Below are 57,671 nucleotides of genomic sequence, written 5' to 3'. Positions count from 1 at the left end.
GATATTTATCCACCAGCCTTAACTTGGCATTTTGCCCGTCAGGAAAAGTTTTGAAAAAGCCAAAGCATATTTTAAAGTATTTGTCGGCAGGCGGGTTTTTAAGCACGGTGGCAGTAACACCCTGCGCCTTGTAACGGCTGATAATTTTGGTAGCCGTTTCTACATTACTGCAGGCACCGCCTAGTAAAGCGTATTCAAAACCTTGTCCGTCAGCATCAACAATTGTTTTAGCAGCGGTTGCTTGGGCGGGCGTTGCAGGCGGTACAGTTTGTGCTTGTTGTTGTGCGGAGTCGATTGCGCTTGTTGTATCATTTGCCGCCGGCGTATCAGTAACTGCCGGCGTTTTGTTAATTACCACGGTATCAGCAGCCGTGGCTGAGATATTGGCTGCACTATCAACAGGTTGTTGGCTTGCCGTGTCGTTGCCTCTTTCCGCTGGCATATTACGGTAAATAGCAATGCCGCCTACCGCTAAAACCAGCAGAATTAAGGTAATAACTATCCCACGGCCTATGTTTAATAGTGGAGATTGAGCTTTTGGTTCTTCTGTACCTTCATTAACATAATGGGCTGCTTTAGCCACTGCCTGTTCGGGCCTTGCAGACTCTGGGCGGTGTTCTTTTTTGGCCGTGCTTGGCGCGGGTACCGGCGTTTTTACCGTTGGTTGCGGTTGGATAGGCGCAGGTGTACTTACATCTGGTTTTGAAGTAGGTACATCAGTAACCTTTGGTTCTGGCTGTATAGGTTTTGCCGGTGGTACAGGTGGAGCAGCTATGGGCACTTGTACCGGTGGCGTTGTTAATGGAGGTGTCGTTACTGGTGGCTCCGGCTTGGCTGCTGGCGGTTGCACAGGCTCAGGGCGTAGGTTAACAGCCGAAAAACCATAGGCCGCAGATGCCACTGCTGCATTGGTGCTGGGTTTAAACTTTATTTCGTTACCCTGCTTGTGCAATGAGCCCAGCTGATCAACCGAAACCTCCTGCGATTGCAGTTGCTGTTGTAAATCGGCTACGTATTTGTTTACAAAAAAGCGTGCCGAGGCAGGCGATATATTGTTTCTTTTGCTTAAGTACAGCGCCAGAGCCAAATCATCGCTTTGGGTGTTGGCTTCAAAACCGGCCTGGTAATGTGGCGGATAAAATTTGCCTTCGGGTTCATTATAATAGCCGGGCACACGCGCTTGTTTAAATGTACCCAAGCCGGGTAAAACAACAGCGCCTTGCTCTTTAAGTAGTTCACTAATGTAAACAGCTAAATCCATTGATAATAAAACCTTAAGCTTAAATTAATAGTAAGCCGCAAATATAATTAAAAAGTAAAGCCTACGCCGCCAAATATGTTAAAACCATAGTTGGGGTAATACAGCCAAGTTTGGTAATTGCTACTCAAAATATTGTTGGCTTGTACAAACACCGATATCTGCTTGGTGGCTTTGTATGCAACGCCTCCGTTTAAATCGGCAAATGATTTAAGGGTTACTATCCGGTAGGTTGGTGCACCTACAGTAAATTGTTCTGTCGGCATTCTGTCTTTAACCTCGCTACGCAAGAAAACCGAACCATTGATATCTACTTTGTTGCCAATATGGATGGCTGTACCGGCAGTCAGCTTGAATTTAGGCAAGTTCCACGGTTGCAGGTCGTTATTTAACTTATAGTCTCTGAATTCAACTTTGCCGAAGATAGCCAGGTCATCTGATGCTTTATAATCCAATTCGCCGTTAAAGCCACTAATTTTAGTATTGCCATCAGCATACAAGATACCGAAGCGATTGTAGTGAGTGGTTTGATCAAAGTTACTCACAAACAACGGCAGGTCTTTCACGCTGTTACGGAAAATGGCGGCTTTGAAACCTAAACCGGCAATGATACGGCCTTTTAAGCCTATGGTGATATCCAGTTTATCAACTGAATTTTTGATGGCAATATCCTGACCTATAAAAGGGTTAATTTCTGACCAGCTACGTAATGATGATCTGTTTACGTCACCTTTTGCCTCGGCAAACAAGCGAACGTATTTTGGTATTACCTGCAATTCTAACTTAGCAGCCGGGAACAGGAACACGCGTGATGAAAAACCAAACTCTTTCACAAAGTTTAATCCTGCATCAATCTTATAGTTTTCACCCTGAAATTTCAGATAAGGGTTTAAACGCAATAAGCTGTTGTTGATAGAGTAAGAAACATCTTTTTGCGTGCTTAAATCCAAAGAGCCACCTAAACCGGCATAAAACTGGTTGATGGTTTGATTTAAAAAGCCGGTTAATACCAAGTTATTTTCACGAGCCTGATAAGCATCGCTGAATAAATAGCCGTTGGCTTTTAAGGCATAAGTAAACACACGGTCGGTATCCTGGTAATTTTTAGCCAGTTCGCCTTCAGCACTCAGGGTATTAAAGTGCTGTTTGCTCGGATCAACGGTGCGGGCCACTCCCGGATTATAAAAGCCGTAAAAGTAATTGTTGCGGCGAGTATAATTGATGCGACCATTCAGTGTATTGTCGCCGGTGATAACCTTGCCAAATACACCAGCCTCGGCTTTTGATTGATTTTGTTTGTACTCATTACCTTGCTGGCCAAAGTATTTCAAATAGGCACCAGTTTGTAAAGCCGGATCATTGCCGTTGTTGATGAACGCTTCACCAAAAAGGGTTTTTAAACTACCGAAGCCAGCACGCGCAAAGTTATTAGCTGGGATAGAGTCGCGCTCTGCAGGCATTTTCATCGCCTCCAATTGGCGGATGTCGCTGTTGCGCTCCAGCCTTTTATCTAAAGTGGTATAGCTTAAAGGTGCTTTGTAAGGTTGGGTATCTTCCAAGTTCGGATTACGGCGTATTTTTACCGCATCGGCCAGTACCGGTTTGTATACGGTAGTTACCACAATTTCTTCAGACAAGCTGCTGTTGTTGTTGGGTTGGTTAGCTGCGTTTTGTCCGCCTTTTTTAGTAGTATCCTGTTTTACTTTGGCTGCTGCGTCGCCCAATTTTTTGGCGGCAGGTTTGGCAACCGGTTTGGTGGTAGTAGTTTTAGCAGGTGCTTTTTTAGCGGGTTGTTTTACCTGGGCCTGGGCCGAAGCTGCACCAAACGCTACAGTAGCACTAAGCAGTAAATATATGTATCGGGTTGTCATTATCGTTCGGTATGATTGCGTTGTCAATAATTACTGTTTGTTAGATGGAGTGCCGGTAGCATTAGGCGTAGCCCCACTTAGTTTTTGTAATTTTTCTTTAACTGCCGGCAAAATGTCATCATCGCCTTTATAGTTGTCAATTACACTCTGCAAGGTGGCTTTTGCCTGGAAGGTGTCCTTTAAGCCTACATAGTTATCGGCCAACAGCACAAAGGTTTTAGTTACCCAGTAATCATAGTTAGACAGTTTGTTGATGATGTCAAAGCAGGTTTTTTGAGATGCTTTGTATTGACCTTTTTGGTACTCAATAAGCGCAATATTATATTTAGCCTCGGCTGCTGATACCGTTTTGGTATTAGCTACCGTGTAATTAAACTCTTTGACGGCAGCGGTGGTATCGTTACGCATCAGCTGTGCGCGGCCAGCGTACAAACCGGTTTTAAATTTATCTTCTTCTGATGATTTTTCGTTTTCGCGAACCAGTTGTACATAGTGCAGCACATCATCAGCCATTTCCATCTCAGCGTAGCAGATAAGCAGGTTGTTGATAGCAAATGTATAATCGGCTTTGTATTCAGAGTTGGTTTCCAAACGTTTTAGGAACACCACAGCCTCGTTATAGCGTTTTTGTGCCATATACAATTTGGCCATGCTGATAAGCGATTTCTCGGTATAAGCACTGGTCCAGTCGTTCAAAATCACGTTATAGTCCTGTACAGCTTCTTCGGAACGGTTCAGGTTCACCAAACTTTGTGCACGGATAAAGCGCATTTGCTTGTCGTAGATAGGTTTGGTAGCTTTGTCGTAATAAGCGTTTACGGCAGCTACTGTTCCGGCCCAGTCGCCTTTCAGGTACAGGTTGTTGGCAGCGGTAGCCATAATGCTTTCCTGCTCGGCAGAACTGTAGTTACCAATAGGCGTAGTAGACGCGTAGTTAATAAAGGTTTGTGCATCACCTTTATCCGTGTAGATTTTTTCAATCTGTTTCAGCGCCTGTTTGGCTTCCTCTGTTTGCGGGTAGGTTTGTACTACTTTTTTGAACGATTCAACCGCCAAATCATCCTGGTTGTTGTTGTAATCAATCAAACCTATAGTCACCAGCGCACGTGGTATATAGCTGCTTTGCGGGTGTTGCTGAATCAGCGCTTGCAAACCAGCTTTGGCCTGGTCGCCATTGTTTTTCAAAAAGTAGGTGTAAGCAATCTCGAAAGATGCATCATCCACAAAGTCCGAATTAGGGAAACGACGCAATACATCATTCAACGTACTGATTTTAGCATCAGGTGAACCTTGCAAACCTTGAATCATACCGCGTTGAAACAATGCATAATCCTGACCTTGACTGCCACCGGCAATAATACGGTCATAGTATTGCATAGCACTGGCATAACTTTTCAATACAAAGTAGCTGTCGGCAATACGTGCAGTCGCATCATTTATAGTGTTGCGGTCTTTAGGCTCGCCAGCTAAAAAGCGTTCAAAGTAAGTAGCGGCTTTGCGATATTGCTCATCACCAAAAGCAGCATATCCCAAGCCGTAGTTGGCGTAGTTGAATACGCCTGATTGTTTTGCGGCAGGCATATCTAAAAACGCCTCAAACTGTTGAACAGATTCGCCATACTTACGTACCTCGTACATAGACTCGGCCAGCCAGTAGGTGGTTAATGCCGTAATCTTTTCATCGCGCTGATACTTAAGCGAGCGCAAAAATATACCGATGGCATTTTCAAATGCGCGCTCGTTATAGTATTCTAAACCGCGGTAATAAGTTACTTTTTGGTAGGCCTCGGCCGCATTGGGCGATGTTTTAACAATAGGTTCTAATATCTCAACTGCCTCACGGTAATTTTTAGAATTCAGTAAAGCCTCACCTAATAAAGTTTTTACCTCGTCGGTACGGCTTGAACGCGGATAATTTTTCAGGTATAGGCGTGTTGCTTCCAGTGCCTGCGTATTAAAATCCAGCTCGTATGATAGCTTGGCATATTCGTACAAAGCATCCTCTTGCAGTTGCGGGTCAAAGTTAAGCCTTGATGCAACTTGGAAAGCATTACGGGCGCCCTGCTTGTTATTGGTTTTTAAAAAGATGGTACCCAGCGTATAGTTACCATTTTGGCTGTATACGTCGCTTTTGTCTACCAGTTTTTCTAGTTCAGTAGCGGCTTTGGCGTTGTTGCCCACTTTATAGTAAGCATAACCAATTTGGTAGCTGTCTTGCGAGTTTTGTGTACGGCCTGCATCGCCTGCCTGAAAGCGGCTGTAATATTTAACCGCATTCGGGTAATCAGCTTTAGCAAAGTATGAGGCACCAACAATGCGCAGCATTTCGGTTTCGTGCTGTTGATGGGTGGAATTTAAAATTGGAATGGCATAGCTAATGACATCGTCATAACGCTTGTCCAGAAAATACACCGCCGTAATGTAGTACGGATAACTGGTTTCGTATTTTTTAGAGTTTTTTAGCTTTTCAAAATTAACCAGCGCAATATGGTAATCCTGGTTCAGGTAAGCGATGTAGGCATAGTAATAAGTTGCATCCTCAGTAAAGGGTGATTTTTTGTCTTTTACTTCGCTAAATAATACCTGAGCGTTTTTATAATCATTCAGCTCAAAGTAGGCATAGCCTTTGCGGAAGTTGTATTCAGTATACTCTTTACCGTTCAGCTCACCGGCCTCAATTTTATTAAACCAGCGCAGGGCATCTTCATATTTACCCTGTTTAGAGTATGATTTACCAATTTGAAAATAAGCCAGTTTAGTAAGCGGGTTTTCGGGGTGCTCTTTAATAAAGCGCAACAACATGCTTTCGGCATCATCGTTACCCAATTCTAACGCACACAAGGCCTCGTAATACTGCGAGTTTTCTTTCAGCAAAGTCATTTCCGACTCAAACTGCGACTGCGTAGTAGCCTTGATACGGTTTTGCTCAATTAATCTGAATTGTTCGGCTGCAGCTACGTACTGGCCATTATTTAACAGCGTAGTAGCTGTATGATAGGTACGATAAATATCAAATGACGGGTTTTGCTGGGCCTTAGCCGATATAGCGCCAAGCAACAAGGCACAAGTAGCAATGGGTTTGAGTTTAATCATAATAGCTGTTAACAAACTGCAAAAAAAGCAAATACAAAAATGCAATCCGCAGCAAAGAATCGCAAACTGCAAAGCATATTTTAAACGAAGGTAATTATTAGATGGTATACACGCTTAAAAAGTTTAATAATCATTTTAGTCAATGTCAACTTTATGTAAACCCTTTTTAGCTGCGTATCATATTTATAATCAGATACGTTAAGTGGTTAATTAATGATTAAAAATATTTTTAACGGATTCTCTTTTTTGGTGAGGTTTGTATCTGTTGCAGCTTTGCTGCTGTCCAGTTATGGTTTTGTATGGCCGGTTAAACCTGCTGCATTTATCACTTTGCAGGATGAACGCCTGGCTATATCACCCAAAGAATTTTATGTAGCAAGCGTAGTTGATAATCGTTCCAATACGCATGCGGTGGCTTGGCTGTTGGCAGATGCCACAGTTTCTAAACCACAACCGATTGATTTGGATGGCGGTGCAGCACAGGCATTAAAAAAATATATCAGCAACAATATACCGGTTAATACCACATTGCGGCCGGTGATAGTGCATATAGACGAATTGAAAGTAATAGAAACGGCCTTACCCGGTGGCCGGATAGAGGGTAAAATAACGATAAACCTATCTTTTGACCGTAAATATCCTGATGATAATGTTTACCTGCTCAGTTACAAAAGCTCGGCTAGGTACATCAGGCCGCAAAATCAATTAGATGTGGTAGAGCCTACTTTGCGGCGTACGTTAGGGAGCGCTTTGATTTATCTGAATACCTGGATGAACAAGGAAGCTGATCATAATCCTAAACTGGCTAAGAAGGTAAAGCTGAGTTTCACTGATTATACTGATAATTCCGATCCTGATACTATCTATTATACTACCAAGCGCCCGCTCATTTGGAATGATTTTAAGGCTAAGCCCATTAACGGTACCAAATACGCCGCCGAGGTTTTTCCGAGCCTGGCGTTTGATGAAGAGGTAGAAGTGGTAAATAGTACAATTCAAGTTAGAATTAAAATGAAAGTTTACTTACCCAAAAGTGCCAGTTGGGTAAAGCCGGGTTATCAGGACGATTATACCCTTAATCACGAACAGCGACATTTTGATATTGCTAAAATTGCAAGTGAGCATTATAAGCGGGGCCTACTAACCGAGCAGCAGCCGGTAACTAACTATGATGGTGCCATACATGCCGATTACCTGGAAGCTTTCCGGGACATGAATCGGATGCAAAAGCAGTATGATGATGAAACACGCCACGGCTTAGATCAATATGCACAATCGCAGTGGAACGAGCGTATTGATAAAGAGCTGAAAATTTTGGACGTAAAGTAGTTAAGGCAAAATATAAAAGGCCGCTCTGTTACGGGCGGCCAAAAGTTATAGATAGGTAGATGGACGTTACTTTTATTTTAGGCGGCTAACTGCCTTTTTATTTTGTTAAGCAAGTTGTTAATGTCAAACGGCTTCGCAATAAAATCATCAGGTGCGCACTCTTGTTTCAATACGTCTGATACGTTATGGCTTGCTGATATCATGATAACCGGAATGCTGTGGGTTTCATTTTGCAATTTTACGTTTTTGCATAAATCCCTGCCATCCATGTTACCTAGCATAATATCTAGTAATATCAAATCGGGTAGCCGTTGTTTAATCTGGTCAAAAAGCTGATTACCGTCTGATAGCGTATCAACTTCATAGCCTGAATCTTCTAATATAAATTGAAGTACCTCTAAAATGTCATGGTCGTCATCAACTGCTAATATCCTGCTCATGCTGTGTTGTCTAATTAAGTAAATTAACTCTTTTGTTGCTGTTAATTGCGACAGTAAATCAGTTAATATTTGTTAGGTGTGTTTGCAATTTATAAGCCAATACCATCAGCGGTTATTAAAAATGTGTTAGAATGGATTTTCAGGGTTAATAAATTTTTAATGGAAGAGGTGAAAGGGTATTTAAATGCTAATTATAGAAGCAGGAAGAATGTGATTGTTAGCAAAAACAATACTTATAAACACTTGTATGCAAGTTATTAACAAATTTAACCATTTTTTTATTTCTCATAGGTTAAATAAATATCGGCCAAAATATTTTACACTACCGAACAGAATATTAGACACTAGCAGCATCAAGTGTACTGTTTGCTAGTATGGTAAATTAAACAATTGGCGTAATTTAAAGTTGTTGAACTATAAATTCGCCACTACATGCTCAAAAAAGCTTCTTCACTTGCTTTCATCACGTTCTTAATTATTATTTGTAATTGTTTCAGCGCCTTGTCTCAGGGCCTTAGTTATAAAGATTGGTCGGCCAAAACACAAGCCTCCTTACCCGATAAAGCTATAACAGGTGCTATTACGGTAGAAGCGTTTGGTGCAGTAGGCGATGAAAAGGCCGACGACACCCGGGCGTTTCAAGCCGCCTTTACGTATGCCCGCGATCATGGCCTGTCGTGTATTGAATTAACCAGCGGTAAAAAATATAGAATTACCAATAGTATAAATATCGACTATCGGGGCCAAGGTCAGTTAGAGCGGCGCGGTATTCAACTCAATGGTAACGGTGCATCTATATTTCTATCAGTTATAGGCGGCGACCGGGGGTACTATGCATTCAATATACTTACTGATGCTAAACCTCAGCAAAACACCAAATTTAACATCAACAACATTTGGTTTTTTACTGATAATAGGAACCGGCCTAATGGCATATACAACAGCTTCGCCTGTTTTACTACTATTAATAATTGTGTGTTTTACCAGTTGGCCACAGCTATTAATTTCGAGAATGCAGGTATGTGCCGGTTTGATAACTGTTATTTTTGGGGATGTGTGGATGGCATCAGAACTTACCGATGCAAGGATAGTTATATTGATGGTTGCCATGCTTTCGCGTGCGATAAGGCATTTACTTTAGAAGGCATAAACAATGCAGGCTCAGATGGTAACGTTTGTATTGTAAACAGTGTAGCCAACAGCAGTACACAACATAACTTGAAAATGAAAGGCCTGTATACGCCTATGATTGCTAATTGTGTTTTTGAGCAATCGCCTATGAACTTATCTATACAATCTAGCCAGTTTGGTAAATTAAGTAATGTATTTTGTGGGCCGGGCAATATGGAATTTATTTCGGCCGGAGGGCTAACTAACGATTACTGGAATATAGCCAACTTAGATGCACAAGGTAAAGTAGAGTTGAGCGGATTAAAATTCAGTAACGTAACCGGCTTTAAGGTGCATGGTGTAAGTTCAAACAATAATCCGGCTAATGCGGCAGTGCAACTGAACAATTGTTATGAGGTGAACTTTACGGCCATTACTCTGCGCGACAGCCGCGACCGCTTGGCTTGGGGCATGTCTATATCGCCCGACTGTTCTTCGATTACTTTATCCAACGTAATAGCTGATAGAAGTATTTACCTGCGTGGAAATGTGAAACAGCGTCCGGGACGTTTTATCATGTCAAACGCAATTATTAATGGCGGAGTAGTGACGGAAGATAAGCAATACAAACCAACTGAGGTGTTTGAGTACATTGATGCTGGGAGCAATACTTATAAAAGCAATAAGCCTGGCAGTAAATAAAAAGGGTTAGCCATATAGCCAACCCTTTTTGTAGTAGTGTGTGATATAATGTTTAGATATTAGTAATCTGAATTCGATTCTTTATTACGGTTATATCTACCGTTGTATGAATTGCGGTCGCGGTTATAGCTATTGCCACCGCTACGGTTGTTGTCATAACCACCGCTAGTACCTGCACCCCCACCTCCGTTACTACGTTGTGCATTACGGCTAAAGCCATTGCCAGAACTGTAGTTGTTGGTTTTAGCTCGTTCTTGTGCCGGGCTCACAACAATTTGTTTTCTGTTGATCTCTGTTTGATCCAGTCTGCTGATAGCATTGCTGGCCTCGCCCTCGTTTGGCATCTCCACAAAAGCGTAGCATTTACTCCGGCCGGTTTCACGGTCCATCACTAAATTTACGGTAGCAACCTCGCCATAAGGTGCAAAAAGGGCGGCTATATCAGTTTCCTGATATTCATAGGGCAGCCTGGCAACAAAAATTTTCATGGTGAATAGGTTTGATACTCACAAGTTTACAGAATACAAATGGTTAAAAAAAATATTTTTAACCATTTGTAAATATTTTTAATACCTGATAGTTAAAAAGTATACTTATAAAAAAAGCAGCCATGCCATTGCACAACTGCTTTTCACTCTGCACTTAATTCAAACCCACATTACTGATGATATTAGTACAAATTGTATGCCTGTTATTTAATTAAATAGAAAATAATTATTTTTTTATTTTAAAAACAATATCACTTTGTTGGTACTGAGTATAATTGATTAAATAACAATTTAAATGTACCGTGAGATTGGGCCCTAAAGGTAATTTCGGGACCGAAAACATACAGCTTACCAGCACCAACAGGCGCTACAAATGCAGCTACATCATTTTTTAAATACTTTTGGCCCCACGCCCAACCACTTCGCAACGGTTTATCGGTGGTGTAAGTTGCTAAGGGTTTAATGCCCTGCGCTGTGGCATCAGTGCCCAGTTTAAAGGCCGGACTGCTGTCAAACATTACATCACCCACAGCCGGCATTCCCCAAGTGGCTGGTTGTGTGGTATCATACGTTACCTGTAGTACGCTTCCCGGAATATAAAATTTGTCGCCAGGTAAAGGGCGTTCCGCGCCGTTTGCGGTCTCAACCAGCGCATTGCTTACCGGTAGCTTTAATTGATAAGCCAGGTTGGCACTACTGCCAATGGTAACAATGCTGCCACCTGCTTCTAAAAAGGCTTTTAGTTGGGGAATGGATTTTTCAGGCGTAATACGGCCTGTCCAGCTGCGGTACTGCTCGGGCAAATCCTGCGGCGATGGCATACGGCCGCCAAATTCGCCGCCACCAAAACCACCTTCACGACGGACGGCTGGAATGGCACCGCCCACAAAAACAATTACATCATAGTTGTTTTTCAGACTGCCACCATCAATCTCTTGCGGATATACTACTGTAAATGGAAAATGATATTGTTCCATCATCCAGCGTACCCAGCCCGAAGGGATGGAACCGCCGTAAGTATCCCACAAAGCAATACGTAGAGGCGCTATTTTAACGGCACCTTTTGGCGCTTTACCAGTCTCGGTTACTTTAATACCTAAGCTGGCATCCATTGCTAAGGTGCTTTTTGCCGTGGCCGAATAAGGTACGTAGAATGCACCGACATCTTTACCTTGCTTAGTTAAACGGTATACCTGTGCGCCGGCTTTTAGTAAATCATTTACAGCAATAAAATTATTATTTACGCCAGGATTTAATACGTAGCCGCCTTTGCTGATAACCGGTAACAATACTTTTGGCGGACTTTGCAACTGGCCATAGGGTAAACGGGTAAAGGGGCCGGTAAATCCGTCTAAAATAGGGTCAAACTGGATGCCCATTTGGAAAGCCAAAGTCCATCCGGCATTATCATACGGGCGGATAGGAGGACCACCTGGATATTGAAAATCGTTCGGGTGATCTTGCGGTTCAAACATATCCAACACATGCGGGCGGAAAGCCTGATCGGTTTTCACAATGAATGATCCGGCGGGATACTTTTTGCCATTCACCGTAAAATCGGCATTGGCTTTATGGATAACAACACCTGCCCTAACCAGCGTATTAATGAATTTAACCGCGGTTGGAAAGTCAGTCTGATCGGCTGGGATAATATAGCCTCGTGGGTCGCGCAGGGTAGGGTCTTTTAATACCTTGTCAAAATATTTTACGGGTACAGTGCCACGACCACCAAAGCTGCCGGGGGCAGGCGCGGCCACAGTAGTTTGTTCGGCTTTGTAAGCGGTATTAATAGAATCTACGCGTTTAGGTGATAACGTCCAGTTGTCACGGCTGCCGCGGTCAATCGAATTTTTGCCCATCTGGTACATATTGTACAGTAAAATATCACGCTGGCGGGCGGCATAATCCAGTACGGCATAGTTTAAGGATACCGAGTAATCGATAGACTGCTTAAAGTGCCAGGGCTGTGGTGTTACCGGATAAGGCGTATTGCTGTTTGGTATCAAGCGCTCGGGTACCAATGGTATTTCGGATGGGGTAGGGTTGCCAATAATTTCGGTAAGCAAACCCACCATATTATGAAAGTAGGTGGTGGTACGCAAACCGCCATTCCACCAGGTAGAAAAAGTGGTGCCGTTGCGTTCGGTATAACCCGGTTTGTTCTCAGCATTCAAACGGCTGCTCATGGCCGAGCCTAATGCATCTATACTGGTTACCAGTAACGGGTCGTACACATAATTATATGGGTCGCGGTACGGTGGTCCGGCTACTACAGAGCCGGCAGGGCCGGTTTGGTGATGGTTGTAAACAATCTGTGGCAGCCATTCCAGGTATTGCTGGTTGGTAATGTTCTGCGTTTCTTTCATGTTCATCATGTAAAAATCGCGGTTGTTATCATGGCCAATGTATTTTTCGTACAAGCGTGGAATGTTCATGTTTCGCTTTTTAGGATCGGTTTGGCCCATGTACCAGTTCGATATAATTTCCTGCCCATCGGGGTTGGCATGCACCATCAAAATTATGGCGTTATCCAGAATGCGCATGGTTTCGGCATCCGTGCGGGTTACCAGTTCGTAAGCAGTTTCAATTAGTTGGTGGGCGCCAACCGTTTCATTGGCGTGTAAGCCGCCGTCAATCCACACAATGGCTTTACCTTGTGCGGCCAAGCTGCGGGCCTGCTCATCCGTTAGGTTTTCGGCACGTGCCAGTCGGCGCGATATATCTTTGTACTTGTCTAAATTCTTAATGTTTTCGGGCGATGATACAATCAGCATAAACTGGTGTCTGCCTTCTTCAGTTAAACCGATGTCTACATATTTAGTACGGTTAGAGGTAGCCAGCTTTTTAAAAAATGCTTCGGTTTGGGTGTAATTGGCCAAACTATAATCATCCCCAATATCAAAGCCAAAATGTTGCTTGGGCGAGGGGAGGGTTTGAGCCTTGGCACCGGCCGTAAGTAATAGCGCCATTAAGGCTAAAGAACCCAAATGTTTACGTTTCATTAAAAAATTGTAAAGAAGTGATTGAATAGCCTAATGTATTGAATTCCTGATATATTATCGTGTAACTTTTTTGCGAGATATTTCCGCGCATTGAAGGGCATTTTAACTGTGTGGCAACTATTTAGACTGCCCATTGTTACTTTTAAAATTTAAGTATGATGAAAGCAGCAGTTATTGAAGAATACGGATCGGCAGATAGGTTTGTGATAAAAGATGTAGAGCAACCTGGCCTGGAAGACGGACAGATTTTAGTAAGCAACAGGGCATCGTCGGTTAACCCGGTAGATACTTTGGTACGCCAGGGTAAAACAAAGCTGATTACTGGTTTATTTGGCGAACATATAATTGGTAGTGATTTCAGTGGCGTAGTAGTTGAAACGAAAAGCAAAAAGTTTAAAGTGGGCGACGAAGTATTTGGTTTCAAAAATGCGCTGAAAGGACATGCTTACGCCCAACTGGTAGCAGTTGATGAAGATAACGCCGCCCTAAAGCCCGAAGGTTTAAGCTTTACCGAAGCTGCCGCCTTACCACTGGCCGCCAGCACAGCCTGGCAGGGCATGACAGATGATGGAAAATTGCAGCCAAACAGTAATGTGCTCATCAACGGCTGCACGGGTGGGGTAGGCACCGCTGCGGTACAAATAGCTAAGCATTACGGGTGTACGGTAACCGGTGTATGCAGTACCGCCAATGTTGAATTTGCCAAAACCCTGGGCTGTGATAAGGTAATTGATTATAAAACTGAAAAGGTACCCGAAAACGAGCAGTTCGATTTATACTTTGATGCCACCGGCAACTACACTATTTCGGATGTAAAAAACAATATTGCCCCTGATGGTATGTTTGTATCTACCCGCGGTGGTATGCAAGATGTGAAAAGCACGTTACAAGGTGCGGCCGACCTGCTGTTGCAAAGCAAAATGAAAATAGTACATGTTAAACCTCAAACAGCCGATCTGCAAAAACTGCAACTTTTGGTAGATCAAGGCAAACTGAAACCGTACATAGCCGCAACATTTGGTTTAGAAGATTTGCAGCAGGCACATGAAATGCAGGAGAAAGGCGGCTTTACAGGTAAGATAGCGATAGCGATTGAAGAATAAATAAATCCAAAATCCAAATTCGAAAATCCAATTGCAAAAAATATCTTTGCAGGGTTATGAGTAAAAATACCGACGAACTGTTTAAGAATGTGATTGCCCATGCCAAAGAGTATGGTTTTGTGTTCCAATCAAGCGAGATATATGATGGTTTAAGCGCTGTGTACGACTATGGTCAGAATGGTGCCGAATTAAAAAATAACATCAAAACCTATTGGTGGAAAAGCATGGTGCAGTTAAACGAGAACATCGTGGGTATCGATTCTGCCATTTTTATGCATCCTAAAATTTGGGAAGCCAGCGGTCACGTAGCCGGTTTTAGCGACCCGATGATCGATAATAAAGATTCAAAGAAACGTTACCGTGCAGATCAGTTGCTGGAAGATCGTATTGCCCGCTATGAAGAAGAAGGTAAAACCGATCAGGCAGAAGCCCTTCAATTGGCAATGGACGCAGCTTTAAATGCAGAAGATTTGCCACGCTTACGCGAATTAATTATTGAGCAAAACATTGTTTGCCCGGTAAGCGGCACCGCTAACTGGACGGATGTACGTCAGTTTAACCTGATGTTCAGTACCCAAATGGGAGCTGTAGCCGATGATGCGGATGTGATTTACCTGCGCCCCGAAACTGCACAAGGTATTTTTGTAAACTACCTGAATGTTCAGAAGTCGGGCCGGATGAAGATTCCGTTTGGTATTGCACAAATTGGTAAAGCTTTCCGTAATGAGGTGATTGCCCGCCAGTTCATCATCCGTATGCGTGAGTTTGAGCAAATGGAGATGCAATTCTTTGTTCGCCCCGGCACACAGCGCGAGTGGTTTGATAAATGGAAAGAGGCCCGTTTAAAATGGCACCTGGCTTTGGGTACTGCCCCTGAAAAATACCGTTACCATGAGCATACCAAGCTGGCTCACTATGCCGATGCGGCTTATGATATTGAATATCAATTTCCATTTGGTTTTAAAGAGGTAGAAGGTATTCATAGCCGTACCAACTTTGACTTGAGCCAGCATCAAGAATTCTCAGGCAAAAAAATGCAGTACTTTGATCCGGAGATTGACCCGGATACCAACAAGCCTTACGGTAATTACATCCCTTACGTAATTGAAACCTCTATCGGTTTGGATCGTATGTTTTTGCTAACGATGATTAATGCTTACGAAGAAGAAGACCTAAGCACCGAGGATAAGCAAGACAGCCGTACTGTATTGCGCCTGCACCCATGCCTGGCACCGGTTAAAGCTGCTATCTTCCCGCTTACCAAAAAAGACGGTTTGCCCGAAAAGGCTCGCGAAATTATGGACAAGCTGAAGGTTGATTTTAACGTGCAATATGAAGAAAAGGATGCTATCGGTAAACGCTACCGCCGCCAGGATGCTATCGGTACCCCGTTCTGTATTACGGTAGATCACCAGACACTGGAAGATAATACCGTAACCATCCGTCACCGTGATACCATGGCCCAGGAACGTGTTCCGGCCGATCAGCTGGATAAAATCATTGGCGATTTGGTGAGCTGGAGAAATGTGTTGAAATAAGATAATTAACTTACGTTATTGCTTTGTTTTGGGCAATGACGAAATAGAAAAAGCTGCCTTTTTAGGCGGCTTTTTCTATTTAAAAACTTTAATTTAATTTATTGCTTATGTAGGTATCAATTACATCTATGCAAACCAAAAATTACCCATTTTATATACAAGCTACTGTTACCTTGTTCGGCCTTATCCTGTTTGTGTATGTGCTGGACAGTTTATCTGATATTTTAATTCCGCTGGCTTTTGCGGCTTTTATCGCTGTATTACTTAACCGATTAGTTAACAAGCTTCGAAAATGGGGTGTGCCGCAAGTGTTATCAATAGTGCTAGCGATGCTGCTGGCCGTAATTTTTGTAGCAGGGCTATTTTATTTCCTGTCGTCGCAAATTGCATCATTCAGCAGTACGTTACCTACCCTCAAAGCAAAGTTTGCCCATGTGGTTAATGACCTGAAAAATTATATATTTATGCATTTTGGCATAGATACACAACGGCAGGCTACTTTTATAAATGATGCCATGAACAACAGTAAAGGGCTGGTGGGTAAAACTATTAATACGGTATTGGGTACGTTAAGTGTTGTATTCCTGATACCGGTTTATGTATTTTTAATGCTGCTGTATAAAACACTCATCATCAACTTTCTGTTCGAGGTGTTTTCAGAAGAAAACTCAGTGCGTGTTGCCGAAATATTACAGGAAACTAAAGCTGCTATTCAAAGCTACATTATCGGGTTGCTTACCGAAACTTTAATTGTAGCCATCATGAATTCAATTGCATTACTTTTGCTTGATGTGAAGTATGCTATTTTGTTTGGCGTGATAGGTGCGTTATTAAATATGCTGCCCTACATTGGCGGACTAATTGCCATTGCCTTACCTGTGCTAATGGCCACTGTTACTAAAGACGGTTACTCTACTCAACTGGGTGTAATAGCAGCTTATATGTTTATCCAGTTTATTGATAATAATTTTCTGGTTCCTAAAATTGTATCCTCTAAGGTGCAAATCAACGCTTTAATATCTATCATAATTGTGCTGCTGGGCGGAGCGTTGTGGGGTATATCGGGTATGTTTTTGTCGATACCGTTTATTGCCGTACTCAAAATTGTGTTTGACCGGATTGAGGACCTGAAGCCTTGGGGCAAACTATTGGGTGATAACGTGCCTACACGCAATATTGGGCAGGTTTGGCTACGGCGCAGGCAGCGTGCACAAAATCCAAGCTAAGGTTACTTAAATTGCAGAATTACCGTTTTGCCGGATATGTTTTCCAGTAGTGGTTTAAAAATAATCTGCGCGTTTTGCCGCGCTTTGCCCAGCACATCCATTTCACGGGCATTGTCTAATAAGCGCTTTTCGGCCACTTTGTAAATGTCTTCAACCATGGCTTTGCTGGTACTGGGTAACATAATGCCGCTGATATCATAAACTTTGGAGCGTTGGTGATCTAGCTTTACATAGCATATTTCGGGCTTAGGCATGTTTACAATGATGGTATCATGCCCCTCGGTACGGGTAATATCCTGTTTACGTATTTTAGTTAAATCAATACAGGCGGTTACCTCGCCAACGGCTACAAACAATACGCGCTCATCGGGCAGTAGGGTATGCACCTGCTTTTTCTCAATCACGTCCTTCATCGAGTATTTGACCAGTTCCAACTTACCCATGCTGGTAATTTTTTCTACCATCACATCATCCGAAACCTCGGTGCGTACCGCAGTAAATTGATGCTTCATGTAAAAGAACAGGAAGATCAGGGAGCCAAAAATGGCGAGGAACAAAACGAAGGTTAATGATAATCGAGAACGCTGCATAACTATAATCGGCTTATAAACACAAAAGAACGGATAATATTACCCGTTCTTTTAAGGAATTTTAGTTTATACATCTTGTCATTTCGAGTGATAACGAGAAATCTTATAAAAGCAATAGGTTAACCTATTAGTTCTAAAAGATCTCTCACTATCGTTCGAGATGACATTATGATTAGCCCCTCATTATGGGAGAGGGTTTGGTAGGGGCTTACCCGCCGTAAGTAACATTTAAAGTAAATGGAACGCTCAATGCTTTAGAAATGATACAGTTCTTTTTAGCATCTTCGGCTACGGCTTTGAATTGATCTTCAGATACGCCTTCAATTTGGCTAGCTTTCAGTTCCAGATGAATGCCGGTAATGCTCAGGGCTGCCATGTCTAAATCAAGAACAGCATCGGTAGTCAGGTCGCCAGGGGTAAAACCTTGTTGGGTTAAAGCAGCACCTACCGCCATTGTAAAACAGCCGGCATGAGCTGCAGCAATTAATTCTTCGGGATTAGTACCTACACCTTCTTCAAAACGGGTTTTAAAAGAATATTGGGTTTTATTTAACGTGGTGCTTTGAGTAGTTAATTCCCCACGGCCATCTTTTAAAGTTCCGTTCCAGTGTGCGTTAGCTGTACGTTTCATAGTTTTTATGTTTTAATATATTATGTTTTTAAACTTACAATGCATAATTAATGCCATTTTGCACGCTCATATTGTTCCGGCCATTTAACTTCCTGACCCAGTTTGTGCGCTGCACGCAATGGGAAGTGCGGGTCGCGCAGAAATTCGCGAGCGATAAATACCATATCAGCCTTTCCGGTTTGTATGATATCATTGGCTTGTTTGGCGTTGGTAATCATACCCACGGCTCCGGTTAAAATGCCGGTTTCTTTTTTGATCTGCTCTGCAAATTGAACTTGGTAACCAGCGCCTACCGGAATTTTGGCAATCACGTTACCACCGGTTGAGCAGTCTATCAAATCTACACCTTTGTCTTTTAAAATAGCCGCTAGTCGCACCGATTCTTCGGGTGTCCAGCCGCCTTCAGTCCAGTCTATTGCCGATATGCGCACAAACAGCGGATAATCAGCCGGCCAAACTTCCTGAACAGTTTCAGTTACCTCTAATAACAAACGAATACGATTCTCAAATGAGCCGCCATATTCGTCAGTGCGCTGGTTGCTCAGCGGCGACAAGAATTGGTGAAACAAATAGCCATGAGCACCATGCAGCTCAGCTACTTTAAATCCGGCTTCAATAGCACGTTGGGCAGCGGCTTTAAAATCAGCTTTGATTTTAGCAATGCCGGCTTCATCCAGTTCCAGTGGTGCCTCTGTGCCTTCTTTAAAAGGAATAGAGCTAGGAGCTACCGTTTTCCACCCATTTTCCTGATCAGACGGAATTTGCTTACCACCTGCCCAAGGTTGTGTATGACTGGCTTTGCGGCCGGCGTGAGCTAGTTGTATACCTGCAACGCAGCCTTGCTGCTCTATAAAATCAACTATTTGTTTTAGCTTGGGCAGATGCTCGTCTTTCCAAATGCCTAAATCTGCAAAAGTAATTCGGCCCTCGGGCGATACGGCGGTGGCTTCGGTAATAATCAAACCTGCGCCACCGGTAGCCATAGCACCCAGGTGTACCAAGTGCCAGTCGTTGGCAAAACCGTCCGTACTAGAGTATTCGCACATGGGAGAAACCACAATGCGGTTTTTAAACTCAACGTTTTTTATTTTTAAAGGTGAAAATAGATGTGCCATAATGTATTCAAAGCTAATAAGCTAACTGTAACAAGGTTTGATGGTTTTGTCAAATTAGGAATAGTGGCTTTTAAATGATATATTAACCTGAACATTTAAATACTTTCGAGGTTTGAGCAGTATGAGCAACACTAACGAAAACTATGTTGATTTAAAATTAAGCGATGATACCACCATGTCTGCTTATGTGGCTTTACCGGTTAATAAGACCGACAAAACGCCCGCCATCCTGGTTTTGCAGGAGGCATTCGGCGTAAACAGTCACATCCGAAACATAGCCGATAGGTTTGCCGCCGAAGGGTATGTAGCTATTGCGCCCGAGCTTTTTCATCGTACAGCCCCAAAAGGTTTTGAGGGTAGTTATACCGACTTTCCAGCCGTGATGCCACATATGCAGGCGCTCAGCAACGAAGGCTTGGCAACCGATTTACAAGCTGCCTACGATTGGCTGCAACAGCAAGATATCGACAAATCATCTGTATTTAGTGTTGGGTATTGCCTGGGTGGCCGTGTATCCTTTTTAGCCAATGCGGTGCTGCCCTTAAAAGCTGCTGTTTCTTACTATGGCGGCCGCACAGACCAGTTAGCCGATATGGTACCCAAGTTACACGGGCCACATTTATTTTTTTGGGGTGGATTGGATAAGCATATTACCGACGAGAGCATTGATACAGTTATTCAGGCGGTTGAAGCTGCCGGTAAAGACTATGTGAATGTCAAGATATCTTATGCCGATCATGGCTTCAATTGTGATGAGCGGGCTAGCTTTCATCCCAAAGCATCAACACAGGCTTGGGCATTAACGCTGTCTTTTCTGGCCAGTCAGTAATTTGGTTGTTTGTAAAAACATGGTTAATCTATCTGCGTGAGTACCTATACTATTTTAATCGTCCTGAGCGGACTGATCATCTTCTCGTACCTGTTCGATTTGTTTGCAGGTAAAACGCGGATACCGTCTGTATTACTGCTGCTATTTTTAGGCGTCAGCGTAAAGCAGTTGGTTACTTATTTTGATATTAAAGTATTCAACCTTGGGGCTATTTTACCCACCCTTGGTACGCTGGGGTTAATACTGATTGTATTTGAAGGCGCGCTGGAACTGAAGTATTCGCCAGCCAAAAATGCAGTAATCAAAAAGTCGTTTTTCTCGGCACTAACTATTTTGCTATGTACTACTTTTTGTATCTCCTGGATATTATGGCAGTTGAGCGGCAGTGATTTTTACCGTTGTTTTATAAATGCCATTCCTTTTTGCGTAGTTAGTTCGGCCATTGCCATACCTTCTGCAGCGAGTATCAATAAACAAAAAAGAGAATTCATTATTTATGAATCTTCCTTTTCTGATATCCTTACGGTGATACTGTTCAACTTTATGCTCAGCAATAAGCATATTAATGTTGGCTCGTTTGCCAAACTGAGTATAGAACTAGCTACCATATTAGCTTTTGCGGTGGGAGCTTGCCTGTTTTTGCTGTACCTCATTGGGCGCATCACCCATCATGTAAAGTTCTTTTTAATAATTGCCATCTTAATTCTGGTATATGCCATCGGGCAGTCGTACCATTTGTCATCACTGATTATCGTGCTGTCGCTCGGGCTGTTTTTAAATAATGCCGACCAGATACGGCCTTTGTGGTTTCGTAAGCAATTTATTTACCCCGGTTTACAGGTAGATCTTAAACAACTACACCAGTTGTCTGCCGAAAGTGCCTTTTTGATGCGAACTTTCTTTTTTGCCATTTTTGGTTTTACCATGGATGTGGATCAGTTGCAAAAGTGGTCGGTGCTTACCATTGGTGGACTTATTTTGCTATCCATTTATGCAATCCGTTTTCTGTATATTAAGCTGGTTTCTAAAACAGATTTAATGCCCGAACTGGTTATTGTTCCCCGAGGCTTAATTAGCGTGTTGCTGTATTACAATTTACCACCCACGTTACGCGTACCCGGTATTGAAACAGGATTGTTATTTGTGGTGGTACTAGCCACCAGTATTATCATGAGTATTGGTTTATTCTTTTCAAACCGCAGAGTTAGCGGAAAAGAATTTGAAAATGTATAAACAAAGTGTTGATATGTGGTAATTGTAAGCTTGTTATGAGTAGTAATAGCTGGTTACACTACAGAGTTAAGTTATCGATGCGCCATTAAGCCCTAGCGCTATGGCGGCTGTTCTAAGCCGGCCAATCAAATCAATATACTCATTATCCGTTAGGCCATGAAAGTTAACCAGCATGGCAATGGTGGCATAAGAGGTGTAGTTAAAATTGTTGTTTTCGTGATACTGGCCTATTGATGGGTTATAATTGATGCCCGTTCCGGGAGCCGTATAAGCCGTATTGGCGGTACCGGCTTTGGTTGTATCAATCCATACCTCGGATACCGAATAATCTAAAGACGGTTTTGCACCCATAAAGCCCAGTTTGTATTGATTAGATGGATCGGCAATGGCTGCGTTATTATTGGCGCCGCACCTGATGCGGCAATTCCCCTGTATTGAACGGGCAATGGATATAACATAGCCAGGATTTTGAAAACCGCCGTAAATTACGTGCGAACCTCCGTCTACCGTTTCGGCAGTGGAGTTATACATAACGGCTCCAAAGCCATTCACAATATTGCTGTCTGTCAGGATACCGTCGTGTAAGGCGTATCTGCCGCTGGCAAATTTCCACCCCTGGGGTGAATAGGCTGACGGGGAGTCTCCAAAAAATATCCATTTATATTGATTTGGGTTAAGGATATTATAACCAATGGCCGATGAATTGGTACCCAAAGGTAAATTGATGTTAATTATTTTACTTAGGTAGCCTGCTTGGTTGATGGCATTATAAAGATCCATCGCAATTTGTTTTTGGACAGGATTAGTAATATTGGCAGCACTGAAGTAGGAATCCAGCGGACCAATTCCGAAAGGAGTGCTGATGGAAACATTTGCAGAGGCCCTGGAAGCGGAAGTAACATTAGCAGGCGACGTTGCTTCCACGTAATAAGTAATTGCCGTGGTAAGTGCAGGCGTTGTAAAGTTGTCTCCCGTAAAAATGGGTGTGCCGCCTACCTGTTGCGTATACCATTTAAAAGTTGAGCCTACTATATCTGCCGATGCGTTAAATGTGGTGGTTTGCCCGCTGGCGATAGATGTACTTGGCGGATTTACGGACACAACAGGAGCTGGGTTGGGTGCCGGGTTAGTAACGGTAATAGCAACACTCGCCCTGTTTGTAGATGCCACGTTGTTGGGCGATACAGCCTCCACATAATAAGTGACACTAGTTGTAAGAGCCTGAGTAGTATAATTGGCACCTGTAGCAACGGGGGTGCCGCCGGTAGCAACGGTGTACCAGTAAAAAGTAGAACCTGTAATGTCGGCACTTGCTGCAAGTGCTACTGTTTGGCCGCTGCTAACAGTTGTGGTGGCAGGCGTAACGGTAACCACCGGTGGCGCCATATAGGTAAACAATAAGGGTTGGGAAGTTGCCACATTTAAGGCAGACAATGTTTTTACCCTCGCTACGCATGTTTCATTCGGACTTAAGTTAAGAATGTCGAAGCTGGTGGCTAATTTATTGACGGTTCCGGCCACCACCCATTGTGTGGCACTGATGTCATATAACTCTACTTGCTGGCTGGTAACTATTATGGTACTTTCTATATAAGGTTGCAGTTTGCTTTTAACGGTGTCAAACAAAATTTGGTGCCCTGCATCATTTAGGTGTATACCATCGCCGCTATCTAAATCAGATTTTATAAATCCGTTGGCATCGGCGGTTGGCGTATAAAAATCTAATAAATCATCCGCGTCTATCAGCGCGTTGGTGGCAACGGTTAATTGCTTTAGGGCATTACGGCCATTTAATGTCAAATTTCGCGGCTGTGTAGTGGATACGTATATTTTGATGCCTGCAATTTTTGCAAGATTGTAAATCGTTAATATATTACTTAAGTACTCTGTATTAGTGTAACCATTGTTCGTATCATTGGTTGGAATATTCATGATAATCACTTTAGGATTTAAAGCTAAAGCGGCGGTAATATTTCGGCTGGTGTTGGCCGCCGGCCTGCCCGACGGTGCAGTATAGCCGGTTGGCATCAAGTTATAAGTAGTACTACCCGCCAGCGCCAAATTAGTAAGTACTTGGTTTTTATAGGTTGCCTGCAGCCAGGTGGTAAGCCGCCCTACATAAGCGTTAGCATAAGTAGAGGCGCCGTTTCCGGCCGAGGTTGATGAACCAATTACTACAACTGTATCGTTATTACCCAAGCTTAGGTTATTATCTATCCAGCTTAGGGATAAACCACCCGGTATGTTAGCAACGGCCAGCCCGGTTTGCGGCTTGGCTAAAAGCGTAACATTATCTGCTTTTGAATTTACGGCGTTAACAATGTTGTTAATTTCATTAGCTGTTAATGTTTCGCCCGGTGTTTTGGTTGGGACTGTGCTATTTGCCATAATCTGATAAATTAATACAGTGTGGTTGATACATCATTTCTTAATTAAAACACAGGCGTATATGCGATATGCACAGTTTGCTAACTAAGCATGTTTACAATAAATGAATGATAAGGAGTGATTTTTTTACGACGTGTAGTAAAAAAGAAAAGTAATAATTGTGAATTTAATTATTACTTAATATTAAAGTGTTGGTAAAGGTGGAAGGTGTTGAAAACGAGGGGTTTTGAGAATTTTTGTGTAGCGATATCTAAAGCTTAGTGGTTCTGTTTTGAGTTTATGCCGTTAGTTTAACTCGTTTAGGTGCTATTCAACTTACTTCGTCCGCTCATTGCCGCAGAGGCTGTTTCTTTTGTTATAGCCACAAAAGAAGTGCAAAGGCCTAGCTGTTGTGATCACCTTTATGCCCACTTACCTTATGCTGGCCCAATAGCAACAGCGGACTTTTGCAATTCTTTTTGGTTCTTTTTTCGTTTGCGGTAAAAGAAAAAGGAACATCCACACGCTGTAGTGTAAGACCATCCTTATCCTAACCAAGCACAAACATAAGCCGGAGCAGAAACAATACAAGCCTCCAAATCAAAAAATCCAAAACAAAAAGCCCTTTCCAACTATCATATTTCGAAACACATCTATAATTTAGCTGCCATGAGCATTCAGGTTGAAGGGTTAACCAAAATATACGGCGTACAAAAAGCAGTGGATAGCATCAGCTTTGGCGCAAAATCAGGGGTGCTGGGCTTTTTAGGGCCTAACGGCGCCGGCAAATCTACCACCATGAAAATGCTTACCGGTTTTGTGCCGCAAACATCGGGTACGGCCAGCGTATGCGGATTTGATATTGCCAGCCAGTCATTAGAGGTACGCCGGCATATTGGCTATTTGCCCGAAAGCAACCCGTTGTACCTGGATATGTATGTAAAAGAGTCGCTAAATTTTATTGCACGTGTACATGGCTTGCACAATCCCGCTGCACGTATTGCCGAAGTATTAGAGCAAACCGGTTTGGGACCCGAACAACATAAAAAAATTGGTCAGCTTTCTAAAGGTTATAAGCAACGGGTAGGCTTGGCGCAGGCTATATTGCACAACCCGGAAGTGCTCATTTTGGACGAACCTACCTCCGGCCTTGATCCCAATCAGCTGATTGGCATACGGCAATTGATTAAAGACTTGGGTACTACCAAAACCGTTGTGTTGTCAACCCACATTATGCAGGAAGTAGAGGCTGTATGTAATCGTGTAGTTATCATTAATAAAGGGAAAATTGTGGCTGATGACAGCTTGAACAGCCTTATTCAAAATTATCAGGAGAACAGTTTAGAAAAGGTATTTATTAAACTAACCAATTGAATAGAATATAACTATCTCACTTTTTTAAGGATTATTAAGGCCTTTAATTTCATAAACATGATAGGATGAGAAAAACGCCAGAATGCTATATTTGCGACTGGTAAAACTTAAACCTTATCAACATCATGAAAAAAATTCTCTTAGCTGCTATAGCCAGCTTTGCTATGTTCACTGGCGCTTTCGCGCAAGGTCCAGGTTCTAAACTAAGTGTTGGCCCCGAAGTTGGGTTGCCTTTAGGCGATGCTGGGGACGGGTATTCTGTAACTTTAGGTGGTACGCTAAAATTAGAAGTACCGGTAAGCAATTCTAACTTCAATGTTACATTTACTTCAGGATATATCAATTACTTTGGTAAAAATGTCCAATTGGATTATGCTACGTATAATGGGATTTATAGTGTACGCGGCAAGTTGGATAACCAAGGCTTTATTCCGGTAAAAATCGGTGGAAAGTATTACGCTAATAAGAACGTTTATTTTGAAGGCGAAGTTGGTATAGTAACCAATGTTAATTCATCATCTAGTAGTACTGCATTTGCTTATGCGCCAAGTATAGGTGTTTCTTTACCTGTAGCTGATACGAAAAATGCTTTCGATTTGGGCTTCCGTTACGAGGGTTGGACAAAAGATGGTAATGTGGTAAGTCAAATTGCATTGCGTTTGGCTTATAAATTCAAATTATAACATATACTTACCAAATAAAAAAGGTCGGGTAATAATTACTACCCGACCTTTTTTATTTGGTAAAAAAACACAATTTCGTGCATTCCTATATTAATGTATTTTATAATAGGATGTTGTAGCAGAAGCCTGCGTTTACCTTTATCATACTATGTTAAGTATTTTTCGAAAAGAAATAACCTCTTACCTCAGTTCTTTAGTAGCCTATGTAACTATCGGCGTGTTTTTGCTGGTGTTGGGTTTGTTTTTGTGGGTATTTCCAGAATCGAGTATATTAGAATACGGGTATGCCAGTTTGGAGAGCCTCTTTACTACAGCGCCCTATTTGTTTATGTTCCTTATTCCGGCCATTACCATGCGCTCATTGGCGGAAGAACGCCGTGAGGGCACCTTTGAGCTGCTGGTTACCCGTCCGCTTACCGATTGGCAAATTGTTTTGGGCAAATACCTGGCTTGTGTGGTTCTGGTGATATTTGCCTTGTTGCCTACATTAATTTATGTGTACTCAGTATCGGTGTTGGGCAACCCGCAAGGGAATTTGGATACCGGGGCGGTAATAGGTTCGTATATAGGTTTGTTTTTGTTAGGTGCTGCCTTTGTGGCCATAGGGTTGTTTGCCTCGTCGGTTAGCAAAAATCAGATTATTGCTTTTACCATAGCCGTATTTATCAGCTTCTTTTTTTACAGCGGTTTTGATTCTATCAGCCAGCTGCTATCACTACAAAACTATGATGTACGCAGCTTAGGCATATCCCGGCATTACGAATCCGTAAGCCGTGGGGTACTAGATACGCGCGACCTGGCCTACTTCCTGATTTTATCAGGCTTCTTTTTAGCTTTAACGTTACTGGTCATTACCCGGCAAAGGCAAAAAAGCATGCGTTATACCGCGCTGCCTGGTTTAGTAGGCGCACTAATTATTATCTGTATCCTTTCAGTCCTTGCTTTCACCCGGGTTGATTTTACCAGCGAAAAGCGTTTTACACTTTCCAACGTCAGCCGTGGCGTGATGGATAGTCTGCCGCAGCCCGTTAACGTAACTGTTTATTTGCAGGGTAGTGATTTGCCGGGCGGCATGAAACGCTTGCAACGTGCTACCGGCGATATGCTAAATGATCTGGAAGCCTATAGTCACCGCAAGCTGCACTTTAATTTTGTAAACCCGCTCGAAGGTAAACCGCAGCAAGAGCAAGACCAGGTAATGCAGGATATGCAAGCGCAGGGGTTGGAGCCAACCAACCTGAGTGTTAAAACAGATAACGGCATATCGCAAAAAATTATCTTCCCGGCGGCCATGATTAAGGCAGGCGACCGTGAGATAGGAGTAAAGTTACTGCAAACGCGTATTGGGTTATCGCCCGACGAAGTGTTAAATAACTCTATTCAAAACTTGGAATATGCCTTCACTTCAGCCATTAAAAAAGCAACCAGCGGCGGTAAACCCCGAGTTGGCTTCACTGAAGGACACAACGAGTTAAGTGACTTGCAATTATACGATGCTAGGAAAAGTCTAAGCGATGGTTTTCTAGTTGGACGCATAAATTTAAATACAATATCCTTTGATTCATTACGTAAGCTAAAGCTGCTAATAGTGCCTAAGCCCGACAAAGCATTTACAGAACTCGAAAAATTTAAAATAGACCAATACCTGATGCGTGGGGGGCGTATTATATGGGCCGTTGACCAAGTAAGTGCCGAATTAGACAGCCTGCGCGGTCATGGTGGCGAACAGTTAACTTTTCCGAAGCAATTGAACTTGGATGATCAACTGTTTCGATACGGTGTGCGACTGAATTATGATTTAATTGCCGACTTGAACTGTGGTCAGATTCCGGTGGCCACAGGCAACGTTGGCGGCCAGGCGCAAATACAAATGGTGCCTTGGTTGTTTTACCCAGTTTTTGTGCCCATCGCTAAACATCCGCTGGTTAAAAATCTGGAAGGTATCCGTAGCGAATTCGCCGGAACTATAGATACATTGGCCGTAAAAGGTACCAGCAAAACCATATTGTTAACCTCGTCGCCTTATAACAAAAGCCTCAAAACACCTTATACTCTATCCTTGCAGGCATTGGAGCAGGAGCCCGATCCAAAAGAATTTCGGAGTCCGATTAAAACAGTTGGCGTATTGCTGGAAGGGAAATTTATGTCCGATTTCCAAAACCGCCCTATGCCCGAAGGTTTGAACGAACAGGTAGAGGTGTTAAACAGCAGCCGCCTGGCCAAAATGATTGTATTGAGTGATGGCGACATATTGAAGAACCAGGTAGGTACCGATGGTTCACCATTTCCGCTGGGTTTTGACCGTTATACGCAGCAAACCTTTGGCAACAAAAACCTGCTGCTGAATATGGTAGATTATTTGGCCGATGACTCGGGACTGATTGCCTTGCGCAACAAAGAAGTGCAGCTGCGTTTATTAAACCGTGCGCGGGTAAAAAACGAAAAGATGTACTGGCAGGTGGTAAACACCGTAGTGCCGCTGGCAGTAGTGTTAATATTTGCTATTTTTCAACATTATTACCGCAGACGAAAGTATGCGCATTAATTTTTATACTTTTGGATTGATTAATTATAGTTTATGAGATTCATTGTTTCTACATTAACATTACTGAAGCAATTGCAGTCGGTAAGTGGTGCGTTGAGCAACAGTACCGTATTACCTATACTGGAAAACTTTTTGTTTGAGATTAAAGACGGTAACCTCACCATTTCGGCTACCGATTTGCAAACCAGCATGACCACCTCATTGGCGGTTGAAGCAAAAGAGAATGGCCGTATTGCCATCCCTTCACGCATTTTACTGGATACGCTGAAATCTCTTCCTGAACAACCTATTGCTTTTTCGGTTGATGACAGAACTTTTGCTATCGAAATTAGCGCGGGTGATGGTAAATACAAACTGAGCGGCGAAAACGGAGAGGATTTTCCAAAAATTCCGGTGGTTGAAAATGCTTCATCAGTAAATCTGCCTGCATCTGTACTGGGCGAGGCAATTAACAAAACCATATTTGCGGTGAGTAACGATGAGTTGCGCCCGGCCATGACTGGGGTTTATTGCCAGTTGTCGCCACAGTCGCTTACTTTCGTTTCTACCGATGCGCATAAACTGGTTCGTTACCGTCGTAAAGATGCCCAAGCGGCCAGCAATACATCATTCATCTTGCCTAAAAAGGCGCTTAACCTGTTAAAGTCGGCGTTACCAAACGAGGATGTAAATGTATCGGTTGAGTACAATAACACCAGCGCATTTTTCCGTTTCGGCAATATTAACCTGGTTTGTCGCTTAATTGACGAGCGTTACCCGGATTATGAAGCGGTTATTCCACAAAGTAATCCTAACCGCTTAACTATTGATCGTCAGGCGTTTTTAGGTTCATTGCAGCGTGTAGCTATTTATGCTAACAAAACTACCCACCAGGTACGCTTAAAAGTAAGCGGCAGTGAATTGAATATATCATCAGAAGATATTGACTTTGCTAATGAAGCGCATGAGCGTTTATCTTGCCAATATGAAGGTGATGATTTGGAAATTGGCTTCAATGCCCGTTTTTTAATCGAAATGCTGAAAAACCTGAACTGCGAGGAAGTATCCCTGCATATGTCAACTCCTAACCGTGCCGGCTTATTACTGCCACAAGGAGGCGATGAAAACGAGGATATCCTGATGCTGGTAATGCCCGTGATGCTAAACAGCTACGCTTAATTAAGAACCCAATTGTAAAACTAATAATACCAAGTCCGGCTGCAAAGCCGGACTTTTTAGTTCGGCGTCAGATAACAAATGCCAAAATTAGGAGTTATAAAACAAGCGATATGAACCGAAAACCATCTTATTATGTGCTTGCTACATTATTTATTATTGGGCTGGCCGTAGTTGTGTCTTGTAATAAAGGCGATGATACATTGCCAGTGGTATCTGCAAATGCCCGGGTAAATGTAATTAACACCACCGGGCAAACAATTAATTACTATGTAAGTGGTACTCGTCAAAATAATACTGGCGGTATTGTGCCGGGTGGAGCCACTGGCTATACCAATTTGCCAGAAGGCGACCAGCAGTTGTTGTTCAAATATGCGTTCAATAAAAACAATTTATCGAGCATTGATACTTTGTTTTCGCTACCCATTCGGTTAGATAATGCTGCTTATTCTGTTTTTGTTACCAGCACATCCCGTAACGGGGTAATTGCTACACGCGATACGGTTGCATCATCTGCTGATACTATACCTTCAGTTAGATTCATACACGCTTCATCCAATTTACCAGCTTTGCGAGTAGAATTGAACGATACCGTACGTTTTGCCAATGTTGCTTATAAATCGGTAAGCAGTTTCAAAAAGCTTACGCGCGGAATTAAAATTATCCGCATTTATACCGCAACCGGCACATCGCCTTTGTATAGTTTAACACAAACACTTAGCAGAGGCAAATATACGTTGTTTGTGCAGGGAGCGCTGAATGCTACCCGGACGGATGATGCTATAAAAGCTATTTTGTTATCAAATTAATTATTTAACTTCTATGTTAATTAACAAGTGTAATTTACGGCACTTATATTTAAGTAGCATTATTTTGTGTGCTATGATTGCCATGCTTGGGTGTGGTAAAGACAATAACTCTAATGTAAGCGCCCAAAACGTACAGTTGCTGATTGCCAATTTGAGCCCTGATCTATACCCTCTTGAATTTTACGTCAACAACGTTAGGCAAGGCAGTTCAACTACCTATAGTTTTAATAACACACCAGCATACTTTTCCTTAAGTACAACTAATCAGTCATTGGCAATACGTTCGTCGCGTGTTACAGGTAATTTGTTTCGTATTGATACCACTTTACGCTCAGACCGTAGGTATTCACTTTTTGTAGTAGGTATGTATGCGGATAGTACCTATAAACGTATTTTTTTACCAGATGATACCGCTGCAGTAGCACCAATTGGTAAAGGTGGGCGCCTTCGGTTTGTTAATGGCTCGCCAGGTACAACCAGTTTTGATGTATGGGCTAATGGAACCTTAGCTATCAAAAATATTAAGTTCTCAGCCGTTTCTCCTTACATTACGCTTCCGGCGGGTAGCTACACTTTTAGGGTTTTTGCAGCCGGCACCTCAAAAACAGAACTGGCCAGTACACCTTATATAACTATACAAGATGGCCGGTTATATACCCTCTATTCAAAAGGGATACCAAACAGGCCCGCAACAGATTCGGCACGTTTAAGTCTGGCTTATATCCTGAATAATTAACGCTGCATTTTAAAATGTATTTCTATTTTTGATGCAAATTTTAAAGAAGTGGAATACATACACAGCATCATTGATTTTATACTGCATATAGATAAGCACCTGTCCGAAATTATGAGCCAGTATCAGGATTGGACTTATCTAATTCTTTTTCTGATCATTTTTGCTGAAACCGGCTTTGTGGTTACACCATTCCTGCCCGGCGATTCGCTGCTGTTTGCAGCCGGTGCTTTAATTGCCGGTGGTAACACCGGGCTAAGTATTTATGTGCTGGCCTTGTTATTAATTATTGCTGCATTTGCTGGTAACACGGTTAATTATATGCTGGGTAATTACTTAGGCCCTAAAGTATTCAAACCACAGAATAAAATCTTAAAGCTGGATTATTACTTGCAAACGCAAGCCTTTTTTGATAAGCATGGCGGTAAGGCGGTTATTTTAAGTCGTTTTATGCCTATAATTCGTACCGTAGCACCGTTTGTAGCTGGTGTAGGCAAGATGCCTATGGCACGCTATAGCCTGTATAATATTATTGGCGGTTTGGCTTGGGTAATTACGTTTTTACTGCTAGGTTACCTGTTAGGTAACATTCCATTCTTTAAAAAGAATTTCTCGCTGATTGCGCTGGCTATTGTATTAGTGTCAATCATCCCACCAATTTATGCAGCTTTAAAAAGCCGGTTTAGCCGCCGCACGGCCTGATGTTGCTTCAGTAATAATTTTATTTGTTATCCCAAAGCTGGGCGGAAGCAATATTACATGCCCGCTTTTATACAGTAATTGCTCTTGCGCCAGTTTTTGCTTTTGTGTGATAGTAAGCGGCGTGTCAATCATTTTATTTAAATCGGGCTGGCCGGCATCAACCCAGGCTGAGTACCAATAGCTGCCAATATTAAGAACAGCCATACGCATACGGCGCTGTACCATGCCGTTTAAAGCTTTTTGATACGCCCGGCAATAAGCAGGGGAGTAGTCGGTAATTTTACGTTTGCCCCGCTGCACGGTTGTGTATTTTTGATCGGGCGGAAACGTTTTGTTCAATTGCCTTTCTATACGCAATACCGAATCCACACATTTAAATGAGCTGCGGCAAATAATAAATGCTTGCCAAAGCGGATTGTCCAGGTAGCGGGCTTTACCCACATAGTAATTGTATTGCTGGCCAAACTGTTCGGGCAGGCGGCTTTCCCACAAAGCATGAATACCTTCTTGCTGGGTTAGCTGTCCATCATGGTTTTGTGTAAGATGCAGCGGTACGCAAGCGTCAGCCACGTAATGGCCTAAAAAAGCAGAGGTACGCAAAACAGCACTGGTGTCATGGTTTTTAAAAGCGTTAACTAGTTTGTAATACGTGTATTGTATTGTCCATGGCAGGGTGCCATACTTGTTTAATGTATCGGCCGAATATCTTTTAACCGCATCATCCCATTTTTGCGGAACGGTATGAAAAGGATCTTTACCATAATGATCGGCGTTAAAGTAATGGTGTGGTATTTCGGTTGAGTCAATATAGCGCAGCTTGTCAGGTGTAACAGCGTGCCCGGTTAAATAATCTATATGATTTAAGTAAAATTCACTCATTCCTTTGGGTAGCGTAAACACAGCCAAACGGTTGAGCCGGTAGTGCGCATAAAAGCCCCATGAACAACAAAGGGCAATTAAAAACATGGCCAACGCAAATTTTATAGAATATTTAATCAAAGGTTAAATAGCTGAAAGTAAGGCAAATTTAAAATAACTGTCGCAGTTTGCTGGTATCTGCGGTGTAAAATTAACCGGGCTGGGCACTAAAATGACGGTTTTGGCGTATATATTTGTAACGGGCATTTGAAAAGCCTGCATTTTTTTACATCAACTCTATTCTATGAAAGTATCTACAATTACCTTTAAGCAGGTAGTACGCTACGCTGCACTTTGCGTTTTAAGTGTTGTTTTATTATCGTCATGCAAAAAAGATGATCCTTACAATTTTGAAGGAACGTTATATGCAAACGTCAACTTTATTAATACTAGTCCGGATGCTGGTACAGCTGGTTTTTATGTTGAAAATATTCTTCGCACGCCCAAGGTAGTGGCTTACGGTGATGCTTCTGGGTACAACAAAACATACGCTGGTGACCAAGACATTTCAGCCAAAAGTGCATCTGAAAATACATTGGTTTCTTCAACCGCACAGTTTGATGTAAAAACTAATTATACCGTTTTTTTGGTAGGACAAACCACTGCGTTGGGCTTGTTAAAAGTAACCGACGATCAAACCGCACCTTCTTCAAATAAAGCTAAAGTTCGCTTTGTGAATACATCGCCTAGTGCATCTTCGGCCAGTTTGTTAACCAGCGCTACCACCGGATTATTTTCTAACATTGCTTATCGGGCAGTTAGTGATTATGCAGAGGTTGATGCGGGTTCATATTCATTATCTGTACTAAGCGGAAACAACAGATCTGCAGCAACAGGCGTTACTTTTGCAAGCGGAAAAATATATACTGTTTACGCAAAAGGTGTTATCGGTAACGGCACTACACCGTTTAGCGTAGGTGTATTTTTAAATAACTAATTGATTTTAAGCTTGCTTAGATTTGGAGCAGCAAAATGGGCAGACTTTTAGATTGTGGAAAAATTTAAAATATATGCTTGCTAAATTTATTTTTAACCCATATATTTGCAGTCCGAAATTAAAAGAAAGAATAATTAGCTAAAATGGCAAATCATAAATCAGCAATAAAAAGAATCAGAGCCAACGCTGCGAAGCGTCTTCGTAACAGATATCAGGCTAAAACAACCAGAAACGCTATCAAAAAATTAAGAGGCACCACCAGCAAAGCTGAAGCGGCTCCTTTGTTAACTAAAGTGATTTCTATGCTGGATCGTTTAGCTAAGAAAAATGTTATTCATAAAAACAAAGCTTCTAACAATAAGTCAAAACTGACTAAATTTGTTAACGGCTTACAATAATCATATTTAGTGTCATTTTAAAAGGGCTGTACGCAAGTACGGCCCTTTTTTGTTTTATACATTTTTTTAAATAGTTTAACGCCGTGGAAGCGTACGAAACCAAAATCAGTATCAAGGCATGGGCAGAAGAAGACCGCCCGCGCGAAAAGCTAAACAGCCAGGGCCGCCGCGCATTAAGCGATGCCGAACTGATTGCTATACTAATTGGTTCGGGCAGTAGAACCGAATCGGCAGTAGAATTAAGTAAACGCATTTTACATCATTACGATAATGATTTGCAAAAGCTCGGCAAGGTTTCGGTAACCGAATTGTCTAAGTTTAAAGGCATAGGCGAAGCCAAAGCTATTTCTATTATTGCTGCGCTTGAATTGGGCCGCAGACGCAATGATACTGAGATAAAAACCCCGGATGTAGTGAATGGCAGCCAGAGCGGCTACCAAGTACTGCGCCGCCACCTGGTAGATCTGAATCACGAAGAGTTTTGGATTTTATTACTAAGCCGTAGCTGCAAAGTTATTTCTAAGGAATTGATTAGCAAAGGTGGCTTATCGGGAACCGTAGCCGATCCTAAAATTATATTTCACATAGCCTTGCAGCACCAGGCGTCATCTATTATTCTGGCGCATAATCATCCATCAGGCAACTTAAAGCCAAGTCAGCAGGATATTGATTTAACCCGCAAAATTCATCAGGCCGGCCGGATATTGGATATTGGCGTGCTCGATCATTTAATTATTACCGATGGCGGTTATTTTAGCTTTGCGGATGAAGGACTGTTGTAGTAAGGCTGCTTACTTATATTCAACTTTCACGTTGCGTAAAACAAAAAAACCTTACTGGTATTAAATCCTCAATACATATTCATTTGAAAAGTTATGGATACTTTGTTTAATGCCCTGCTTATTTCGGAAGCTGATGGTCGTTTTGTAAAAGAAATCAAACAGCTTAACACCCGTCAGCTACCCGACGGTGAGTTGCTTATTCAGGTTAAATACTCATCGCTTAATTATAAAGATGCACTATCTGCCTCGGGCAACAAGGGTGTCACCAAAAAGTATCCGCATGTGCCTGGGGTAGATGCGGCAGGTGTGGTGGTAAAATCTAAAACGGCTAATTTTGCTGAAGGCGATGAAGTGCTGGTAACCGGTTTCGACCTGGGGATGAACACTTGGGGCGGTTTTGGTGAATATATTAGCATACCGGCGGCCTGGGCATTGCCTTTGCCAAACGGCTTAACTATGCGCGAAGCCATGTGTTATGGTACAGCCGGGTTAACTGCGGCTTTATCCGTACATGAATTAATGAAAAAGGGTATTAAGCCGGCTTATGGTACTATTGCTGTAAGTGGTGCCAGCGGTGGGGTAGGGAGTATGGCTACGGCTATGCTAGTTAAACTTGGCTTTGCGGTAGCAGCTATTTCTGGTAAAAGTGACGACGTGTTTTTGCTGAATACGCTGGGCGCAAAAGAAATCATCAATCGTAACGAGTTTATAGGCATTTATAACGGTAAGCCGTTAAGTAGTCCGGCTTTTGCAGCCGGTATAGATACCACCGGCGGTGATATACTATCGGGTATGTTAAAGGCTACGCAGTATGGCGGTATAGTAACCTGTTGTGGTATGGTTGCTTCTACTGATTTGCATACAACTATCTTTCCGTTTATTTTACGAGGCGTACATTTGGCTGGAATCGATTCGGTTGTGGCCCCGGTTGATTTACGTAAAAACATGTGGCAATTGTTGGCATCTGACTGGAAGCCTGCTAATTTAAGCGATTTAGTGCAAGAGGTACGCTTACCCGAGCTTGCTGATAAACTGGATGAAATACTGAAAGGTAAAGCTAAAGGCCGTTATATTTTGGCACATAATTAAGCTGGCTTCTTCGTTGCTTTCTAAGTGTTTTGGCCCTGTGCAGCTAAGTGCTTGTGTTTATGCTTTGACGTATGGTTTCTGTCATCCAAAGTGAAGTAAATATTACTATACAGCAATGAGCAAGAAAAGTAATTGACCAACTTTCCATAAGATGTTAAGAAATGCACTTAACCACAACAGTTGTAACTAAAGTTGATGTACAAATACTCTAAAACAAAATTCTGCTGCCTTAAAGTAATAACCCCCAACTAAAATAATTTCAATTGCTGATTATCCGGCTTTTTAGCCTCGCCAAATACTGTTCTGCCACCATACCGCCATGATTCTGCCCGTTCACGTTCTATCACTTTATCAAAATCGGCATTAGGTGTAAAGCCAGCTTCGGCTTTTTGCGCAATGGCGCTGAGGCTTTTAATAGCTTGTGCTTTTTCGGTATGGCCAATTTTAGCCTGTTGTATAGATTTTTGCAGGATATTGATGGTTTCATCATATATTTTGGTGGGTACCGGAAACGGATGCCCATCTTTACCGCCGTGCGCAAAAGAGTACCGGGCTGGGTCTGTAAATCGGGCTGCAGTGCCGTAAATTACCTCACTTACCAAAGCCAGCGATTGCAGTGTGCGTGGGCCAACGCCTTGTAGTAATAGTAGCTCTTCAAAATCTTTTGGTTGTTTTTCGTGCGCCAGCCATAGTACAGCACCCAGGCGTTTCAAATCTACATCCTTGGATTTAACCTCGTGATGAGAGGGTAGTACCAGGTGAGTCACTTCGCGCAGCATGCGTTCGGGATGCTCGGCAGCCATGTGCATGATGGCAGCGCGCGAACCGTCGGCCCGGGCGTCGGCCATATTGAGGATGCGGCCGGCATTTTGACCGCATATAGCTGTGTGCGGATCATTTACAAATGAGGTAAGCGCACCCGAATGCCAATGATAGCGCCGGGCGGTACGGCTGTTGGCGTTCATGCCCTGTTGTATCACCGTCCACTGCCCCTGGCTGTTTACGATAAAATTGTGCAGGTATAATTGAAAGCCATCCTGCACGGCAGTATTATCTACCTTAGCACTTAGCTTGCTGCATTTAATCAGGTAGTTGCCATCCAAACCGGTACGTTCGCTCAGTTTCAAAAGTTCATCAGGAGTTTGAGTGGATTGCTTGCCCTTGCCGCCGCAAATGTAAATACCCAGCTCTTTAGCTAACGGATTAACGGCTTTTTTTAAAGCACCCATTACAGATGTGGTAATGCCTGATGAGTGCCAGTCCATTCCCATTACAGCACCCAAACTCTGAAACCAAAACGGGTTGCTAAAACGGGCAATCACCTCATTGTTGCCATATTCCATGGCCATTGTTTCCACTACGGCTAATCCCAATTTGGCCATGCGCTGGTGCAGCCAAGCTGGTACGGCACCGTAATGTAAAGGTAAATCGGCACTGCCCGAACGTTTCATGCTAACAAAGTTAGTGAAAATAGGGAGCATTTAAATTAAGATTGCCTATAACGTAAATGGTCAAGCAAAAATGTTTGATGATGCAGCTAGTCACAAAGGCAGTAAAAGCAATTTTATCAATGTAAAACATTGTACTCATCAATCAGTTTAAAATAAGTTGAAGGCTATCTCTAATATTTTACGATAACGGTCGTTCAATAACTTATAAATGCGTTTATTAAGATAAAAGAAAATTTTATTTTTGGCCACATCTACTACAGTTCTGACATGATTGATTCGCCGTACCTTTTAAGTAATGAAAAATTACTTGAAGTCCTGTCTTTGACCAAACACCCCACCGCTATCCATATATCCGAAGATGCCATCATCCAAACTGCCAATGATGCTATGCTGGCCGTATGGGGAAAAGATAAAAGTGTAATTGGCAAATCGCTGGCAGATGCGCTGCCTGAATTGAGAGGGCAACCATTTATAGATTTATTTAAGCGGGTTTGGAACGAAGGTATAACCATATCCGGCACAGATACGCCGGCCGATTTGATCGTAAATGGCAAATTACAAACATTTTATTTTGATTTTGAGTACCGGGCCATTAAAGACGAAAAGGGAAATACTTATGCCATTTTACATATGGCAACTGATATTACCGAACGGTATATGAGTAAACTACGCGAGCAGAATCTCATTAACGAACTATCGGCCACCAATGAAGAATTAGCTGCATCAAACGAAGAAATTAGAGCCAGTAATGAAGAGCTGGCTTCCATGAATGAGGAAATGGCGGCTACTAATGAGGAACTGGCCGCCGCCAATGAGGAATTGACGGTTACTAACGAAGAACTGGCTGAAGCCCAAGATGCATTGCAGTATACTATATCCCGGTTAACAGAAAGTGAAGGGCGTTTTCAAAATCTGGTCCGGGATGCTACAACCGGCATTATTGTACTGAGTGGAAAAGATATGTCTGTGTTGATTGTGAATGATGCTTATGGGAAATTGATTGGTCGTACGACTGATCAGTTAATGGGTAAGCCATTGTTTGATATTATACCTGAGGCCGAGCCGTATTTCAGGCCCATCATAGACAACGTACGTATAACCGACGAACCTTTATACATTTATGATGCGCCTTATAGTGTAAATACTGACGACGGACAAATTACCGGCTTCCTGAATGTCGTTTATCAGCCTTTCCGTGAAGCCGACAATAAAGTTACCGGTGTAATGGTACTATGTCAGGATGTTACCGAGCAGGTGCACGCCCGGCATGAGGTGGAAGAAAGTGAAAAGCGTTTTCGTTTTATGCTGGATGCCATACCACAACAAGTGTGGACAGCCCGGCCGGATGGCTCGCTCGATTACGTGAATGCTACTACAACAAGCGACTTTGGCGAACCCGTTGATGTGATAGTAGAGCATGGGTGGCAAGCTTTTATTCATCCCGAAGATTTACCGGATACACTTGCAGTATGGCAAAAATCGCTTACAACGGGTTGTGAGTATCAAATAGAATTCCGTTTAAAATTTGCCGATGGCGAATATCATTGGCACCTATCCCGTGCCTTGCCACTTATGGAAAACGGCAAGCCAAAACTATGGCTGGGTACCAACACCAATATTCATCATCAAAAGCTGAATGAACAAAAGAAAGATGAATTTTTATCTATAGCCAGTCATGAGTTGAAAACGCCACTTACCAGCATAAAGGCATTTAATCAACTGATGGCCCGCACTGCTGATGCTAAAAAGCTGAGCAACTTTGTAGGTAAATCGGCTGAACACATTGTGCGCCTGGAAAAACTAATTAACGATTTGCTGGACGTTACCAAAATCAACGCCGGTAAAATGGAGTACAATATGCAGTTATTTGATTTTAAGCAAATGCTGCAAGAAAGCGTAGACAGCGTACAACTAACCGCACCTACGCACCAGATTATTGTACAAAGCAATGCCGATGTAGAGTATGTTGGCGACCGCTTCAGGCTGGAACAGGTGGTAAACAACTTTCTGACTAATGCCGTCAAATACTCGCCCGAAGGTCGGGAGGTGGTGGTAAACAGTAGGGTAGATATGGACAGTTTGGTTGTATCTGTGCAGGATTTTGGTATCGGCATAGCACAGGATCATTTAGATAAACTATTTGACCGTTATTACCGCGTTGATAACACGGCCATGCGATTTGAAGGTTTAGGGCTTGGATTATTTATATCATCCGAAATTTTAAAACGGCATAACGGTAGTTTTTGGATTGAGAGCGAAGAAGACAAGGGGTCTACTTTTTATTTCAGATTGCCGCTTAAAGACAGTATGAAAATAAGTCCTATCCGGCAATCTGATACATTTTACCAAGACAACAGCATAACCATCAGCTATAATGAAGCACATCAATGGTTGGATGTAGATTGGGTGGGCTATCAAAACCTGGAGTCGGTACAAAATGGCTGTATGCATATGCTTAATCTGCTACAAAAAAACAAATGCCGCAAAGTGGTGAATGATAACCGCAATGTGCTGGGTACTTGGTCTGAAGCAGCTGAATGGGTAGGCCAGGAGTGGTTCCCGATGGCCGAGAAAGCTGGTTTGCGTTATGTGGCCTGGATATTTTCTTCCAGCGCCTTTAGTCAGCTATCTGCCCGCAAAAGTATTAATGTGATGCAAGGTAATGTAACTACCCAATTTTTCATTGACATGCACGAGGCCAAGGAATGGATTGATGCCCAGTAGGCATAAGTATTTAGCATACCAAAGCGAAAATAACCAAGGCGTAAATGACTTGCAACCAAATGATGTAAGATGTTTAAGCCTTAAATCTAATTTATAGAAGCCGGTTTGTAATCGTTTATCATTCCATCCTCTGGGTTGAACTGGCAAAAGTATTTTAATGTGATGAAACGGCTTTTAAACCTATAATGGAAGCAATAAGGGTACTGATGAAGAACATGCGCCAAAAGTGAACCGGCTCTTTAAATACCAAAATGCCAACCAGTACCGTTCCTACAGCACCGATTCCTGTCCAAACAGCATAAGCAGTGCCGATAGGCAGGGTTTGTATAGCTTTAAGTAATAGCGCCATACTTATAAACAAAGCCACCAAAAAGCCGCCATACCATAAATAAGTATCTGTACCGGTAGCCTGTTTGGCTTTACCCAGGCAAAAGGCAAAAGTGGTTTCAAACAGACCTGCAATAACTAAGATAATCCAGTTCATGAAATTAACTATTTAGAGGCGAAGGTAAGCGTACTAGGTACAATATTGTAAAATTACAAATTGTTTTTACGCTTCGCTTTGCGGTTTGTTGTTGCGCGGGTTGCGACGGTTAGCGTATCTGCGCTTGCTTTTAGATGTGGCCGATTGTATCTTTTCTTTTTTCTCCTGCAGATCTTTTGCAGCATCTATGGAATGCGATTGATGGATATCATCGTCATTCTCGGCCATTTCTGATATTTTGGAGTAGAATTTGCGTAAATCGTCCAGTTCTTTTTCTGTCAGGTCTTCAATATCTACCATGCGGTTGCTGGTAAAGCGGTTGGCAGCAATCAATTCGTTAAGCTTTAATTGTATAGCCTTTGATTCTTTGTTTTGCGCCTTTTGAATCAAAAACACCATTAAAAAGGTAATAATGGTGGTGCCGGTGTTAATGACCAGTTGCCAGGTTTCAGAATAATGAAATACTGGGCCCGAGGCACCCCATACAATTACAATAAGGCAGGCTATTACAAAGGCAGCTGAACTGCCCGTCCAGGTGGTTACTTTGTTTGAGAACTTTTCAAAAAAGTTATTCTTTTCTTTGGTGGTATTCGGCGTATCGGACATAATATGGTACTGTATTCTTTAAAAGAGTAGCAATACGCGGGCCAATATTTAGAAAAGTAATTGAAAGACAGTTATTTCAGGCTTGTGTCTTGTTCAAACTGCCTAACCTTACTGCTCAAATCATCAATATCAAAAGGCTTTTTGATGTAATCATCGGCCAAGGCTTCCTGCATAATCAATTCAATCGGATTTACGGCCGATAACATCATTACCGGTATACTGGCAGTACTAGGGTTTAATTTTAATTTACGGCACAAATCACTCCCTTTTTGTTCTTCGCCCAGCCATTCATCAAGCAAAATAAGCTCGGGCTGTATTTGCTCAACTTCAGCCAGAACTTTACTGTTGGTGAACGCCAATACCTCATGACCATCATCTTTCAGTACATATTCCAGTACATCAATTATATCTCGGTCATCTTCAATAATCAATACTTTTAGAGGCATTAATAAGGGGATAATATGTCTGTAAAGGTACTGAATTAATCTATAGGAAAATTATATAATAATAAATTTAAATAGTTGTAATTTTTGTGGTATGGATAGAACATATAGAGCACTAGATCAGGATTTTCGCAGAAAAAATTATCCTTTGTAACATTTAGTAATGTACCGTATCTAAATCGGCAAAACGAACAAACCAGTTAGGCATTCCTGATTGCATGACAAATTTCGACGATATATATAACCAGTATGCGCCCCAGATTTTTAGGGTATGCATGGGCTATACCAACGATGCCGATCAGGCTAAAGATTTGGTGCAGGAAACTTTTATATCGGTCTGGAAAAACTTGTCTTCGTTTCGTAACCAGTCGGCCATCGGCACCTGGATATTTCGTATAGCTACCAATCATTGCCTGCGTGCTATTGAGGTATCGCAACGGATGGTAAAAATTGAATTGCCTTATCAAATACCGGAAACGCCGGATGAGTCGCCCGAGGAAAAACTTCAGTATTTATATAGATGTATTGCCGAACTGGAGGAAACAGATCGCATTATTATATCGCTGGTTCTGGAAGACTTAGCGCAGGCCGAAATTGCCGAAATTGTAGGATTAAGTCACGCCAATGTACGCGTAAAAGTTCATCGCATAAAAGATAAACTGGCCCTTAAATTCAAAGCACATGGACAATTTAGATGATTTAAAAGCCCTGTGGCATACGGCCAAGACAGATAATTTGCCCACCGCTGCCGAAATAAAACAGTTGAGCGGCAAATTCAGGCACCAACAGTTACGCCGCAAATGGCTCGTTGTAATCGGCGCTATTATAACTGCACTCTCTATGGTTGCCGTGATGTTGGTTTATCATGCCCGCTTTATAACTACCTGGATAGGGGAGTTGCTTATTATAGGATCATGCGTGGCGATAATTATTGACAACGTTAAGGCCATGAAACGTTATGATGAGCTTGATGATTGCAGTAATAAAGAGTTGCTGGCGTTTGTGGAGAAAACCCGCCAGAATCAGATTCGGTATTACAAGCGCACGGAATATCTAATTATGCTGCCTTGCTGTGTGGGGTGGTTATTGTACTTGTATGAAGTTGCTATGCGTCTGACTAGTCATTCCATATGGGTTTTAATGGGGGCTGTAATTTATTTATTAATCATCTGGCTTTGGGTACGCCCTTACTATTTTAAAAAGAATGGCAAAAAGTTAAACGCGCTGGAAGACCGCATCAAAAACATATCTAAACAATTAGAATAATTATGAAACGTACTTTTATACCAAAGGCCGCTATGCCTTATTTTATCATCGGTTTGTTGCTAATCACTTTTATACCAATTGTTAACCGCTATCTGCCTATGCCCGATTTTGCAAGAGGCTTTTTAATAGGTTTAAGCTTGGCATTGCAAGTTATTGCACTGGTTATAATTGATCGTCATAAAAGAAAGCAGGCATGTGTTAAATCTTGATAGCAAATCGCATCAGGTACCTTACCCAAAGTATTCACCCAAATAAAAACGTTCCATCTTACTTATTTAGGTATGATGGAACGTTTTATCTGTGATTTTTGTCGGCCGAAGGTTAATAACGAGGACTTTATTTAAGCAGCCCATTCGGCTTCACTAATCATCTCATGGTTAATCATGGCACCAGTAAAATTGCCTGCCGCTACAGCGCTGGCTACCGATCGCATCGGCGTTGAATTATCGCCTGCGGCATATACACCGGCAACCGTTGTTTTCTTTAACTCGTTTACCTGTATAAAACCTTGTTCGGTTAGGGCACAGCCTAAATGTTCTGGAATGCTGCAATGCTGTTCGAAAGCCGGGCGGTGATATAAAGCGGTTAGCGGTTGATTGCTTCCGTCTTTAAATGTAATATGAGTAATGTGTCCATGCTCATGTATAAGGCCTTCTATTTCTTTTTCAACAATATTTATGTTCCGACTCCATATTTTTTCTTTGAGCTCGGTTGTTATAGTGGCTTGGCCGTTGGTAAATAAAGTTAAATCCTTAGTCCAGTTACTAATAAGTTTTATATAATCTGCTGCGTTGTCGCCATTCATCAAAACACCGGTTGTTTGGCCCCGGTATTCGTATCCATGGCAGTAAGGGCAGTGTATGGCCGATATACCCCAACACTCTGCAAAGCCGTCTATAGCAGGCATTAAATCTTTTATGCCGGTGGCAAATAGTAGCTTTTTGGCTTTAAATTGTCGCTGGTCATCAAGGGTTACATTAAAATCATTATTGCTGCCACTCGCTTTATTTACCCGGCTTTCTAAAAACGACACAGTAGGATAGGCCAGTACTTCATGCCGGGCTGCTTCCAGAATTTCGGCTGGCCGCCAGCCGTCATGCGTAATAAAGTTATGCGATGCTGGTGTTTGCCGGTTGCAAGGTTTGCCGCTGTCTATAATCAGTACGTCTCTTAAACTGCGGCCCAAGCTCATGCCTGCAGATAAACCTGCGTTGCTGCCGCCCACAATAATCACATCGAAATCGGTTTTCATATTTATATGTTTAAGGTTTTACAAAGTTGTTGTTGTTTAATGCCCGTTGCTTTCTGCAGTTTGCTCAATGCCTATGCTACGGCTAAAGGATAGCCACGCAAACCTTTTAATATCGTTGGGTGCTACGTTGCCCGAGTTTAAGGCGGCAATAGCTGTATTAACCATACCCGTAAAAAGGAAAAATATCCAGGTATTGGTTAAAGTATGAGTAATGATTTGCTGGTATTGCAGTTTTTCAATTATACCGTACCATTGCTGGGTAATGTTATCGTATTCCGCACAGTCTTTATTCTCGTGGGCGTGGTGGTGTTCGGGCCGCTGGTGCAGTTTGTTTAAAAATGAGTATTTACTGCCGCAATCAATGCTGGCGTATAGCGTTAACTCCAACTGCTTTAACGGATCCTGACTACTATTAATGGCTTTTGCCATCGCCTCTTTACAACTTTTTTGCATTACCGACTGGCAACTGATCATTAAATCAGTCCGGTCTTTAAAATACCGGTGCAATGTTCTGCGGGTTACGCCGGCTCTATCGGCAACTGTTTCTAATGTTGCCGATAGGTCATCGTTAAAAACAAATATTGCTGCCTCAACAATTTTTTGTTGTGTGGGTTCCATGTCGCAATTATAGGCATTGTTTCTCATTTTTGAGACATGTTAATTTTAAATGATTATGCAATGACGATATGAGTAAGCCGTTGCGGCTATAAAAAATTTTTATCTTTGACCGATTATACTGTACAAATGAAGATTTCTTACAATTGGCTGAAGGAGTTTATTACAACTGATAAAACGCCTGAAGAATTATCGCATATATTAACCGGCATTGGCCTGGAGGTGGAAAGTTTGGAAAAAGTACAGGCTATTCCCGGCGGATTGGAAGGCCTGGTAATCGGCTATGTGAAAGACGCTCAGCAACACCCTAATGCCGACCGCCTGCGTGTAACCAAAGTAGATGTAGGTGGTTCTGAAGATTTGCAAATTGTTTGCGGTGCGCCCAACGTAGCTGCGGGCCAAAAAGTAGTGGTAGCCGTAGTGGGCACCACTGTTCACCCTACTCATGGCGAGCCCTTCAAAATCAATAAATCCAAAATTAGGGGCGAGGTATCCGAAGGGATGATCTGCTCGGAAGATGAAGTTGGTTTGGGCGAATCGCACGCCGGTATCATGGAACTAGATATTGATGCACAAATAGGTGTTCCGGCTAAAGAATATTTTAAGCTGAATGACGACTATCTGTTCGAAATAGGTTTAACCCCTAATCGCGCCGATGCGGCATCACACCTAGGTACAGCACGTGATATTGCTGCCTATTTGCAAATTGCTATTAACAAACCGGATGTATCAGCTTTCACTGTGGATAACCAAAGCCGCATTATTCAGGTATCAATAGAAGCGCAGGCTGCTTGTCCGCGTTATGCCAGTTTAACTATATCGGGTATAAAGGTGCAAGATTCGCCGCAATGGTTAAAAGAGCGTTTGGCGGTAATTGGTGTACGGGCCATTAATAACATTGTGGATGTTACTAATTATGTACTGCACGAACTGGGCCAGCCATTGCATGCTTTTGATGCTGATGCCATAAAAGGTAACCAGGTGCTGGTGAAAACGTATGCTGAAGGTACACCGTTTATAACGCTGGATGAAGTAGAACGCAAGCTTTCAGTTGATGATTTAATGATTGGTAACGCCGACGAGCCGATGTGTATAGCCGGTGTGTTTGGCGGTGCAACGTCGGGCGTAAAAGAAACCACTACAACCGTGTTTTTGGAAAGTGCTTATTTTAACCCGGTATCCGTACGTAAAACATCCAAACGTCATGGCTTAAAAACTGACGCCTCCTTCCGTTTCGAGCGTGGTATTGATCCTAATATTACGGTATATGCACTTAAACGTGCAGCGTTACTCATTCGGGAATTGGCCGGTGGTGTAATTTCTTCCGAGATATCAGACATCTATCCTCAACCGGTTGAACCATTTAATGTAGAGGTTTCTTACCGCAATGTTAACCGTTTGATTGGAAAAGCATTGGGTCATGATACCATTAAATCGATCATCCAGGCGCTGGACATAGAAGTGGTTGCTGAAACAGCCGAAGGCTTATCGCTACGTGTGCCACCTTACCGCGTGGATGTAACCCGCGAGGTAGATGTAATTGAAGAGGTGCTGCGTATTTATGGTTACAACAATATTGAGATTCCTACCCAAATCCGTGCATCGTTAAATACATCGGTTAGGCCAGAAAAGGATACCGTACAAAACGCTATTTCCGAACTGTTAACAGGTAACGGCTTTAATGAAATTTTGTCAAATTCATTAACGAGCTCTTCTTATTCAGGCAGTTTGGATAATGCAGTTAAAATTTTAAACCCGTTAAGCAGTGATTTGGACATAATGCGCCAAACCATGCTGTATTCTGGATTAGAGGCTATTGCCCACAACCAGAACCGCCGCGCTGCCGATTTGAAATTTTATGAGTTTGGAAAAACTTATTTGCATGAGGGTGGCAAGTATATAGAAGATCAGCATGTGGCTTTATTCGTTACTGGCGCCAATCAGTCTGAACAGTGGAACCAGAAAACCACATCTGTATCTTTTTATAACTTAAAAGCTATTGTAGATGGTTTGCTGCAGCGTTTAAATATCAAAGACTTTACTACAGATGAAGTAATCAGTACTGAACTGGCTTACGGTTTACAATACAATTTCAGAGGTTCCAAATCATTAGTGAAATTTGGTGCAGTACATGCCGATGCTTTGAAAAACACCGGAGTGGAGAAAGAAGTGTTTTATGCTGATTTTGATTTCGATAACATTCTGAACCTAGTACGTAAAAACAAAATTGTGAGCCAGGAAATATCTAAGTTCCCGGCCGTACGTCGCGACTTGTCAATGCTGGTAGACACTGCTGTAAGCTTTGGTCAGTTAAAACAGATCGCCCAAAAAACCGAGCGTAAACTGCTGAAAGAAGTAAACGTGTTTGACGTGTATCAGGGTGATAAGCTGCCTGCCGGTAAAAAATCATATGCTTTGAGCTTTGTATTACAGGATGAAGAAAAAACGCTTACCGACAAAGCCATTGATGCCATTATGCAAAAATTAATCTATAATTTTGGCAAAGAAGCCGGTGCAGAAATCCGGAAATAGAGGTGATTTCGGATTTTGAAACTAAACATTCGAAATCCGAAACTTATCTAACACAAATAAATTCGAAATTGAACATTCGAAATTCGAACTAACAAACGATGCCTTCAGTAACCGAGCAATTAAATTTTGTAGTAGAAAAAACAGAGCGATTGATAGAACTCTGTAATGCGTTGCAGGAAGAAAACGACCTGTTGAAGCTTGAAAATCAATCATTAAACACGGCGCTGGAGGTAAGTAAAGGTAAAACTACTGACCTGGAAGAGAAAATTCGGGTATTGAAGTTAGCCAAGTCGTTTGCCGACACAAATGAAAAAAGCCTTGACATCAAGCAAAAAATTAACGAATTTGTGCGGGAAATTGATAAATGTATCGTGTTACTTAAAAAGTAATACAATAAAGTGAACTAGCTCAAATGGGAGAAATCTCCATAAAAATAAATATTGCTGACCGTGTTTACCCCTTAAAGGTAAGCATGGAAGAAGAAGAATTAATAAGAAGGGCAGCCAAGTTAATTAACGACCGTATTAAGGAGTTTCAGGAAAACTATGCGGTAAAAGATAAACAGGATTTGCTGTCGATGTGCGTGTTGCATTATGCAACTGCATCATTAAAAGCAGAACGTAAGGTAACGGTAGAAGATACTACTGTGGCCGAAAAGGTTTATCAGTTAGATCATCTGCTGAACGATTTTTTTTCAAAGCAATAAACGTTCTTTAAAAATACAGAGCAATTGAAATTTAGCCGCAGTTAAATTTTTGAGTTTCACTGAAAAGCCGAAAGCTTTGCAGGTAAGGTGTTATAACAGTGTGTGCACTATACACAGGTTTGTGTATATTAGACCCCTAATACTAACAATAACTTACAAGCAACTGCTTTTAGTATGATGATACTTGAAATTTAGTTGCGGTTTTTTTTATATATATACACTAATTATGAACATACTGGAAGTGATAATCGGCCTGTTGGTCGGAGCCATAATCGGTTTCGCTGTCGGGCGTTACCTGCTCAATAAACTATTCAAAGAGCGGGACATAGCAGCACAAAACAAAGCGAAAAAGATACTTAAAGATGCGGAAAACAATGCCGAGATTCTGAAGAAGAACAAGCAACTAGAAGCTAAAGAAAGATTTTTGCAATTAAAAGCTGAACACGAGCAAGAAGTAAACGCTAAAAATAATGCAATCAGTCAGCGTGAAAATTCAATAAAGCAAAAAGAGCAATCGCTTAATTCGAAACTGGAAAACGCAAACCGTAAAGAAAGCGAGCTGGATAATACCCGCAAAAACCTGGAAAAGCAAACCGAATTGATGCTTAAAAAACAGGAAGAGGTAGAACACTTAAAGCAACAGCACGTACAGCAGTTGGAAGCCATAGCCGGTTTAACAGCCGAAGAAGCTAAAAACCAATTGGTAGATACCCTGCGCGAAGAAGCCCGCACAAAAGCCATGATGCAAATTAAAGACATTGTGGACGAGGCTAAGCTTACCGCTACTAAAGAAGCCAAAAAAGTGGTTATCCAAACCATACAACGTACCGCTACCGAAAGCGCTATCGAAAATACCGTATCTATCTTCAATATCGAGAATGATGAAATTAAAGGCCGCATTATTGGTCGCGAAGGTCGTAACATCCGCGCGTTGGAAGCCGCAACCGGTATCGAGATTATTGTAGACGATACACCTGAGGCGATCATCCTATCAGGCTTTGACCCGGTACGCCGCGAGATTGCCCGTTTGGCTATGCACCGCCTGGTAACTGATGGTCGTATTCACCCGGCCCGTATTGAAGAGGTGGTTGCCAAAACCCGTAAGCAAATTGAAGAAGAAATTGTAGAGATAGGTGAGCGTACCGTAATCGACTTAGGTATTCACGGTCTGCATCCCGAGCTGATCAGGATGGTAGGGCGTATGCGTTACCGTTCATCATACGGCCAAAACCTGTTACAGCACTCACGCGAAGTAGCCAACTTCTGCGCTACTATGGCGGCTGAGTTGGGCTTAAACGTGAAACTGGCCAAACGTGCCGGCTTACTGCACGATATTGGTAAAGTGCCTGATGATAACCCAGAACTGCCGCACGCTATTTTGGGTATGCAACTGGCCGAAAAATATAAGGAGCATCCTGAAGTGTGCAACGCCATTGGCGCTCACCACGATGAGATTGAGATGACTTCCATGATATCACCAATTATCCAGGCTTGTGATGCTATCTCCGGTGCCCGCCCTGGTGCACGCCGGGAGGTGGTTGAAAGTTATATTAAGCGATTAAAAGAGCTGGAAGAGCTAGCACTTTCATATCCGGGTGTTGAAAAAACTTTTGCTATTCAGGCTGGTCGTGAATTGCGCGTGGTAGTAGAAAGTGAAAAAGTAACTGATGCACAGGCGGAAATTCTGGCTGCCGATATATCTAACCGTATTCAAACGGAAATGACCTATCCGGGCCAAATTAAAGTTACCGTTATCCGCGAAACCCGTTCGGTAGCATTTGCCAAGTAATCAATTTATATAATTATTGATATTCCGTAAAAGCGGCAAGGCACACCTTGCCGCTTTTTTAATTACTGTTATGAAGAAGAAAACAGAACCTAAAGCGCCCGAAAGATTAGTGGACCAATACTTTGAAAGTTATGAAAACGTGTATCAGCAGGTAACTAACAAATGGTTGGTTTATGCTTCTATTCCCGTTATGCTGTTTGGCCTAATAGCGTTTGTGTGGGCCATACCGTTTCCGCACTTGCAATTTTTGGGCCGGTATAACGGTTTCATCAACTGGGCTTCGTTTTTAATTGCGATTCTGATTTATTACTACCTGCGTCTTTCGCCCGTTGCATCTTATATCTTGCTGTTTCTGTTATTTGGTTTCTCCTATATTATTATTCAATTGGAACAATGGCAAAAGGTAGGTAGCACGCCATTGTGGTTAGTTGGCTTAGTGCTTTTGCTATTAGGATTAGGGGCTCAGTTTACGCTTCTTTCGTTTGTAAGAGGAAATAATTACTTACAGCTGCTGCTAAAAGCACCTTTGTGGTTTATTATAAATGTTATTAAAAAACTAAAGCTTAGATATTAGTAAGTTTATTTTTCTTAAATAAAATGTTATTGCGTTATTAATTTTCTCAATATTTCACATATATAATTGTGATTATTGAAAATAAGCTTTGAAGTATGAGAAGAAGTGAGTAGTTTTGTTACTCAATATTTATATTGACTAACAGAATACAATCTGCATGCTTGATACATTAATCACATCAAAAACCCGTTTAAAGTTGCTACTCAAGTTTTTTTTGAATGGTAGCACTAAATCATACCTCCGTGGTTTAGAAAGTGAGTTTGGTGAATCAAGTAACGCTATACGCATTGAGCTTAACCGCTTTGAAGAAGCCGGCCTGTTGGTATCCGCTACCGAAGGAAACAAGAAGATTTATCAGGCGAACAAAAAGAGTTCCATCTTTAACGATATTCATAACCTGCTCATCAAATTTGTAGGTATCGACGAGATTATCGAAAAAGTATTAAGACGCATCGGCGATCTGCATTCAGCTTACATTATTGGAGATTTTGCCCGTGGTATCGATAGTGAATTTATTGATTTACTGCTGGTTGGCGACAAGCTAAATGAAAACTATATACAAGGCTTAATTGAAAAGGCAAAAAGCATCATCAAACGCAAAGTAAATCTGCAAATTATCTCCGTAGCCGAACTGCCCGAATTTTTAACGAACAATCGCAATCTGTTAATCTGGAATGCGGAAGAATCAATATAGATCACATCAACTTTAAAAACATAAAAGTAACAACCTTAATAATTTATTAATTCACAAATGAGCGCAAACACAACTCAAGATTGGGATATAGAGCTTAAACCGCAAGACAGCGTATTTAATCTGCATTTAAAGGATGTTTGGAACTATCGCGACTTACTATGGCTTCTGGTACGTCGGGATTTTGTCTCATTTTACAAGCAAACCATCTTTGGTCCGCTTTGGATTTTTATACAACCTATTTTTACAACCATAATCTTTACTGTCATTTTTGGAAGATTAGCAGGTATTAGCACCAGCGGTGCACCAGGGCCATTATTTTATATGTCTGGTACGCTTGCCTGGAACTACTTTGCTGATTGTTTGAATAAAACTTCTACTGTATTTAGAGACAATGCTAGCATTTTTGGCAAGGTTTATTTTCCACGCCTTATTATGCCTTTAAGCATCGTGTTTTCTAACTTGGTTCGGTTTTCGGTTCAGTTGGTTTTATTTTTATTATTCCTTACGTATTATCTGTTTCAACCTAATGTAAATGTTCACCCTAACCTCTTCGTTTTACTTCTGCCGGTAGTGATTATTCTGATGGCATTCTTAGGATTGGGATTAGGGCTGATTATTACTGCTATGACTACAAAATACCGTGATTTGGTGTTCTTAATTACTTTTGGTGTACAGCTGTTGATGTATGCTACACCGGTAATCTACCCATTGTCGGCAGCTCCGGTTAAGTATCGTAACCTTATTTCGTTAAACCCGTTGAGTGGGTTAGTTGAAACCGTGCGTTATGGCTTTTTGGGTACAGGGCAGTTTTATGCAGGGGCATTTGCCTACAGTGTTGTTGCCAGCTTGGTGATATTCATGTTAGGACTGGTTGTATTTAACCGTGTAGAGAAAAACTTTGTAGATACCGTTTAATTAGGATAAGATGAGCTACGTTGCCATAAAAGCAGAAAATTTGAGCAAAGCCTACCAATTAGGCGAATTTAGTACAGGCACGCTTAGTCGTGATATTCAGCGGCGCATTGCTTTAATGCGCGGTAAAGAAGACCCGTATTTAAAAATAGGCGAAACCAATGACCGTACCAGTAAAGGGTCCAGCGATATTGTGTGGAGTTTAAAAGATATTGATTTTGAAGTTAACCAAGGCGATGCGGTAGGTATAATTGGCCGTAATGGTGCAGGTAAAAGTACTTTACTTAAAGTTTTAAGCCGGGTAACCACACCTACTACCGGTTCAGTTAAAATTAAAGGTAGAGTAGCCAGTTTGCTGGAAGTAGGAACCGGTTTTCACCCTGAGCTTACTGGTCGGGAAAATATATTTTTGAACGGTGCCATTTTGGGTATGCGTAAGTTCGAAATTAAAAAGCACTTTGATGCCATTGTAGATTTTGCTGGGGTAGAGCGTTACATCGACACGCCCGTAAAACGCTATTCGAGCGGTATGTATGTACGTTTGGCATTTGCGGTAGCCGCACACTTAGAATCGGAAATTTTAGTGGTAGATGAAGTTTTAGCAGTAGGTGATGCCGAGTTTCAAAAGAAGTGTATAGGCAAAATGGGTGATGTAAGTAAAGGTGAAGGCAGAACGGTTTTGTTTGTGAGTCATAATATGTCATCCGTTCAAGCATTATGCAATCAAGGCATTATGATGCAGTATGGCAAAGTGGTGTCAATGGGTAAAATAGAAAGCATTATACCGCAATATTTGTCCAGCAATAAAACCCGTGAACAGGAACAAATAAGTGCCCGTACTGACAGAAAAGGCAATGGTAAAGCACTGTTCCATGACTATAGCCTAGTAAATGACCAAAATGATACGATAAACACTTTTATAGTAGGCAAAACCTGTAAGGTGATTTTGGGCATCAACATAACCACAGAAGATCCTATTATGCATTTCCATGTGGCATTAAGCCTAATGGATAGCTATGAGCGCCGTGTAGCCAACTTCAGCAGTGAATATTCTGACAATTTCGATTACTCAAAATTGAAACGCGGAATGAACTATGTTGAACTTACCATTCCGCATTTACCTGTTGTTGAAGGTATTTATACTGCAACCCTATACTCAAGAGTAAATAACGAAATCAGCGATTGGGTAGAAAATGCATTTTCTTTAGATATTGAGAATGGCCTGTTCTTTAGCAACGGCAAATTGCCGGCAGCCAGCCACGTAAGCGTTCTAATCGATCATCAATTTACTATCAGCTAAATTAAATAAGTCAGTAAATGAAAAATGCAGTTTTTTCGATAGCTTTAAATGGATACGCTTATCGCTACAGTAAATGTATTGATAGCCATAAGAAGTATGCAAATAAAAACAACTGCGATTATTTTCTATTTACAAAGCCACTATGGGTGAACCGGCCAGCTGTATGTTCGTGGTTAAAGGTTCCACTTTTTTTAGAACTGTTTAAGAAAGGTTACGACAATGTTTTTTTCCTGGACGCTGACTGCTTGATTGGAGATGATACACCAAGTTTATCTACTTTAATAGATAATAAAGGTGAAGTGTTTTTAAGCCAGGGGCATTCAGGCCGCATTAATGCGGGTGTCATATTTTCAAAAAACACACCGGCTATGGTGAATGCTTTTCAACAGGTGATTAATGAGTTTTATACGACTATTGAAAAAGCTAATCAAGCACCTTATGAAAACGGACATGTTATTCAATACTTTACGCCGCTTGAGCAATTAACCGTTTTAAGCAGAAACTGGAACAGTACAACTGAGGTAGTGGGCAATGCAGGCATTACACACTATACAGGTCCAAATAAAAAGTATTATCAGTTTCCGCCTTTTACCAAGATGTATTCAAAAATTCATAAACGGATTACCTCAGTTTTGTTTAAGGGTAAGATGAATGAATTGAAAAGCTTGGCGGAAAAGGATTACATGATGTATTGTTCAAAATATATCAGCCAACACTATCTATAATATGAAGTTACATTATTTTCAGGGTGAGATACCAAATTTTGGAGACGACCTTAATCCTTACATATTCGAGAGCCTGTTCCCTAATTTATTTTCGCGAAATGATGACATTAACTTCTATGGTATAGGTTCAATTTTGGATAACCGGATTCCGGCTGAAGAGAAAGCTATAATATTTGGTACAGGCGTACGCGGCATTCAGGCCGATTACCCGACACAAAACTGGGATATTCGTTTTGTACGCGGACCTATTTCCGCACGTGCCCTGCAATGTAAGTACATAACTGATGGTGCTTATTGCCTGCCATTGCTTTCTGAAAATCTGTTCAATCCGGGTAAAGCTGCCAAAAAATACAAATATTCGTTTGTGCCTTATTTCAGGCACTTAAATAATAAAGCACTGTTATCTGCTTTTACTGATAACAACATACACATTATTAGTCCGGTTGAGCCGTTGCAACAGGTAATTGACGAAATAGCCGCTTCTGAATTTGTTATATGTGGCGCTATGCACGGTGCCATTGTAGCTGATATATGCCGCGTGCCATGGGCTCGGTTTGTGTACGGCTTGCACGGTTATGAGTCGCGCTATGTATCGGAGCTTAAATGGGCCGATTGGATGAACTCGGTAAAGGTAGACCCGTCAAACATGTTAGAGGCTTATTTACCAAATAAAGTAAATAATAAAGTGCTGAGAAAACTGAATGAAGTATTTTACAATAAATCGTTAACCGACTTTGTTGCAAATCAGCATCGTAAGCAACAACTCTACCAACTGTCTGCCGATTTTGTGATGGAAGAAGTTATAAATAAGTTGTCGGACGAAGTGAACGCATTAGCTAAACAATATAGTTAACAAAGTTTGGGTATGAAGGTCTTATTTGTAGCAACACTTCACATGGGTAATTCATATATTGATGATTACTTTGAAGCCTTACAGCGCAAATGCGACGCAACCTGTTCTGTTGATGATTTTTGGCGTAAAGATGCTCGGTATGATGTTATACATTTACATTGGCCTGAAGCTTTAACAGGGTGGGTGAGTCCCGATCAAGATACGCTGAATAAACTCGCTGCCCAGCTACAACATTGGAAAGATGCTGGTGCAAGGCTGGTCATTACCCGGCATAACATTGTGCCGCACGGTGAAAATTTTAAATTGGGCGAAGAGCTTTATACACTTGTTTACTCTTGTTGTGATTATGTGTTGCATTTTGCCAAATACAGTGTCAAAGAATTTTTGAAACGTTATAGCAATCAGCCTTTTTTGGATAAAGTGCAACATGTAGTTATACCGCATGGTAACTATATTTCGCAGGTAACTTATACTAAAGCAGAGTCGCGCAAAACGTTATCTATCCGGCCTGACGCTTTTGTAATCACGGCATTCGGGCATATTCGAAATGCGAATGAAAAAGAGTTGATTCTGCAAGCATACAAACGGCTAAAAATTGATAAAAAATTTTTGGTTGTCCCAAGATGGGAAAGTAAGTCCAGACCATCAATTAAACGTAAGCCTTTAGCTCGCTTATGGTGGGAATGGCAAAAGGTATATAATAAGTCAGGCTATTTTGGACACAAACTGGGTGACCGGCGGGTGTCTGATGAGGAATTAGTGCATTACATTAACGCTACCGATATATTAATGATACCCAGAACAAGCCAGATTCTAAATTCAGGAAATTTATACTTGGGTTTTTCATATGGAAAAGTTGTGGTAGGCCCAGCGTCTGGAAATGTTGGAGAGATATTGAAAGCTACAGGCAATCCTACATTTAACAGTGAAGATTTAAGTACTGTGGTGGACGCCATCGAGAAAGGGGCTGAGTTGTCGGGTGGTAGCTTGCCGCAGGCTAATTATTTATATGCTGCTAACCAATGTTCATGGGATTATATCAGCAACTTAACGCTGGATGTTTACAGAAGCTCATTGATAACATTGCCAAACAGCTATACTAACAGATAGCTTGCTTTTTGAATTAGACACTATGCCAAAAGTTACAATAATAGTACCTACATACAACCGGGCCGATTTGATTGGTGAGACCCTGAACTCGGTTCGGCAGCAGTTGTATACCGACTGGGAATGTGTCATAGCTGACGATCATTCTACCGATGATACAGCCGGAATAGTAGAACAATATAGCAATACTGATAAGCGGTTCAAGTATTTCTTGAACCAAAGAACCAAGGGCGCACAAGGCGCCCGCAATACAGGTATCGACAAAGCAACCGGAGAGTTTGTTGTATTTTTAGATTCTGACGATTTGCTGGCCGACAATTGCCTGCTGAACCGGATAGCATTTGTTGAACAGCACCCCGATTTAGATTTTTATTGTTTTGCCACTGGGGTAATGGACAAAAAGCCTTTTGACAGGGCGGTGATTTGGAACTACCTGAATACAGAGGATGATGACTTAATCCGTTTTCTGCGTCAGGATATGCCTTGGCATACTTCGGGCGTGTTATGGAAAAAAGATACCTTAGTTGACTTGGGTGGCTGGGACGAAGCCGTATTTAGCTGGCAAGATTGGGATATTCACTTAAAATCACTAATAGGTGGAAAATACCGCTACATGAAGTCGGCTAATAACGCAGTCGATTCATTTTACCGGTTGCATAGCAGTGATAATGCCATTAGTGTAAAAGGGTACACGCCGCAAAGCCTTAAGGCCCGGATGTATCTGATTGAAAAATACTTCAGTCTTTTACCGTTAGATAGCGATTTGCAAAAGATTGAATTTGCGCGCTTAGCTTATAGGCAGGCCGTTGAGGTTGCACTGCATTTAGACAGGATACTGGCGGTTAATTTTTTGAAAGGGATTTTAACCAAGCTCAAATTTTCAAAGCTCTATGTAAATACATGGTGTACTTATCTTAATTATAGATATAACCAGTCACTTAGTCAGAATATAAAGAAATTTTTAAAGCTTGTTCCCAAGCTTTTTGGTGATACGGCTTTAACAGTAGAAAGGCGTACGCATATGCAAGCGGTATTAAAATAAAAATCAACCAAAATAATGATTTCGATAGTTGTATCATCTTATAAGGAACACTACTTCCAGCAGTTTGAAAAAAGCGTGGAAAGTACCGTAGGTGTGCCCTATGAAATCATAAAGGTACATAACCCAGGTTTAATGGGCATTTGCGAGGCCTATAATAAAGGTGCCGAAAAGGCCAGGTACAAATACATCTGCTTTTCGCACGAGGATGTGTTGTTTGATACAGCAAATTGGGGTATAAACTTAATTAAACATTTTGAAAATAACCCGTTATTAGGGTTGGTTGGTGTAGCTGGTGCCTCATACAAAACAGCAGTTTTAGGAGGGTGGTTTCCGCCAAACATGCGGTTTATTTATATCAACTTAAAGCAATATGACGAGGCTTCAGGTACAACCGAGCATGTTAAACACAATGCAGATAAGTATTTTGCGCCGGTAGCATCTGTTGACGGCATTTTTATGTGCACTACCAAAAGCATCTGGAACGAAACCCGCTTTGATGATCAACTGCTGAAAAAATATCATTGTTATGATATAGATTTTTCTTTA

General features: G+C 41.9%; 52 protein-coding genes (2 of these 52 only partly in view). 35 read left to right on the top strand and 17 right to left on the bottom strand.

Going from position 1 to position 57,671, the window contains the following annotated elements; genetic code table 11:
• The 3 genes in view from GPM24_RS01590 to GPM24_RS01580 are tightly spaced (at most 47 nt apart) and all read right to left on the bottom strand, a layout consistent with a single transcriptional unit that may run on beyond the window.
• On the bottom strand, nt 1-1,261 hold the 5' portion of the coding sequence (locus GPM24_RS01590; protein WP_158824989.1) for an HU domain-containing protein. It extends 56 nt beyond the left edge of the window; 1,261 of the gene's 1,317 nt are visible here — the first part of the coding sequence; the start codon lies at nt 1,259-1,261; its stop codon lies off the left edge, out of view.
• A gap of 47 nt (nt 1,262-1,308) precedes the next feature.
• A complete protein-coding gene (locus GPM24_RS01585; RefSeq protein ID WP_158824988.1) occupies nt 1,309-3,129 on the bottom strand; it encodes a hypothetical protein in 1,821 nt (606 codons plus the stop codon).
• 30 nt (nt 3,130-3,159) lie between these two features.
• Nucleotides 3,160-6,222, bottom strand: a complete 3,063-nt coding sequence (locus GPM24_RS01580) for a tetratricopeptide repeat protein (RefSeq protein WP_158824987.1) — start codon at nt 6,220-6,222, stop codon at nt 3,160-3,162.
• Nucleotides 6,223-6,435: 213 nt separating this feature from the next.
• On the opposite strand from GPM24_RS01580, the gene GPM24_RS01575 reads away from it, so the two are divergent.
• Nucleotides 6,436-7,551, top strand: coding sequence for a hypothetical protein (locus tag GPM24_RS01575; RefSeq protein WP_158824986.1), 1,116 nt, complete (start codon nt 6,436-6,438; stop codon nt 7,549-7,551).
• 77 nt (nt 7,552-7,628) lie between these two features.
• Here the strand turns inward: GPM24_RS01575 and GPM24_RS01570 are convergent, their stop codons facing one another.
• Nucleotides 7,629-7,991, bottom strand: a complete 363-nt coding sequence (locus tag GPM24_RS01570; protein WP_158824985.1) for a response regulator transcription factor — start codon at nt 7,989-7,991, stop codon at nt 7,629-7,631.
• Nucleotides 7,992-8,423: 432 nt separating this feature from the next.
• Here GPM24_RS01570 and GPM24_RS01565 point away from each other — a divergent pair, with 432 nt between their 5' ends.
• Nucleotides 8,424-9,803: a pectate lyase family protein gene (locus GPM24_RS01565; protein ID WP_158824984.1), complete on the top strand. Its 1,380-nt coding sequence runs from the start codon at nt 8,424-8,426 to the stop codon at nt 9,801-9,803.
• Between the two features lie 59 nt (nt 9,804-9,862).
• Here GPM24_RS01565 and GPM24_RS01560 read toward each other — a convergent pair whose 3' ends face one another.
• The gene (locus GPM24_RS01560; protein WP_158824983.1) at nt 9,863-10,291 is read right to left on the bottom strand and encodes an RNA recognition motif domain-containing protein; all 429 of its coding nucleotides are present in this window, start codon (nt 10,289-10,291) and stop codon (nt 9,863-9,865) included.
• Between the two features lie 251 nt (nt 10,292-10,542).
• Nucleotides 10,543-13,293 carry a M14 family metallopeptidase gene (locus GPM24_RS01555; RefSeq protein WP_158824982.1) on the bottom strand — a complete coding sequence of 917 codons (2,751 nt, stop codon included), beginning with the start codon at nt 13,291-13,293 and terminating at the stop codon, nt 10,543-10,545.
• A 155-nt stretch (nt 13,294-13,448) separates the two neighbouring features.
• Here GPM24_RS01555 and GPM24_RS01550 point away from each other — a divergent pair, with 155 nt between their 5' ends.
• The 3 genes from GPM24_RS01550 (at nt 13,449) to GPM24_RS01540 (ending at nt 17,160) form a co-directional block, all read left to right on the top strand.
• On the top strand, nt 13,449-14,396 hold the full coding sequence (locus GPM24_RS01550; RefSeq protein ID WP_158824981.1) for an NAD(P)-dependent alcohol dehydrogenase: 948 nt from the start codon (nt 13,449-13,451) through the stop codon (nt 14,394-14,396).
• Nucleotides 14,397-14,452: 56 nt separating this feature from the next.
• Nucleotides 14,453-15,934 (top strand): glycine--tRNA ligase, encoded by a 1,482-nt coding sequence (locus GPM24_RS01545; protein ID WP_158824980.1) that lies wholly within the window; start codon nt 14,453-14,455, stop codon nt 15,932-15,934.
• A gap of 128 nt (nt 15,935-16,062) precedes the next feature.
• A complete protein-coding gene (locus GPM24_RS01540) occupies nt 16,063-17,160 on the top strand; it encodes an AI-2E family transporter (RefSeq protein WP_158824979.1) in 1,098 nt (365 codons plus the stop codon).
• Nucleotides 17,161-17,162: 2 nt separating this feature from the next.
• Here the strand turns inward: GPM24_RS01540 and GPM24_RS01535 are convergent, their stop codons facing one another.
• The 3 genes from GPM24_RS01535 to namA form a co-directional block, all read right to left on the bottom strand.
• Nucleotides 17,163-17,672 carry a DUF4230 domain-containing protein gene (locus GPM24_RS01535; RefSeq protein WP_233268704.1) on the bottom strand — a complete coding sequence of 170 codons (510 nt, stop codon included), beginning with the start codon at nt 17,670-17,672 and terminating at the stop codon, nt 17,163-17,165.
• Between the two features lie 286 nt (nt 17,673-17,958).
• Nucleotides 17,959-18,381, bottom strand: a complete 423-nt coding sequence (locus GPM24_RS01530) for an OsmC family peroxiredoxin (RefSeq protein WP_158824977.1) — start codon at nt 18,379-18,381, stop codon at nt 17,959-17,961.
• A 47-nt stretch (nt 18,382-18,428) separates the two neighbouring features.
• The gene (gene namA, locus GPM24_RS01525) at nt 18,429-19,496 is read right to left on the bottom strand and encodes an NADPH dehydrogenase NamA (RefSeq protein ID WP_158824976.1); all 1,068 of its coding nucleotides are present in this window, start codon (nt 19,494-19,496) and stop codon (nt 18,429-18,431) included.
• A 121-nt stretch (nt 19,497-19,617) separates the two neighbouring features.
• Here namA and GPM24_RS01520 point away from each other — a divergent pair, with 121 nt between their 5' ends.
• Nucleotides 19,618-20,325, top strand: coding sequence for a dienelactone hydrolase family protein (locus GPM24_RS01520; RefSeq protein ID WP_199269677.1), 708 nt, complete (start codon nt 19,618-19,620; stop codon nt 20,323-20,325).
• 36 nt (nt 20,326-20,361) lie between these two features.
• Entirely contained in the window at nt 20,362-21,558 is a 1,197-nt protein-coding gene (locus GPM24_RS01515) for a cation:proton antiporter domain-containing protein (protein ID WP_158824975.1), read from the top strand.
• A 66-nt stretch (nt 21,559-21,624) separates the two neighbouring features.
• On the opposite strand, the gene GPM24_RS01510 is transcribed toward GPM24_RS01515, so the two are convergent.
• On the bottom strand, nt 21,625-23,946 hold the full coding sequence (locus GPM24_RS01510) for an Ig-like domain-containing protein (RefSeq protein ID WP_158824974.1): 2,322 nt from the start codon (nt 23,944-23,946) through the stop codon (nt 21,625-21,627).
• Between the two features lie 648 nt (nt 23,947-24,594).
• On the opposite strand from GPM24_RS01510, the gene GPM24_RS01505 reads away from it, so the two are divergent.
• The 7 genes from GPM24_RS01505 to GPM24_RS01475 all read left to right on the top strand — a co-directional run bounded on the left by GPM24_RS01505 (nt 24,595) and on the right by GPM24_RS01475 (nt 31,926).
• Nucleotides 24,595-25,299, top strand: a complete 705-nt coding sequence (locus tag GPM24_RS01505) for an ATP-binding cassette domain-containing protein (protein ID WP_158824973.1) — start codon at nt 24,595-24,597, stop codon at nt 25,297-25,299.
• 125 nt (nt 25,300-25,424) lie between these two features.
• Nucleotides 25,425-25,982 (top strand): hypothetical protein, encoded by a 558-nt coding sequence (locus GPM24_RS01500; protein WP_158824972.1) that lies wholly within the window; start codon nt 25,425-25,427, stop codon nt 25,980-25,982.
• A 148-nt stretch (nt 25,983-26,130) separates the two neighbouring features.
• Complete coding sequence (gene gldG / locus GPM24_RS01495; RefSeq protein WP_158824971.1) at nt 26,131-28,527, top strand: gliding motility-associated ABC transporter substrate-binding protein GldG; 2,397 nt, start codon at nt 26,131-26,133, stop codon at nt 28,525-28,527.
• Nucleotides 28,528-28,560: 33 nt separating this feature from the next.
• Nucleotides 28,561-29,685 (top strand): DNA polymerase III subunit beta, encoded by a 1,125-nt coding sequence (gene dnaN, locus GPM24_RS01490; RefSeq protein ID WP_158824970.1) that lies wholly within the window; start codon nt 28,561-28,563, stop codon nt 29,683-29,685.
• A gap of 110 nt (nt 29,686-29,795) precedes the next feature.
• Complete coding sequence (locus tag GPM24_RS01485) at nt 29,796-30,491, top strand: DUF4397 domain-containing protein (protein WP_158824969.1); 696 nt, start codon at nt 29,796-29,798, stop codon at nt 30,489-30,491.
• Nucleotides 30,492-30,564: 73 nt separating this feature from the next.
• Nucleotides 30,565-31,227, top strand: coding sequence for a DUF4397 domain-containing protein (locus tag GPM24_RS01480; protein WP_158824968.1), 663 nt, complete (start codon nt 30,565-30,567; stop codon nt 31,225-31,227).
• Nucleotides 31,228-31,275: 48 nt separating this feature from the next.
• On the top strand, nt 31,276-31,926 hold the full coding sequence (locus GPM24_RS01475) for a DedA family protein (protein WP_158824967.1): 651 nt from the start codon (nt 31,276-31,278) through the stop codon (nt 31,924-31,926).
• On the opposite strand, the gene GPM24_RS01470 is transcribed toward GPM24_RS01475, so the two are convergent.
• Entirely contained in the window at nt 31,894-32,892 is a 999-nt protein-coding gene (locus GPM24_RS01470) for a zinc dependent phospholipase C family protein (RefSeq protein WP_199269676.1), read from the bottom strand. The two genes, GPM24_RS01475 and GPM24_RS01470, sit on opposite strands and share 33 nt — an antisense overlap.
• Nucleotides 32,893-33,088: 196 nt before the next feature.
• Here GPM24_RS01470 and GPM24_RS01465 point away from each other — a divergent pair, with 196 nt between their 5' ends.
• From GPM24_RS01465 to GPM24_RS01450, 4 genes are all read left to right on the top strand, one after another.
• Nucleotides 33,089-33,781 carry a DUF4397 domain-containing protein gene (locus GPM24_RS01465; RefSeq protein ID WP_158824966.1) on the top strand — a complete coding sequence of 231 codons (693 nt, stop codon included), beginning with the start codon at nt 33,089-33,091 and terminating at the stop codon, nt 33,779-33,781.
• Nucleotides 33,782-33,924: 143 nt separating this feature from the next.
• A complete protein-coding gene (rpsT, locus tag GPM24_RS01460; protein WP_158824965.1) occupies nt 33,925-34,179 on the top strand; it encodes a 30S ribosomal protein S20 in 255 nt (84 codons plus the stop codon).
• Nucleotides 34,180-34,262: 83 nt separating this feature from the next.
• A complete protein-coding gene (gene radC / locus GPM24_RS01455; protein WP_158824964.1) occupies nt 34,263-34,961 on the top strand; it encodes a RadC family protein in 699 nt (232 codons plus the stop codon).
• Between the two features lie 93 nt (nt 34,962-35,054).
• Nucleotides 35,055-36,050: a YhdH/YhfP family quinone oxidoreductase gene (locus tag GPM24_RS01450; RefSeq protein ID WP_158824963.1), complete on the top strand. Its 996-nt coding sequence runs from the start codon at nt 35,055-35,057 to the stop codon at nt 36,048-36,050.
• A gap of 248 nt (nt 36,051-36,298) precedes the next feature.
• On the opposite strand, the gene GPM24_RS01445 is transcribed toward GPM24_RS01450, so the two are convergent.
• The gene (locus GPM24_RS01445) at nt 36,299-37,531 is read right to left on the bottom strand and encodes a DUF763 domain-containing protein (RefSeq protein ID WP_233268703.1); all 1,233 of its coding nucleotides are present in this window, start codon (nt 37,529-37,531) and stop codon (nt 36,299-36,301) included.
• 237 nt (nt 37,532-37,768) lie between these two features.
• Here GPM24_RS01445 and GPM24_RS01440 point away from each other — a divergent pair, with 237 nt between their 5' ends.
• Nucleotides 37,769-40,225: an ATP-binding protein gene (locus GPM24_RS01440; RefSeq protein WP_158824962.1), complete on the top strand. Its 2,457-nt coding sequence runs from the start codon at nt 37,769-37,771 to the stop codon at nt 40,223-40,225.
• A 154-nt stretch (nt 40,226-40,379) separates the two neighbouring features.
• On the opposite strand, the gene GPM24_RS01435 is transcribed toward GPM24_RS01440, so the two are convergent.
• The 3 genes from GPM24_RS01435 to GPM24_RS01425 all read right to left on the bottom strand — a co-directional run bounded on the left by GPM24_RS01435 (nt 40,380) and on the right by GPM24_RS01425 (nt 41,761).
• Entirely contained in the window at nt 40,380-40,709 is a 330-nt protein-coding gene (locus GPM24_RS01435) for a DMT family transporter (protein WP_158824961.1), read from the bottom strand.
• 66 nt (nt 40,710-40,775) lie between these two features.
• Entirely contained in the window at nt 40,776-41,315 is a 540-nt protein-coding gene (locus GPM24_RS01430; protein ID WP_158824960.1) for a low affinity iron permease family protein, read from the bottom strand.
• Between the two features lie 71 nt (nt 41,316-41,386).
• On the bottom strand, nt 41,387-41,761 hold the full coding sequence (locus tag GPM24_RS01425) for a response regulator (protein ID WP_158824959.1): 375 nt from the start codon (nt 41,759-41,761) through the stop codon (nt 41,387-41,389).
• 215 nt (nt 41,762-41,976) lie between these two features.
• Between GPM24_RS01425 and GPM24_RS01420 the strand changes: the two genes are divergently transcribed.
• The 3 genes from GPM24_RS01420 to GPM24_RS01410 are packed head-to-tail and all read left to right on the top strand — an operon-like array spanning nt 41,977 to nt 43,233.
• Nucleotides 41,977-42,456 carry an RNA polymerase sigma factor gene (locus tag GPM24_RS01420; RefSeq protein WP_158824958.1) on the top strand — a complete coding sequence of 160 codons (480 nt, stop codon included), beginning with the start codon at nt 41,977-41,979 and terminating at the stop codon, nt 42,454-42,456.
• Nucleotides 42,440-43,024 carry a hypothetical protein gene (locus GPM24_RS01415; protein WP_158824957.1) on the top strand — a complete coding sequence of 195 codons (585 nt, stop codon included), beginning with the start codon at nt 42,440-42,442 and terminating at the stop codon, nt 43,022-43,024. The genes GPM24_RS01420 and GPM24_RS01415 overlap by 17 nt, the downstream gene beginning before the upstream one ends.
• Nucleotides 43,025-43,026: 2 nt before the next feature.
• Nucleotides 43,027-43,233 (top strand): hypothetical protein, encoded by a 207-nt coding sequence (locus GPM24_RS01410; RefSeq protein ID WP_158824956.1) that lies wholly within the window; start codon nt 43,027-43,029, stop codon nt 43,231-43,233.
• A 131-nt stretch (nt 43,234-43,364) separates the two neighbouring features.
• Here the strand turns inward: GPM24_RS01410 and GPM24_RS01405 are convergent, their stop codons facing one another.
• Nucleotides 43,365-44,276 carry an NAD(P)/FAD-dependent oxidoreductase gene (locus GPM24_RS01405; RefSeq protein WP_158824955.1) on the bottom strand — a complete coding sequence of 304 codons (912 nt, stop codon included), beginning with the start codon at nt 44,274-44,276 and terminating at the stop codon, nt 43,365-43,367.
• A 36-nt stretch (nt 44,277-44,312) separates the two neighbouring features.
• Nucleotides 44,313-44,894, bottom strand: coding sequence for a TetR/AcrR family transcriptional regulator (locus GPM24_RS01400; RefSeq protein WP_233268702.1), 582 nt, complete (start codon nt 44,892-44,894; stop codon nt 44,313-44,315).
• 126 nt (nt 44,895-45,020) lie between these two features.
• On the opposite strand from GPM24_RS01400, the gene pheT reads away from it, so the two are divergent.
• The 13 genes from pheT to GPM24_RS01335 form a co-directional block, all read left to right on the top strand.
• Complete coding sequence (gene pheT, locus GPM24_RS01395; protein ID WP_158824953.1) at nt 45,021-47,423, top strand: phenylalanine--tRNA ligase subunit beta; 2,403 nt, start codon at nt 45,021-45,023, stop codon at nt 47,421-47,423.
• Nucleotides 47,424-47,521: 98 nt separating this feature from the next.
• The gene (locus GPM24_RS01390) at nt 47,522-47,812 is read left to right on the top strand and encodes a hypothetical protein (protein ID WP_158824952.1); all 291 of its coding nucleotides are present in this window, start codon (nt 47,522-47,524) and stop codon (nt 47,810-47,812) included.
• 23 nt (nt 47,813-47,835) lie between these two features.
• On the top strand, nt 47,836-48,129 hold the full coding sequence (locus tag GPM24_RS01385; RefSeq protein WP_158824951.1) for a cell division protein ZapA: 294 nt from the start codon (nt 47,836-47,838) through the stop codon (nt 48,127-48,129).
• 226 nt (nt 48,130-48,355) lie between these two features.
• Entirely contained in the window at nt 48,356-49,918 is a 1,563-nt protein-coding gene (gene rny / locus GPM24_RS01380; protein ID WP_158824950.1) for a ribonuclease Y, read from the top strand.
• A 70-nt stretch (nt 49,919-49,988) separates the two neighbouring features.
• Nucleotides 49,989-50,492 (top strand): DUF962 domain-containing protein, encoded by a 504-nt coding sequence (locus GPM24_RS01375; protein ID WP_158824949.1) that lies wholly within the window; start codon nt 49,989-49,991, stop codon nt 50,490-50,492.
• Nucleotides 50,493-50,649: 157 nt separating this feature from the next.
• Nucleotides 50,650-51,186, top strand: a complete 537-nt coding sequence (locus GPM24_RS01370) for an ArsR family transcriptional regulator (protein ID WP_158824948.1) — start codon at nt 50,650-50,652, stop codon at nt 51,184-51,186.
• 57 nt (nt 51,187-51,243) lie between these two features.
• Entirely contained in the window at nt 51,244-52,101 is an 858-nt protein-coding gene (locus tag GPM24_RS01365; RefSeq protein WP_158824947.1) for an ABC transporter permease, read from the top strand.
• A 10-nt stretch (nt 52,102-52,111) separates the two neighbouring features.
• Nucleotides 52,112-53,398: an ABC transporter ATP-binding protein gene (locus tag GPM24_RS01360; RefSeq protein WP_158824946.1), complete on the top strand. Its 1,287-nt coding sequence runs from the start codon at nt 52,112-52,114 to the stop codon at nt 53,396-53,398.
• A 17-nt stretch (nt 53,399-53,415) separates the two neighbouring features.
• Complete coding sequence (locus tag GPM24_RS01355) at nt 53,416-54,123, top strand: hypothetical protein (protein ID WP_158824945.1); 708 nt, start codon at nt 53,416-53,418, stop codon at nt 54,121-54,123.
• 1 nt (nt 54,124) lies between these two features.
• Nucleotides 54,125-54,976 (top strand): polysaccharide pyruvyl transferase family protein, encoded by an 852-nt coding sequence (locus GPM24_RS01350; RefSeq protein ID WP_158824944.1) that lies wholly within the window; start codon nt 54,125-54,127, stop codon nt 54,974-54,976.
• A gap of 12 nt (nt 54,977-54,988) precedes the next feature.
• Nucleotides 54,989-56,086: a glycosyltransferase family protein gene (locus tag GPM24_RS01345; RefSeq protein WP_158824943.1), complete on the top strand. Its 1,098-nt coding sequence runs from the start codon at nt 54,989-54,991 to the stop codon at nt 56,084-56,086.
• 22 nt (nt 56,087-56,108) lie between these two features.
• Complete coding sequence (locus tag GPM24_RS01340) at nt 56,109-57,125, top strand: glycosyltransferase family 2 protein (RefSeq protein WP_158824942.1); 1,017 nt, start codon at nt 56,109-56,111, stop codon at nt 57,123-57,125.
• A gap of 15 nt (nt 57,126-57,140) precedes the next feature.
• Nucleotides 57,141-57,671: the 5' portion of a glycosyltransferase gene (locus GPM24_RS01335; RefSeq protein ID WP_158824941.1), read on the top strand. The gene runs 378 nt beyond the window's last position; 531 of the gene's 909 nt are visible here — the first part of the coding sequence; its start codon is at nt 57,141-57,143; its stop codon lies off the right edge, out of view.

The sequence above is a fragment of the Mucilaginibacter lacusdianchii genome, from assembly GCF_009770985.1.
Taxonomy (GTDB): domain Bacteria; phylum Bacteroidota; class Bacteroidia; order Sphingobacteriales; family Sphingobacteriaceae; genus Mucilaginibacter; species Mucilaginibacter lacusdianchii.
The sequence above is the reverse complement of the archived record's forward strand: the minus strand, read 5'-3'. Positions and strand labels throughout refer to the sequence as shown.

Bases quoted from the DNA above. Each gene is read 5' to 3' on its own strand.
- GPM24_RS01540 (WP_158824979.1), top strand. From the start codon at position 16,063: ATGCAAACCAAAAATTACCCATTTTATATACAAGCTACTGTTACCTTG.
- GPM24_RS01570 (WP_158824985.1), bottom strand. From the start codon at position 7,991: ATGAGCAGGATATTAGCAGTTGATGACGACCATGACATTTTAGAGGTA.
- GPM24_RS01500 (WP_158824972.1), top strand. From the start codon at position 25,425: ATGAAAAAAATTCTCTTAGCTGCTATAGCCAGCTTTGCTATGTTCACT.
- GPM24_RS01450 (WP_158824963.1), top strand. From the start codon at position 35,055: ATGGATACTTTGTTTAATGCCCTGCTTATTTCGGAAGCTGATGGTCGT.
- GPM24_RS01550 (WP_158824981.1), top strand. From the start codon at position 13,449: ATGATGAAAGCAGCAGTTATTGAAGAATACGGATCGGCAGATAGGTTT.
- GPM24_RS01470 (WP_199269676.1), bottom strand. From the start codon at position 32,892: ATGTTTTTAATTGCCCTTTGTTGTTCATGGGGCTTTTATGCGCACTAC.
- GPM24_RS01360 (WP_158824946.1), top strand. From the start codon at position 52,112: ATGAGCTACGTTGCCATAAAAGCAGAAAATTTGAGCAAAGCCTACCAA.
- GPM24_RS01350 (WP_158824944.1), top strand. From the start codon at position 54,125: ATGAAGTTACATTATTTTCAGGGTGAGATACCAAATTTTGGAGACGAC.
- GPM24_RS01400 (WP_233268702.1), bottom strand. From the start codon at position 44,894: ATGGAACCCACACAACAAAAAATTGTTGAGGCAGCAATATTTGTTTTT.
- GPM24_RS01410 (WP_158824956.1), top strand. From the start codon at position 43,027: ATGAAACGTACTTTTATACCAAAGGCCGCTATGCCTTATTTTATCATC.
- GPM24_RS01365 (WP_158824947.1), top strand. From the start codon at position 51,244: ATGAGCGCAAACACAACTCAAGATTGGGATATAGAGCTTAAACCGCAA.
- GPM24_RS01575 (WP_158824986.1), top strand. From the start codon at position 6,436: ATGATTAAAAATATTTTTAACGGATTCTCTTTTTTGGTGAGGTTTGTA.
- GPM24_RS01510 (WP_158824974.1), bottom strand. From the start codon at position 23,946: ATGGCAAATAGCACAGTCCCAACCAAAACACCGGGCGAAACATTAACA.
- GPM24_RS01445 (WP_233268703.1), bottom strand. From the start codon at position 37,531: ATGCTCCCTATTTTCACTAACTTTGTTAGCATGAAACGTTCGGGCAGT.
- GPM24_RS01465 (WP_158824966.1), top strand. From the start codon at position 33,089: ATGAAAGTATCTACAATTACCTTTAAGCAGGTAGTACGCTACGCTGCA.
- GPM24_RS01560 (WP_158824983.1), bottom strand. From the start codon at position 10,291: ATGAAAATTTTTGTTGCCAGGCTGCCCTATGAATATCAGGAAACTGAT.
- GPM24_RS01585 (WP_158824988.1), bottom strand. From the start codon at position 3,129: ATGACAACCCGATACATATATTTACTGCTTAGTGCTACTGTAGCGTTT.
- GPM24_RS01405 (WP_158824955.1), bottom strand. From the start codon at position 44,276: ATGAAAACCGATTTCGATGTGATTATTGTGGGCGGCAGCAACGCAGGT.
- GPM24_RS01440 (WP_158824962.1), top strand. From the start codon at position 37,769: ATGATTGATTCGCCGTACCTTTTAAGTAATGAAAAATTACTTGAAGTC.
- GPM24_RS01520 (WP_199269677.1), top strand. From the start codon at position 19,618: ATGAGCAACACTAACGAAAACTATGTTGATTTAAAATTAAGCGATGAT.
- GPM24_RS01485 (WP_158824969.1), top strand. From the start codon at position 29,796: ATGAACCGAAAACCATCTTATTATGTGCTTGCTACATTATTTATTATT.
- GPM24_RS01535 (WP_233268704.1), bottom strand. From the start codon at position 17,672: ATGAAGCATCAATTTACTGCGGTACGCACCGAGGTTTCGGATGATGTG.
- GPM24_RS01505 (WP_158824973.1), top strand. From the start codon at position 24,595: ATGAGCATTCAGGTTGAAGGGTTAACCAAAATATACGGCGTACAAAAA.
- GPM24_RS01425 (WP_158824959.1), bottom strand. From the start codon at position 41,761: ATGCCTCTAAAAGTATTGATTATTGAAGATGACCGAGATATAATTGAT.
- GPM24_RS01430 (WP_158824960.1), bottom strand. From the start codon at position 41,315: ATGTCCGATACGCCGAATACCACCAAAGAAAAGAATAACTTTTTTGAA.
- GPM24_RS01370 (WP_158824948.1), top strand. From the start codon at position 50,650: ATGCTTGATACATTAATCACATCAAAAACCCGTTTAAAGTTGCTACTC.
- gldG (WP_158824971.1), top strand. From the start codon at position 26,131: ATGTTAAGTATTTTTCGAAAAGAAATAACCTCTTACCTCAGTTCTTTA.
- GPM24_RS01340 (WP_158824942.1), top strand. From the start codon at position 56,109: ATGCCAAAAGTTACAATAATAGTACCTACATACAACCGGGCCGATTTG.
- GPM24_RS01545 (WP_158824980.1), top strand. From the start codon at position 14,453: ATGAGTAAAAATACCGACGAACTGTTTAAGAATGTGATTGCCCATGCC.
- rny (WP_158824950.1), top strand. From the start codon at position 48,356: ATGAACATACTGGAAGTGATAATCGGCCTGTTGGTCGGAGCCATAATC.
- GPM24_RS01355 (WP_158824945.1), top strand. From the start codon at position 53,416: ATGAAAAATGCAGTTTTTTCGATAGCTTTAAATGGATACGCTTATCGC.
- GPM24_RS01385 (WP_158824951.1), top strand. From the start codon at position 47,836: ATGGGAGAAATCTCCATAAAAATAAATATTGCTGACCGTGTTTACCCC.
- GPM24_RS01480 (WP_158824968.1), top strand. From the start codon at position 30,565: ATGATTGCCATGCTTGGGTGTGGTAAAGACAATAACTCTAATGTAAGC.
- namA (WP_158824976.1), bottom strand. From the start codon at position 19,496: ATGGCACATCTATTTTCACCTTTAAAAATAAAAAACGTTGAGTTTAAA.
- GPM24_RS01375 (WP_158824949.1), top strand. From the start codon at position 49,989: ATGAAGAAGAAAACAGAACCTAAAGCGCCCGAAAGATTAGTGGACCAA.
- GPM24_RS01435 (WP_158824961.1), bottom strand. From the start codon at position 40,709: ATGAACTGGATTATCTTAGTTATTGCAGGTCTGTTTGAAACCACTTTT.
- GPM24_RS01390 (WP_158824952.1), top strand. From the start codon at position 47,522: ATGCCTTCAGTAACCGAGCAATTAAATTTTGTAGTAGAAAAAACAGAG.
- GPM24_RS01420 (WP_158824958.1), top strand. From the start codon at position 41,977: ATGACAAATTTCGACGATATATATAACCAGTATGCGCCCCAGATTTTT.
- pheT (WP_158824953.1), top strand. From the start codon at position 45,021: ATGAAGATTTCTTACAATTGGCTGAAGGAGTTTATTACAACTGATAAA.
- dnaN (WP_158824970.1), top strand. From the start codon at position 28,561: ATGAGATTCATTGTTTCTACATTAACATTACTGAAGCAATTGCAGTCG.
- rpsT (WP_158824965.1), top strand. From the start codon at position 33,925: ATGGCAAATCATAAATCAGCAATAAAAAGAATCAGAGCCAACGCTGCG.
- GPM24_RS01530 (WP_158824977.1), bottom strand. From the start codon at position 18,381: ATGAAACGTACAGCTAACGCACACTGGAACGGAACTTTAAAAGATGGC.
- GPM24_RS01565 (WP_158824984.1), top strand. From the start codon at position 8,424: ATGCTCAAAAAAGCTTCTTCACTTGCTTTCATCACGTTCTTAATTATT.
- GPM24_RS01555 (WP_158824982.1), bottom strand. From the start codon at position 13,293: ATGAAACGTAAACATTTGGGTTCTTTAGCCTTAATGGCGCTATTACTT.
- GPM24_RS01345 (WP_158824943.1), top strand. From the start codon at position 54,989: ATGAAGGTCTTATTTGTAGCAACACTTCACATGGGTAATTCATATATT.
- GPM24_RS01580 (WP_158824987.1), bottom strand. From the start codon at position 6,222: ATGATTAAACTCAAACCCATTGCTACTTGTGCCTTGTTGCTTGGCGCT.
- GPM24_RS01415 (WP_158824957.1), top strand. From the start codon at position 42,440: ATGGACAATTTAGATGATTTAAAAGCCCTGTGGCATACGGCCAAGACA.